Below are 57671 nucleotides of genomic sequence, written 5' to 3' on the forward strand. Positions count from 1 at the left end.
STRCSSATNDATACTNTRYCHNAGCDCCGTTAGTTCAATCAACTTTCAATTTTTGGACTCTTTGGGTTCTCTAAATGATCCAAAAATTCCTGTAATAAGCCCAATTAACCCAAAAGTAAATCCATATCCAGAAGAACCTTCAAATGCCAATAAAACAATCACTCCGAACAGTATAATATGTACACCTAATAGTTGAACTTGAAGAGCACTTGGATTGATAAAGTCCAAAAATACAAATGCATAAAAGGCTGCAATAACTATTAGTGTTAGAGTGATTAAACACACAAATCCAAAACTATCCATCTCGGCCTCCTCTAAATTTCAATCATTTGCTTTCAACCACACCATTTCCCTCAGCAATATTCTTAAGTATATTCGCTTAAATTAACTTTTTTCGTACATATTGTATTTTTGAAATACCCTTAACCTCTACCACGTAATCCTGCCCGTTAGCGCAACGCGGCTGCCGATACATGCCGGCAGCCGCGTCTTAGTTTTTATTAAGCTATAGTGTCCCGTTAGGTTTACGCCAGCGCCCAGTCTACAACTTTATTATTACGGTCTAGTTCTTTATTGTTCAGTACTTCATTTTATCGAACACCAACAAATTTTTTGCATTTCTCCACCCCATGCGTTACTATTTTTATATTGACAAATTTGCAGGTCTATATAAGGAGGTTAACACGCTATGTGCCCCCGAACCAAAGAACAAAATGAGCTCATACGCATACAACGCAGAGAACAGATCCTGGACGTCGCCGCGCGCTCCTACTTTCGCACGGGCGGCAGCTTTGATATTCGCGACGTCGCCCGCGAGGCAGGGCTTGGTTACGGCACAGTATACCATTATTACCCCAACCGGCATTTATTAATAGAAGATGTGTTAGGAAGCGGCTTCGAGCGATGCGAGCAAGTTATCGCAAAATGGGCGAACATCAGCGGCAGCCCCCCGGATGACTGGCAGTTGTTGACGTATTGTAAAGCGCTGCTCCAGCTGTGGCAGTCGGACGCCCGCGCATATCTCGTCTACAAAATGGCGGCGGAACATTATGCAGGCTTGCCTGAAAGGGATCGACACCACGCCAAAAGAAAATTTATGGAACGGCTGTACGTTCCACTCCAATCTATCGCCCAGTGCGAAGACGGCAGCGTCGACCATATGCTTGCCGTGCTGGTCGGTTGCTGTGGGCTGCACTACTATGCGGGCAATTCCGACCTGGACGTCGATCGAATCGCCCGACTCGCTATGCAAGCTATTACGAAGGAGTTCTGATACGAACATGGTCATTTTAAAAAGCAAGCATGAAATTGAGGCTATCCGCAAGGCATGCCAAGTGGTGGCTGAATGCCATCGTACAATCGCCCCGCTTATCAAACCGGGTATTACCACCAACGAGATTGAGCGCATATTCGAGGACATTATGTTGAAGCACGGCGCAAAGCCATACCAGAAAGGCTATAAGGGCTATCAATATGCGACCTGTGCCTCCGCCAACGATGTGATCGCACATGGCTTCCCTAGCAATAAGCCACTTGAGGAAGGCGATATCGTGACGATCGACACGGTCGCTGAGCTCGATGGCTGGCTCGGCGATTCGGCCTGGAGTTATGCGGTCGGGCAGATCTCGCCGACGGCCGAGAAGTTGATGCGTGTCACGAAGGAATGTCTTGACCTGGGCATCGAGCAGGCGCAGCCCGGCAATCGACTCGGCGACGTGACGAGCGCGATTCAGCGGCATGCTGAATCACACGGTTTCGGCGTCGTGCGCGACCTTCTCGCCCATGGCATCGGCCGCAACCTGCACGAGGAGCCGACTTATATGCATGTCGGCAAGCCTGGAAAAGGCCTCCGTATCAAGGAAGGTATGGTGTTCACGATTGAGCCCATGATCACCGAAGGCACCTACTTCATGACAATCGATCCGGACGGCTGGACCGCACGGACGATGGACAACAAGCTCGCCGCCCAATACGAGCATACAATCGCTATCACGGCTGAAGGTCCACAAATTTTGACCGCGCAATAGAAAAATTAGAGGTCGACCAACGAAATAGTCGACTTCTTTTTTTCGTATTCGGCATAGCAGCTTTCTTTATTCGTTACAGGTGATCATGTAAATGATATCCCGTTCCCATCTTCAAGCCAAAGCAGGTTCGGGGACAGCGTGTCCATAGATCTGATGAGGTTTCTCGCTTGGACGCGATCATATTCAGTGCGAACAATTCATCTCAGGTGAACCGCACAACAAATTCGGAAACGCCGAGTGACTCGGACAATAAGCAGGTCAGTTGACGCAATACTGTTCTTCTGCAGGATACCACGGGTGCAGAGTATCATTAATCGAGCAATTTTTTGTTCTTTATTTCAACTGCGGTCCCATTCCGTTATCCTGCCCGATAGCGCAACGCGGCAGCCGATCCATGCCGGCAGCCGCGTTTTAATTAAGCTATAGTTCTCCGTTAGCTCAACGGCATCCACGATTTGACGCCAACTTCAATAAAAAAGAGAACGGGCCACCCGTGGCAGTCTGCTCCCTAATTATCTTGAATGCTCCTTACTTCGATATAAAGGAGTAATAGAACACCACTTCACTGCGACGGCCTTGATTTCAACGAGCAAAATGATGAAGCCTGCGCTTTGACAATGTGGAAGGCCCTTTACTTGATGATTTTATAGATCACTTTTTCCTTATAATGCATACAAAGATTAAGCTGCATTCCGCTTGTATGCGCGCATCGCAAATAGATATGCGACGATCATTATCCCTAAGCACCACGCTAATGCGACCCAGATATCATTGCCTACCGGTTGATTTGACAATAGTGCACGGATGGCCTCTACGATAGACGTCACCGGCTGGTTCTCGGCAAACGCGCGAACGGCTCTCGGCATCGACTCGGTCGGTACAAACGCCGAGCTGATAAACGGCAGGAAGATTAAAGGATAGGAAAAGGCGCTTGCTCCCTCCACCGTTTTTGCGGACAGTCCGGCAATGGCCGCGATCCAAGTCAAAGCCAGCGTAAACAGCACAAGTATACCGGCTACGGCAAGCCAAGACAGTACCCCTGCAGACGAACGAAAGCCCATAATGAGCGCTACGAGTATGATGACGACAACAGAAATGACGTTGGATACCACCGAGGTCAGCACGTGCCCCCACAGCACGGTGGAACGCGCAATCGGCATGGAGTGAAAACGCTCAATAATGCCCCGCTGCTTATCCAAGAACAGGCGGTAAGCCACGTAAGCCACCCCGCTGGCAATAGCCATAAGCAGTATACCAGGCAATAGGTAGTTCACATAGTTATCCGTACCGGTTTGGATTGCGCCGCCGAACACATAGACGAACAGCAGCATCATTGCAATCGGAGTGATGCAGACCGTGAAGATGGTGTCCATACTGCGGAAAATATGGCGCATGGAACGTCCGAGCATCACGCTCATGTCGCTGAAAAAATGGTTTTTTGCCGTCTCCATTTACATGGCCTCCTTTTTACCGATGATTGCGAGGAATATTTCCTCCAATGTCGGCTGTTTTTCAACATACTCCACCTTTGCGGATGGAAACAGCTTTTTCAGTTCCGAGAGCGTGCCGCCGGCGATAATCCTACCCTCGTGCAGAATGGCAATTTGGTCGGCAAGCTGCTCGGCTTCCTCTAAATACTGCGTGGTCAGGAATACTGTCGTGCCGCCGTTGGCAAGCTCCTTTATAATCTTCCAAACCTCGATACGTGCCTCGGGATCAAGCCCGGTGGTTGGCTCGTCGAGGAAAATGATCTGCGGTTTGCCCACAAGGCTCAAGGCGATGTCGAGCCTACGGCGCATACCACCTGAATAAGTAGATGGCTTACGGTCGGCCGCGTCAGTTAAGCCGAAACGTTTCAGCAAATCGTCCGCAACTTGACGCGGATGATCCAGATGCCGCAGCTTGGCAATCATGATCAGATTTTCCCGCCCGGTCAATATCTCGTCAACCGCGGCAAATTGCCCGGTCAAACTAATCGACTGCCGCACATGGTCCGGCTTTGACGCGACGTCGAATCCGTTTACGGTGGCGGTGCCTCTGTCTTGTTTGAGCAGCGTGGTGAGGATTCTGACAATCGTCGTCTTGCCCGCGCCGTTGGAGCCAAGCAGGGCGAAAATCTCACCTCGCTTCACTTCAAAATCGACGCCCTTTAGGACTTCTGTGTTCTTGAAAGACTTTCGCAGACCTTTCACTTCAATTGCTTTTTCCATCCCGCTATCCCCCTTTTACTTTTTTTTATCCGTAACCTTTTTCATGGCCTTGTTAACTTCTTGGCTAACAGATTCTTGATAGATGTCAGCGTAAGTTTTGGAATCTTTGATTAGATCGTCGCAGAAAGCTGCAACGTCACTGCCCGTCACATCGAGTACGCCTTTCCCCAAGGCCGCGCCCTCTTCAAAAAGATCGATAATCCCCGATAGCAAACCCGTACCTTCGGTTAGTTCAACAGGGCCAACCTTAAAGAGATATTTTTGAATCTCTTTATAAACAATCTGATAATCCCGTGGGAGCGCTTTGACACGCGCCACGTGTGCTCGCCACTCTTTTTTGCCTTCGATGATATCTCGAATTCTCATTTTATCCTCCTCCTATTTACTTAGTTTTTTAGCGATATTATTGTTGAGTTGCTCGCGCCACTTGTCGCGATAAGACTTTGCCCCTTCTTCGCCGGCCAGCGCCGAACAGAAGCCTTTGATATCGTCACCCAATACCTCTTGGACACTCTGACCGTCCGCCGCCGCTTCTTCAAGCAGGCCAAGCACACCGTCAAAAATTGGCATGAGGTTGCGACCGGTGAAATCTGAGTGCGGCCAAAGATTGGCATTAATTTTTTTCCATGCCGCTTGATAATCAGCCGGTAGCTTTTTTACTCGCGATTCAAAAGATTTGAATTCTTTAGTCATGTCACTGCCAGTGATCTTTTCCCAAAAATTCATTGTTTTTTCTCCTTTAACTCGTTAATTTTTGATGATACGAACCCCCATTTTTCCCAGAACCTCCGCAGTTCCTCGCGTCCCGCGTCATTGATCGCGAAAAACTTTCGCGGCGGTCCCATTTCGGAGGGCTTCTTGGTGATCTCCACCACCTTGTTTTTTTCAAGCCGGATCAGGATGGTGTACACCGTTCCCTCCACAACATCTGTGAAGCCAAGGGCGTTCAGCGTCCGCGTGATTTCGTAGCCGTAGGTTTCTTTGCGGCTTATTATTTCTAGGACACAGCCCTCAAGCACGCCTTTGAGCATTTCCGTTAAGTTCTCCAACACAATCACCCTTTACTATTCTGTACGACTGGTATGCAGTATTACTTACTACCGCTATAAAGTAACACGTAGTAGTTGGATTGTCAATAGCGTTATCGCTGACACGGATTTTATATTTTCAACTATCCTGCCAATTAGCACAACGCGGCTGCGGATCCATGCCGGCGGCCGCGTTTTAGATATTTATTAAGCTATCGTTCTCCGTTAGCTTAATGCTTCCAGCCTTCTTGCTCGTTCAAACGCTTTATGTAAAAACTCTTTAGCCGATAAATCCTCATAATCCCAATTCATGGCCTCTATTGCAGTCGCGCCAGAATAATCCGTTTCCGAAATTTTTTTCATGGTTGTAGACCAATCAATCGTACCGTCAAAGGGTAACCCATGTTGGGCATAACTTCCGTTATTATCATGTAAATGTATTGCCATCAACCGGGAACCGTACATGGATAATAAATCATTGCCCGGATAGTAGCGGTAGTGATGTCCACTGTCATAACAGAATCCGATACGCAGGGAATCCACTTGCTCCAGCACATACGCCAAATTGGTAAGATTCCATAAATTCTCTAGCGCAACATTGACACCAAGTTGTTCAGCTTTTTCAGTGATTCTCTTGATTCTATCCAGTCCCAATGTGTTACATGGATTGTCTTCGTTGGGCAGGTGCACCACCATTGTCGGAATCTCAAATTCGGCGCAATCTGCAACACATTGCAAATAGCAGTCGGTTACGGCTTCACCGTCCAGATTATCAAGCCAGAGTTTGTTTTCGTTTTGGACTGGTGTGTGGATATTTTCTATAAAAAGACCCGCTTCTCGCGCAATTTGCGGCCCTGTGCGGTAATCGTTCCGACCAAAGCAGTCACGACCAAAGCCATCGCTCCACCATAATAAAACGCCATCAAATCCAGCTTCTCTTATTAACTGATAACGTTCCTTAATCGGCAATTCATAGCCAAACCAATCATAAATAGTAATCATAAGTCGCTTCCTTTCTTGATTTTTCCGTCATAGCTTCTTCTTGCCCCAATTATAATGAGCGCCTTCAACTATCAAACTTTCTTTATGTATGATTTCTTTGAATCTCTTACTTCTATCGGATATCGTAAATTCTATGCACTACAATCCCAAACAAGATTATCTAACTCATAATAATTTATTCCATTCTTCTTTGATAACTCTTTTGCAATTTATGATTTAACGCTTCCGCAAGCTCCGATTATCCGATTATACGAAGTCTATCTCTACTTGTTGATTTAATAATTCCTCGTAAAATATCCGAGAAGCAGTAATATCTTCTACAAATAAAACGGATGAGACATATTTAATCATGTTCGCTTCCTCCATGATTTAATGTGGCTTGTCTTTAATATAAGATTTCGAGAGTATCGCCTAAACGTCTTATTTACGAACTTCGTAAATTCACCATGCTTTAAGGTATTCGTGAAACAATTCAACTATCCTGCCCATTCGTATTATGAGGTCACCAGATCTGGTAGACCTCATTTTTGTGTGGTCGTAAGATAGCGGTAGTCGGGGATCGAACGAATCTGCCCGTGGGAGCTGGATCCCGAATCACATGCGATAATGTGGACGACAAGAAGGTTAGGGGTTGCCGGTGAAAATTATTTTGGGAGTGATGAAATGAACCCTGTCATTGGTTTGGATGTATCTAAAGGTGAAAGTCATGCGCAAGCTTTACGAAAGGTGAAAACGGATGCTGCTGACGCATACCAGTTGGGGGAATTGTTCTACAAAGAAGAGCTGGAGCCTTACAAAAAACGTGGTCAATATCTGATGAATCTGCGTTACCTGACACGCCAACATGAGTCTCTAACGAGTATGTACGTACAAACAAAATTTCAGTTCCAAGCAGTGCTGGATCAGGTTTTCCCGGAGTATCATGGCGTGTTTGGTGACCTTTATTCGAAGGTGTCCCTTCGCTTTCTTGCATTATATCCAACGCCTCAAGCAGTGCTAGCGATGTCTGAGAAAGAAGTCATGGCTAACATTCAGCGCCTTGCAGAACATGTCAATCCTTCTTGTTGGTCGCTGGAAAGTGCACAAAAGCTAATGGTTGCAGCGGAGCGTAATCCCTTCAAGGAGACAGCTTTCCCAAGTCATTTAATCTCTCTGGAGCTAATCATTAATTTACTTCTTCAATACCAAGAGCATCTAGCGAAACTTGATAAATCGATAGAGGCCCTGGCTGAAGAATTAATAGAGTTTGATTTGATCCAATCGATACCCGGCATTGGTACTAAAGTTGCTGCAACAATTTTAGCTGAGATCGGAGAAACATTGTTGCTTACAAAGAACACGCGACACCAGCCCTCAAAAAATGTGCCCAAATCACAGGTATCGCCTTTCAATTTTGAACGCTTCTCCCATCTTTCACAAAGATCCTTTTCGCTGTGACTACTTTTTACGCGTACATCGGGCGTGGCTTAGCTTTGCTGATACAACGTAGCCGTCACCTTATCCTCTGCACAAACAAACATATAAAAAATACCTTCCCCTAAATTGTCGAAATCCGCCCAGTCCACCTGACCTATAAACCGCATGCGTTTGGCACAGCAAGGGCAAAACGGATAATCAGCATCCTGTACCCAGCTCGGGTGACCCCCGATCTGCGAATCCTGCTGAGACAAGGTCCAAATCGCAGCATAATACGGGGAGTGCGGCTCGGACGAAAGGGTTAACCTTGGTCCTGTCATGCCGCTGCTGTCCTCGGAATCAAAACTCGGCAAATACGCAGGTTTTTGGTTAAATCGGCTCCAGACCGGCACGCCCTGACGATCCAGCTCCACGTAAATGGTGCTGAAGCATCCGCAGCGCTCACAGGTTTCCACTTGCAGGCGTTCCAGCGGCAGGCCGAGATACGCCAGGGAAGGATGGGATGTGTCCGCATCCAACAGGATGGTCAGCTTACCATCGCACCATGGGCAATTGGAGGCGCTTATTTTCAGGAAACGGGCATTGGACGCTGCAGTTGCAGCATCACGCTGCTCACCTGTTGCCCTAATCGCATAGCTCAGGCCATGGGTCAAATCGCGCCTTTCCCCGTCCGATGTGAGCTCCCAGCCCCCCTCAAGGGCATAAATTTCAGGACCGACGAACAATTGCTCCGCCCACTCCGGTGGATGTAATCGCCATTCCCGAATCCGGCTGATAACCACGGGATCTCCAATCCAGCTCAAAATTAGCAGAAGATGATTGCGGTTATCGTCGTCCCATTCCACCTGCTGCAGCAGACGGTCCCGGATGTCAGGTGGGGCATCCTTGAATAATATGCCGGAATGGTACATGCCGTGTTCCATGAGCTCGGGCAGAACTTCGACGATATAATCATTCCGGTAACACACTAGCGATAATAATATAGGGTCAGCTTCGTTCTTATCACCGGCAGCCAAAAGCTCCAGCGCATACTTCAGCATTCGGCCCGCCTCTTCAGCCGTTAAGGATACGTACATCTGCTCTTTGCTTAACGGGTACGGAACATATTGAATCAGCGGGTCATGCTGCCTCGGTGTATGCATTACCTTCAGAATTTCTACCGGATCCGTCAAGTCCTCATATAAGTTCACCGTTTTGCGATGCTGCTCAATATAGGCTTGCCGTTTCTGCCGTTCCTGCTCTTGATGGCAGGGCATGCAGTAACCGCCTGTTTTGGCGGCCGTGGTCGGCAGGATTGTTGCCCTGCAGCCTTCCGTTTTGCATGGAATACGTTCCGTCACGGCTACTCACCTCCGTTATGATGTTCTTTCATTTATAGATTCATTTTGGGAAGTTTCCTTGCAAGTAGGAATCCCATAGGTTATTGATAAATTCAATATCGATCTTGTTTTCAAACGCCTTGGAAATTAGATCAAAGTCGTCCGACGTATACCCCGCCAGTTCTGAATTCTGAGTTATCCGAAAAGTTTGCTTAAACGCAAATTCCCTAATTTCTCTGATCACTTTATTTTCAGAGGGATCCATTTCAATCATTTTTTCGTAGCTAGGATTCCATGCCATGTCAAATTCAACAGCATCCCTGGCGTCTAATTCAGCATCCCAATCGATAATATCTCACTCGCTGTTATCAACGGAACCATGCCTCCTTCCATAATCAGGAGCCGATATACAGCTTACGCTCTGAGAAGATCGCCGAATACCCGAGCCTATACAGCTCGAAATACGGTGCGAGCGGGTCACCCTTAAGTCCGTAGCGGTGCCACTGCAAATAATAGGAAATCCAGTAATCGCAGGCAATCGAGTAATAGGCCTCATCCAGAATCTCAATAGGTTCATCATAATTCTTGTGCTCATGAACAACTTCAAACAGTGCCTCATAAACATCGGGATCGTAGGATTCACGGATGGTGTCTATTTTATCATGTGGCAGGAGTTGAACTTCTTCGATTCCAGTCAGGTATGCCGCCGCTTCCGCCGCACCATCCCATTCAGCAAACTCGTCTAGCAATTGCTTCAGCCCTTTAATAAGCTGCTCGCCATACCCTTTCAACACGTCTTCAGGCACCTCATCAGCTTTGCTGTTGAAATAACCTGGCACCGTATCTCCGCTAAAATCATCCGGGTCCAGCATCTCATATATCCGGACAATCCGCTGCATATAAGCTTCTCCATCTTCAAGCGGCTCAAAAGTGGCTTCCACCCCTTTTCCAATAGGCATATACATTTGAAAATATCCATACAGCGTATCTTCTTCAATGACTACGTCATCAGAATCTGCTTCTTCATCCATAAGACTGAGCAGATACCTTGCGTACATCTGCTTCTCCATATGTACCCTCTCCTTCTCGCAAAGTATCGGAGTTTTTTGGTCCTATTTTTCCATATAGGACCGGATAGTGCTTACTGCTTTTCTCATATCCCCTAGGTAGGTATATCCAAACTCTTCTTTCAACGTCTAACTGAGGTATGTAAAAGTTATCAATGATCCTCACATCACCCGTAATGGTGTGACCTTCTGCCGGAGAAAATACGCTTCTCCAAGGTTTAGCCATGATCGTTTTCATTTAATACTTCCCCTGAATAATTCCATTTGATCCTCAACCAAATTGTACTACATATTGAAACTAAACTGCCCGTTAGTATAACGAAAAATCGACTACTTACACTAAGTGCACAATAGATCCAAAGTCATCTAATCTGAAAATACCATCCTCGCAATTTACTTTTGTTATTGAACACTCCTTGATCAATGAACTTTGCTCGATTATAAAATTGGGGCGTCTCTTTCGCAATTCCTCCTCCGAGATTACATTTACCAAGAAATCAGTTATTAACCCTCCGTGGGTAACAATGATGATGTTATCCTGCGGATGTTCCTTTGCCAATTCTATTAAACACGAAGATAAACGCTCACCTGCTACTCTTGCCGAATCACCTGCTGGCGGGGAAAAGTCACGATCATGTGTGCATCGCTCCCATATCTCAACAAACTCCTCAAATGTTTGACCAGGTATGTCACCCCAGTTGGTACGTTCTCGCAAACGACTATTCTCAAAAATTGTAGTGAATGATTCTTTTGCGATGATTAAGGCTGTTTCTTTAGCCCTCTTAAGTGGACTACTAAAGATTTTTGTTATCGGCATTTCACGAAAATGTCGTGCAGTCGCTTGAGCTTGTACTATGCCTTCAGACGATATTGCGACATCTCCAATTCCCTTTTCTTTTTTAGCATGTCTGACGAGATAGAAGTTTGTACTCATGGCATCAACTCCTTTAGTTAAATTATATGAATTTAATGTTTGTCTAATTTGATTTTCATCTAACTTCATTATATTTCCATCAATATACAGATACAAGAATATATTGAAGATAACTGCCCGTTAGCTTAATAAAAAGTTCATACTTTTGCTTTTAGAACAAGTCATAGACGATCTTACCCTCAATGAAATTCTTACACAAAGTATCGCAGATTCTAACAGCATTGGCTTTAATCCATCCGTTGCTATTAGCATCTCAAATGAAAAAACAGTAGCTGATGAATATCGACTATCACATAAGAAATATACCATTCCATTATTTCGGACTTTCAATGTGCTAAATTTATTATGTATCCTACTCCTCTCATTTCATGGCACTAACCAGTATTCTTATCATGCCACTTCTTGAGGGCATTTATCTTCTAGGGAACCTTTTCGAACCCATATTAGTCTTACATATGAAAATACACCAAATGAGGAGGTGCTAGAGAATTGAACGATCGGGAAATGTTCGAGACTTACAAAGACCAAGTCTATCGACTCTGTAGGTACATGCTGAATCATCGGTCTGATGCTGAGGACGTCTGCCAAGAAGTATTCTTCAAGGCGATGATCGTAGATCGGACCACGATCAAAGACATAAAGCCCTGGCTGATGCAAATCACTGTGAACGAATGCAATACGGTCTTGAAACGTCGTCAGAACGGAAGACGGAAAGAGAAATTATCCTTCCTGCTCTCGCTGTCCCGTCCATCCGTGAAAATCGAAGAGCAATACGAGCAAGCAGAGACAGCCGATGAATTCAGCACCATACTAAGCAAGATGCCTGACAAGCTCCGCATTGCGATTGTGCTCCGATTCTCAAGCGACATGAGTATCGCAGAGACAGCGCAAGTGCTCCAAGTTGCTGAAGGCACAGTCAAATCACGCGTCAACCGTGGACTACACATGCTGCGCAGCATGATGAATGAATCCCCGAATCTCATGAGCGAAGGAGATGTATGGCCATGTACCCCATCCGTGAAAACGAAATGAAAGAAAGACTTCAACAAAGTGATGAGCAAACACCGGATTATGAGACGATGTGGAGTCATATCGAACGGAGAGTCGCAGCGCATAAAGCCCACCACACACATCCATCCACTGCACGAAGATCTGCATCGAGAAAATGGGCGCCTGCCGCCATCGTCCTAGCCTGCTGCTTGACGATATCCGTCCCTGTCTTCGCAGGTGTGAAGATCAATTGGAACAATCTGTTCGGCACGCAAATCGTGCATACAGCCCTGGAGAATGGCATCGGGCAGCAATATGATCTAAGTAAGACCCAGAGCGGCGTGACGATGAATCTCCATGGGGTCGTTACCGACAATGACCAGATGAAAATTCTCGTATCCTTGGATGTTCCGAATATGCCGGAATTTGAAGCCGTGGCTATGGAGTCCACACTATTGTCCGAGGATGGGAAAGACGCGAAACCGATCTACGGCTATTACTCAAAAGACAAAGACAGTGGCAAGCTGCTCGGGATGTATACGCTGGATGATACGCTGAAAGAGAAGCGGAAGGATTATCATTTGAACGCCAAAGACCTGGTGTTCTACCAAAGTGCCTCCATCCCCGTGAGATGGAAAGGAGAACTGAAGCAGAAGTTAGACCTGTCATCTAAGGAATATCCCGGGCTTACGGTTCAATCGATCATTCAAGATCACGATAAGGTGGCGATACGTTACACGATCACAACGGCAATTCCACGAGATCAAGCCAACCGAAGAGATCCGAATTTAGAAATAACTTTTCAAGGGAAAGTGGTGAAAGCAGTATCACGAACCCTACTTCCTTCCGAAGGTAATGAAATGCTTATGGAGAATGTCTATCCAATAAGCGAGGATCAGCTAGAAAATGCATCATGGGGATTGTCTTACCTGTCAGATGTACAGCGCATCGATGGCACTTGGGATTTCCATTACACGGCGGATGGCAAAAAAGCAAACGAAGCCATTCATACGCAGCCGCTTACTCCGGATGCTAAGCTGATAGAACATTCCGCTATATCGCTGCAAAAGCTTATCGTTGCACCCCTTAGCATTAAAATTCCATTCGAACGGGTCGGAGAACCAAACCTATGGGCCAATCTAGGGGACGTCTCTTTCAACAAAATAGCCCTCCAAGTCGGCGATCAAACGATTGATGGGTGGTATCAAACGACTCAAAATGAACGTAATGAGAGGAATGGAGAATACTTCAGATTCGATACACCAGGATGGTATCAAGAATGGTCCGGTGTGCCGATGAAGCTTATTCTTAAGGATCCTATTGTCCTTAAAAGGGATACATCAAAGAATTGGATTACCCTTCAGACGCCGGGCAAAACAAAGCAGCACGCTGCTGTACAACTGCCTGAAGGCTTCGACATCCAGTATACCTATTACTTCGAGGGGGATGACCTCGTCGTTGAGTCTGATTCCTCATCACCGATATTCTATGCACTTAGTCAGAGTGTCCTACGGTTGAATGGTGACGACAAACAGATCCTTCCGGAATATCGCCCCTCTGGACCGAACGCCATTGGCAAAAAAATTGAACATTACAAAGATATCCCACGCGATGCCGCCATCGAAATCAATCCGGGCATCTATCTTTACCGAGATCCGAGCCGAGAAGCAACAATCCAGATTCAACCGTAACGCAAAAAGGCTGCCGATGGCAGCTGGAGGTCCCCCGTTGAGAGACGATTATAAAAGTGCAAAGATCGAGATCAAAAGATCCAATTCATTGGTTCTCACGCAATTCCGTCGTCTTGATGGTTGTGCCGAGTGTGGTTAATCGATACAGACCGAAAACAACTGGATTAGCTTGCACCAATCCTTCACGCAAAAGGTCTTTGAGTGACTGATTTACGTCGGATGGATTCTCCGATGCTTTCGGAAGCTGACCAGCAATCTGCGCTGGTGTCTGCCATTCTTTGGTTAATGCCAATAATACCGATTGTTGCAGTAGAGTCAAGTTCATGCTTTCTTCCTCCTTTTTGTTGCCTACAATACGGAAAGGCAGCCGATAATATTGGCTGCCTTTTCCTGATGGTTATTGCGGTATCGTGTCGCGTTAGTTGAAAAAGCAAATCATAAATATTTTTTGAACCCTTTACTGGCTGAACCACTGTATCCTTCTTTTTCAAAGAATTGATGTGCTCTTTGGCGTGATGAATTACTTAAAAGCATAATCTTATGACAATCAATTGATTTGCAGTAATCCTCAACATATTGTAGAAGTTTTTGTCCAATATTTCTGTTCCTATGATTTTCATGAACAATCACATTCTCTACCACTCCATATGGTCTAAAACCATGCAAAGCCTGCAAACATATGTTTAATGTAACCGTTCCTAATATTTGTCCATACTCCTCGTATACAAGTAAAAAATTGTTTGAATCCCTTCTAATAGTCTCAATTTGTGCTCCGAAAACATTCATTTTCTTACTGTTTGGTACTAACATTCTATAGAGCTCGAATATTTGATCTTTATCTGATATTTCAGCTTCTCGAATCATAAGATTTCGACTCCTTTTTAACTGGATCAATACATGGTATTCGCCTTCTATAGTTTGTTTCCTTTATTTGTAACCTCCCTGCCCGTTACCCAAATGCTATTGGGAGGGCAATTGCTACAATAAACCTCCATATTTAAAAGACTGACGTATATCAATGATCTGGCGATTGATGGCTGGCCAACTGTGACCAAACCCCAATATTATCTGGATCTCATGCATCGCGGTCAAAGGCGAGAACAAGGTAAGTAGTAAGGTTGATGATTCAACTCAACTATTTCTTTCATGCTGGAAAATAATATCCAATGATTTGATAAAGAATGACCTGCAGTTGTGCATTTTTTCTATGACACAAATGTTCCTGGATAAAAAAAGAAAGGAACGATTTCTCTGGGGTGTGAAACATTTCTAAATGTTGATTCGTATATATTGATGTTAAAAATTAGATATGAATGGAGGAACTATGGTGAGAAAATGTTATTCGTTGCTTATTTCCGCATTTCTACTGTCGGTTCTTGTAGTTGCGCCCACAACGATATTCGCCGCAGCACCGGCAACATCGTTTAACGTCTATATGAATGGGAAGCAACTGGAGGATGTGCTAATGTTGCAGGGGCGCACACTTGTGCCGTTGACTGCCTTCGATGATCCGGCTCGGCTTAGTTATACCTATGATGCCAATTCGAAGACTGTCAACATTACAAACAAGGTCAACAAAGTGAGCATCCAATTAAGTGGCGGGGCGCAGGAAGCAATTATGAACGGGAAGAAAGTAAAGCTTGATGCGCAAGTAACCTTTAAGGGTGACCGTACCTTTGTGCCGTTGCGTTTCTTGTCTGAGAATCTGGGAGGGAGTGTTAGTTATGACAAAGAGGGCAAAAAAGTCGTGGTTCGCACCCCTTCAGAGCAAGAACGATTCAAAACATTGATGAGCGGAGACTTGACGGAGGCACGCAAAATTGCCATTAAGCTTCCTGTCATATACGGGAAGGACGCTCTTCAACCACAGGGCGAAGGATTTTCAATCCAATATACGTTTCCTAAGGGAGAAACTCTTCGTTATTATCAACAATATAAAGGGCTAGTTAATTATGTCGAAATTAATGCTGATGGACTTGCAGAAATAAAATGGCAAGGGGATGAACCTCAATCCGGTATAGAGCACCGCGAGAAAGGGAACAAACCAGCCGATCTAGGTGAAGCCGTCTATTTCATTGATAACGTAATGTCCGATTACACGTACTATGGTACGATTGACAAATTGGGAAAGTCGACCGAACTAGGGCAACTCGACCGATCGGAGGAAAACAATAAAGGCAAAGTAATTGTCCCAATCGACGAAGAAAAAAGAATCGATGCAAGTAAAGACTAGATTACATATTTCATCTGTCAGCATGCCAGCCCCCGACTGTAAGAGTCGAGGGTTTTTCTTATTGACTATTCATTATACAGCTATAAGGAAACTGGTATTATGTTGAATCGCCGAAGGCTCCCTAATTTTCAGGAAAGACTCATTTTCTTATCATACTACTTATCCAACAACTGATAATATTTTTCGATATGCCCTCTAGGTGGTTACCATGAATGACTATATCTGCAAAATTTTTAGTGCGCAGTACAAATTCTATTTCTCTATGTTTTGCAGCATCTAGGTAATATGTTGCAACTTCCTCAAAACCCACGCCCCAATTTTTCATATTTCTACTTATCCTTCGATACATGCGTTCATCTGAATCAAGATCAACAAAGATCTTTACATCTAACATTTTTCTTAACTCTTCAAAGTAAAGTGTGAAAATGCCTTCTAAGATAACTACTTCAGGAGGATTTTCAGCACTCAGTAAGTTGTTTAAGTATTCCATTAACTTGTTATAGTCTAATGCATCTGGATGATTAAAATCGTCGTATTCCACATTTGATACAGGCGATATCATCTTTGGCAAATCCTTTTTATAGAAATCGTCCGTTGAGACAACATCTACTTGATAATCTTTAAGTTCTTTAGCTATAATATCGCAGTAAGTTGACTTTCCGCTGCCCGAACCACCTGCAATTCCTACAATAATAGGTTTCAATTTTGCCAGCTCCTCTTTTTGTATTTGAAACTTCCCTCAGCATAGGGATAATATTCCACTAACTGCAGGGAAATCCTTCTTACACCATTATCCTGTCCGTTAGCTTAAAAAATGAGCAGACTGCGGTAGCCTGCTCAACAATAAATTTTATGCAACTATTGTGTCCCGTTAGCGCAATGTAGTACGACGGGAGCCCGATGAGAAACACACACGTGTTGCATGGAGTAAAAAAGTTATTTTTTCTTTACTGGTATCCAAATCTCCCCAGTAACATACCCTGCCGTTCCATAATACATTTCGAAGCTAGGGCCTTCAACCTGTTCGTATTCCGATGTCGGAAACCATTCGGAATAAATCCGTCCCCATAACTTTATTAAATCACATTGCGGTTCCGGGAAAATCGCCCACGTTAATGCCGGGACAGAAAGTTTTGTAAATCTCTCCGGAATTTCAAGCCCTTTTGGCAAAAAATAACTCACCATGTATTTAAAAGATGTTCCAGTATGATCATATAAGGCAGCGTGCAAGATGGTGTTACTAAAACGTCCCAGTAATCCATTCATCCCTTCAACACTGCCATCTACATCACATTGTTGGCGGAATTGAGCAACTTCAGCATATACTTTTTGGGGATCGGAATTGACCAGACCGTAAGCTCCAAACATCTCAAAAGGCCCTTTTGATTCGATGCGGTAATTCATTTCGATATCTCCTTTTATTGAAATATGAAAGGACATTCGAGGATAGGCTTTTAGAGAAACGCCTTTATCGCGCGCAGATATTGGCATGATCCCATGAAGATTCTTAAACGCCCGTGCAAACGCTTCTGGCGAATTATATCCATATTTCATAGCTACATCAATAACCTTGGCATCTGTTGTCTGCAGTTCAAATGCTGCCAATGTCAACCGTCGACGTCGAATGTACTCAGATAACGATACTCCAGTAATAAACGGAAACATTCTTTGAAAATGGTAAGTAGAGCAACAGGCATTCTGAGCTATTTCATCATATGAGATATTGTCCGCTAGGTTTGTTTCAATATATTCCATGGCGCTATTCATCCTGTCCAACCAATCCATCGTTTTCCCTCCCTTCAAGATAAATTTTATCGCAGATAAAAAATGAATACCGTGCATTTTCTGCACGAAAATGTCAGCATGTCGATGATAATATAATTCTCCCTCTATTGGTAGTAACATTGAGCTATGCTGCCCGTTACTTCAATAAGAAAAGAGGAGCCACATCGCTGCAAGCTCCTCCGCTATCGTGTCCCGTTAGTGTAAAAACAACTTCATTTCCTTAGCGTTAAAGAATGACCTAGAAACCAGGTATATAATTCCGGATTATCGTATGTTTCTGTCCAGGAGTTATGATTCATCTCAGGATAAATTGTGAATGAGACATTTCCATCATTTGCCCGAAGTACGTCTACCATTTTTTTTGATTCAGCAATAGGAACTACATCATCCTTCGCGCCATGGAATGCCCAGGTGGGCGTTCCTATTAGTTCATTTATCCGGTTGGGGTTACCTCCACCACATATTGGAGCGATAGCCGCGAACCTTCCTGGATACTCTGCTGCTAAGTGCCACGTCCCATAACCACCCATGCTTAGCCCCGTCAAGTATAACCGATCCGGATCTACGTTGTAGTTTGCAATGATCTCATCTACTAATGCCATCAATCCGTCTTGTTCAGCATTCCAAAAAGAATCCTCCGGGCATTGAGGGGAAATCGTAATGAATGGAAAAGAAGGATCGCGTTCTGCTATCATAGGAATTCCATGTACTTTTACTAACTCCAGATCATCTCCACGTTCACCTGCCCCGTGAAGAAATAAGATTAATGGCCACTTGATTGAGGATTTTTTTCATAATGATCTGGCAAATGTAAGAGGTATTTCATCCGCACTTTTTTTGTTATTTCTTTTTCCAATTTATTTGCGGTTTGACTCATTGTATCTCCCTCACTTTTGTGATATTTCCCATAGGGGTAAAAATAGAATTCCCCATATTTCCCGAAATTCCTTCAGTTGTATTTTAGTTTTAAACTGAACAGACTGCCAAAAAGTCTTTACATTCTGTTCCTGGTCATAATGTTGAGCTCTTGTGTCCCGTTAGCTTAAAGATCTTCTCGGTTTTTCTTAATTTCTAAATACCACTCGCTTAAATAAGGTACATATGAAAGTTGCATCGGTGTATCATCGAGCATCGAAATATATTCAAGCTCGTTACCATCGGGATCATCAAAATAAAAAGCAGCGGCAGGCATCCATGTATGTACGATCGGCTCTTCGGTTCCACGACCAAATACTGGCTTAATACTAATACTTCTCTCTCTTAAATACTGGGGGGCAAGGATTAAATCTTCATAATTTACATTGAAAGCGAAATGACGAATCTTCATATCCTCTTCTTTGACTTTCCAGAGTCCAAGCATATGTTTTTTCTCATCTGTAATCCATAAAAAAGCTACATTTTCATAACGGACCTCTAGCTTCAATCCAAGTGATTCGTAAAACGAGATGGAGATATCCATATCACGAATTAATAAATGAGTTTCAAATAATCCTTTTATCATATTTATTTCCCCTCACTAAATAGCTTCAGTCATAACTTTATCTACATATTATTGTGTAATCCTGCCCGTTAGTGCAACGCGGCTGCCGATCCATGCCGGCAGCCGCGTTTTAATTAAGCTATAGTGTCCCGTTAGTTCAATGCCAATCCCATTCCGAGTAATGGTGATTATTAGGCCCTGTTAGAGCCTCGCGAACGTGATGTAATCGACTTGGACAGGCTCTGCCGATTCGATCCGAAGTGCCTGGTTGATCTGTCCCCGGTGATATTGCCCATGTAAGAGGACCTGCGACAGGATGTCCCGGACGGACGTTCGGAACGGAACCCCGCTCTGGTTCGCATAGTCGATCATCTCGTCCAACTCGGATTCCTCGAGCCCTTCGATATAGACGCGATATTGCTCGGCGTTTTCTTCGAACATCGTCCGGATTGCCGTCAGGTCTTCCGCTTCCTCCCACAACGAATATTGCGCGCTGCCCTTGCCCTGCAATCGGGACAGCCAGACTCGTTCCGCGACCGCGACGTGCCGAACCAGCTTCAGAAGGTCCTTGTTCTTCGTCTCACTCTCCTCGAGCGCGTCCAAGATGCGTGCGTTCGCCCAGTACAGGTGGTCCATCATGCACTTGATCGTCTTCATTTCGGTTTCCCCCTCTTCGTCTCATCGATAACTTGAACCTACTGTTATCCGTTAGTTTAATCATTTGAATATTTTGCTCAACTAATCTGCTCGTTACTTCAATAGAAAAAGGAGCGGCTGTCGCAGCACGCTACTCCACGCTAACGTGTTCCGTTAGTTGAGTGAACCTTGTTTATAAAAATTATTCCCTTGCCTGTCCAATGTTCTGTTATAACATCATGTTCATTATAAATGCCATGTGTATATTCATTGATTGTATTTCTCCAGAATTCTTGTGAGGCAGAATTATTCCCATGTTGAAGTACTTCCCAGCTACCTACATGTTTATCAAACACATGCTTTGCTGCACGTTCTCCAATTCCTTTTCTTCGGTATTTACGCATGATAAAAAATTCTGATATGGATCTAGAATTATCGCCGTGTAAAATGTAACAATGATCATTAACTAGTACAAATCCAGCATATTGGCCATCAACCTTGACAAAATATGCTTGTCTCTTATCTTCTGTCCAGTAATGGTCAAAGTACTTGTAGCCATAAAACCCATGTTCATTTATATCTGCATCGTTGAATTCGCTGAAATCATATTCATAAAATTCAATTAATTGTCTTAATATTGACTTTTGACTTTCTGCTACTTCCACTATTTCTATAAAATAGTCCATCTATTTCACCTACTTCTTTAGATTGGTACATATGTCAGATAACGTCTTTATTACGAACTGAATAATGCCCATATGTAGATTATTCGCGAAATTATTGAATTAACCTGCCCGTTAGCGCAACGCGGCTGCCGATCCATGCCGGCAGCCGCGTCTTAGTTATTTATGCTATCGTGTCTCGTTAGTTCAATAGCAAAATCTATATTTGAATCACACTGATCATATTCCCGTTATTATCGGTAAGATCAAATCGCCTAGGTTCACCATTTCTTATCTCGGACACTTCTACTCCGAGTTGCCCAAGTCTCGCCCTAACTTCATCTGCATTTTTCACAACATAATTGAAAGGGGTGTACTTATTAATAGGTTCAAAATCCGGGATTTGCACTAAATGAAACCCGCAATTTGCTGCAATTGCTAGTCCAGCCATTCTTTCATTGCTCCAGCGAAGACCAAAACCAAACACTTTTTGATACCATTCCAATGACTCCTGAAGATTCCTTACAGGTAGAAAAACCGCATCAATCCGGTCAACAAAACGTTCAACAACTTGTTCACTCATTGGGAAACCACCTTTGTTATGATATGTTTCCCTTTTATAATACAGAACGTTTGTTCCTTTGTAAATATATTCATCTTTTAACAATTCTGCCCGTTAATTTAATAGGCTGCCATTATTATGGCAGCCTATTGGAAATTGAACTATCGTTTCCGTTGTGTAATAAATATCCGTAAAGAGTCAGAATCTTAAGCAGTTAAAAAAGCTAAACAACCTCAGCCCAGTAGAATACCGAGCGGAGGCTGTGGCTTAAAGATGTCTACTTGACGGGGGGGAACTTCATTCAGCGGCAGCCACAATGTTATGGTTGTTGAGCTCTTAATCCTGGGATGGATCCTCATCCATGACGACGGCTGAATCAAATACACTATCCTGCGGAACGCTCGTTAGATCTAGCTTTTGCTTCACCTGGTAGTTGATATTCCAATACCAGGCCTCAAAGGAGTCATCCAACTGCTCTTCTCGATTACGATCCTCGTTCACATCCGAATCAACTTCGATTTTATTACCTAATACCCCGTAATCGTCTTTGGGATGGATCATATTTTACTTCAGCTCCTTCGTATACGGATTGAATTAAAATTCCCTGTAAAACCAATTTTATACATGGTATTGCTTTTCCAGCTTCGGCGAATAAATTACTGTAAATCAGCATTTTTCTACCAAACCTGCTTTTGTTGTTACGTTATCCTGCCCGTTAGCAGGGAAAAGACAGCCGATAATCTTAGCTGCCTTTTTCTAATTGTTATTGCGGTATACTGTCTCGTTAGTTCAATAACAGCCAATTATAATTTTTTCTTTTGTATTCTTTCAATAAATATCCAAGTGTGATAAATTAACCAAAAAACAATAGGAACTAATAACACATAAGGTCTCTTATTTGCTGGAAGAAAGTAAAATAAATATAGCCCAATTATTAGTATTGGCGGCATTAAAATAAAATATTTCCAAGCCCCCAAAATTCATAATTATATTCATTTGGATGCTGTATAAGTGCTTAGAACGATCGATCCGGGCCTTAAGCTGTCCCGATTTAGCGGACTTATCCAGTAAGCCACCCTGCCTCTAGGATTACTTTTTTTAAAGCCTCGAAGCAGGAATCGCCGAAACCCACGGTTGTTTTTCAGTTGTCCGAACACGCTCTCTTGTTCAATCATGCGCCGCACTGACAGTGCGTAGCCTTGATCACTTCGAAGTTTTCCCCTTGCTTTCATAGCAAAATACTAATTTCTGACCGACTGCACATGTCCATGTATCTTCGGTTTCATCATACGTCCAATTGTCGATCTTGCTAATGTCGTTTTTCCACGCTTTCGATTTCTCTGTGTGATAAGTACCAAAGGATGGTTTCTTTTTGTGTTTCCAAACAAAAAAAACGAGGCTGTCCCTAGGTCTTTTCAGACCTTATGGGACAACCCCTTAGTTCATGATCTTCGAGAATGAATCTCGCACATGTCATTGCAAAGACTACTACTTGATTAACTCTAGCGGTACAGGAATGAATTTCTCAACTGTCTCCCCATCCAGCACTTTCTTCGCTGTTTCAATCCCCATACTGCCGATTAATTCCGGTTTTTGCGCGACAGTAGCCGACATCTCTTTGCTATTCACCGCTGCAATCGCATCGCTCGTCGCATCAAAGCCGATGACTTTAACATCTTTTAACCCCGCGGCTTTAATGGCTTGCAGCGCTCCGAGCGCCATTTCATCATTTTGGGCAAACACACCTTTAATGTCCTTGTTGCCTTGAAGGATATTCTCCATAACAGACAAGCCTTGTGCGCGGTCAAAATTAGCCGTTTGCTTGGCTACAACCTTCAGATCGCTGCCAATTGCTTTCTCGAAACCTGCGCCTCTTTCACGAGCGGCAGAAGATCCCGGTACGCCTTCCAATTGGACAATGTTAGCGCCTTTGCCCACCAATTCAAGCATATATTGTCCAGCTAGTTCTCCGCCCGCCGTATTATCGGATGCAATATGCGACACAACCTCTCCGCCATTGGCACTGCGATCGAGCGTGATGACTGGAATCGCCGCTTTGTTCGCGGACTTGATGATCGAGGTTACCGCATCCGAATCCGTCGGGTTAATGAGCAGCAAGCCAACTTTTTTCTGAATCAAATCCTCCACATCACTCGCTTGCTTCGCGGCATCATTCTGCGCATCGACCACGACAAGCTCCATGCCGAGTTCCTTCGCCTTCTTCTCAGCGCCTTCTTTCAATGTGACAAAAAACGGATTGTTCAACGTAGACACCGAAAGACCGATTTTTTTCGAAGGTGCTGCACCGCTTTCTTTTCCATCCGTATTTGTTTTCTCGCCCGGTGCCGTTGTCGAACATCCTGCAATTAGGAACATAACCATGACTGTCGCAAGCAATAAAGAACTAAATTTTTTCATATGAAATTCCTCCTCAAATATATTTTGTTACGCCGCTTTCTTTCGATCAATCAACACCGCCAGCAAGATGACGGCACCTTTGACGACCTGTTGGAAAAATGAGGACACCCCTAACAAATTCAGACCGTTATTCAGCACACCAATAATGAGAGCACCTACCAACGTACCGACGATCCAGCCTTTACCTCCCGACAAGCTTGTCCCGCCTAACACAACCGCTGCGATGGCATCAAGCTCATATGATCCTCCTGCAGTCGGTTGAGCGGAGTTCAATCTCGAGGTAAGGACAATCCCTGCAAGTGCAGCAAGCAATCCTGACAACGAATAGACCCATACTTTTATCTTGGTTACTTTAACGCCAGCTAACCTGGATGCTTCTTCATTCCCCCCAATGGCATACGTTTGGCGGCCAAACGTCGTTTTCCGCAGTATAAAATATAAGATGAAAAATGCGATAAGCATCGTGATCACCGGAACCGGGATGCCTAAGAAATAACCTTGTCCAAACATCATGAAACCTGCATTGTCATCAAACCCCGTAATCGGCTTTCCGTCCATGTACACTAACGTTAATCCCCGATAAATGGTCATCGTAGCCAACGTCGCAATAAATGGGGCTACTTTCCCTTTCGTGATGACAAGACCGTTAATCGCCCCCATGACCGTACCTGCTGCCAGCCCAAGGAATACCGCTAGAATCGTGGGCATCCCCGAGACCATACTGCCCGCAACAATCGAGCTCGATAGTGCGAAAATCGAACCGACAGACAAGTCAATGCCTCCTGTGAGAATAACGAACGTCATCCCGAAAGCAATAAGCGCGTTAATCGAAACTTGGCGCAATACATTAAACAAGTTGGAAGGTTCGATAAAGCTTGGATTGAGCACGGTAATGACGATGATAATAAGCGCTAAGCCAAGAAACGAACCGAATTTCTGCAAAACTGTCGAATTTATTCTGGCAGTTGTCATGTTATTTTCCTCCTGTAGCAAGACTCATAATGCTTTCTTGTGTCGCTTCTTCCCGCGACAAGATGCCTTTAACGGTACCTTCGTGCACCACCGCGATCCGATCGCTCATCCCCAGCACTTCCGGCAATTCGGATGATACCATAATGATAGCCACACCTTGCTCGGTCAGTTGATTCATAATCGAGTAGATTTCTTTTTTCGCGCCGACATCGACGCCGCGCGTCGGCTCGTCGAGAATTAACAACTGCGGCTCGGTTCCGAGCCACTTGGCAATGACAACCTTCTGCTGATTGCCGCCGCTCAAATACCGTACATGCTGCGCTGACCCCGAAGCCTTTACATTAAGCTGCTGCATGAGGCGATCGATAAGCTCCTTTTCCTTCGCGCTGTTAATCACGCCCCCATTAGACAATCTACCGAAATTCGTGAGCGCTATATTATCGTTTATGGAGAAATCAAGCAGCAAGCCTTTTGTCTTGCGATCCTCGGTAATATATCCAATCTGCCGCTTGATCGCATCATGCGGACTTTTCACTCGAACCGGGATGCCGCCAATCTTAAGCGTTCCGCCAGTCGTCGGTTCTAAGCCGAATATTGCGTTCATAATTTCCGTACGCCCTGCGCCCATCAGTCCGGCAAAACCGAAAATTTCGCCCCGACGAACCGTGAAGGAAACCTTATTGAATTTTCGCGACGTCAAATGCTCCGCTTCCAGAAATACTTCGCCGGGTGTGCTTGTCCGTCGAGGAAAGCGCTCTCCAATACTGCGTCCAACCATCATTCGGACAACGTCGTCAAAGGATGTATCCACAATTTGTTTCGTATCCACATACGTTCCATCACGCAAAATCGTAATTCGGTCGCACATGGCGAAGATCTCTTCCATCCGATGTGAAATATATACAATGGAAACCCCGCTTGCTTTCAGCTTCCTCATCACGTTAAACAAGGTCTGAATTTCTCGTTCTGTTAAAGCTGCAGTCGGCTCATCCATAATAATGACCTTCGCGTCAGTCATAAGCGCCTTCGCGATTTCGATCATTTGCTGTTGTCCTACGGAAAGGTTTTCTGCCAACTCCTTCGGATCCAACGGAATACCGAGCGACGCCATCTTCTCTGCGGTAATCCGATTCATCTCTTTTGTCTTCATAACTCCAAGCGGACCCGATTTGAGCTCCCGTCCGAGAAATAAATTCTCCGCTACGGTTAAATACGGCAATATATTCAACTCTTGATGGATAAACGAAATGCCGTTCCGTTCCGCATCCTTCGGATTTTTGAAGGTACGTTGTTTGCCGTCGATCAGGATTTCACCCTCATCTTGTGCATACATGCCGGTTAATATTTTCATTAAGGTCGATTTTCCGGCTCCATTCTCCCCCATTAAAGCGTGAATCTCTCCTTCAACTAATGAGAACTTCACTTGACGAAGCACTTGGTTGCCGTGAAACGCCTTGGAAATTTGCTTCATTTCAATGTTCATACACAAGCACCCCCTATTAAAAAATAACGCCTGAGTAAAGAATGATATTGGCAAAAGGTGTAGCTTCTCCAGTTCTTATGATCGCATGCGAATCCGTCGTTTTCCTTTTCAGCTCGCTATGGGGAACGACTTGAAGCGAATCCCCAAATATAGACCGCATTTCTTCATACATTGCCGGATTATGGTCTTGCATTTCTTCAGCGATGACAGCAGCTTCCACCTTCATGTCGCTTAGTACGACCTTTAATGTATCTATAAATGACGGTTTCCCGAGCTCCAACACCAAATCGATTCGTTCTACATTTCGTGGAATAGGCAAGCCGCAATCTGCAATCGCAATCGAATCGGTATGCCCTAATTGACTCAACACCTGAGAAATATGACTATTGAGGACCCCGTTTCTTTTCACTTTGATTTCCTCCAGTATCGCCTTAGTTGTAATCGGTTACAAAAACGATTTATCAATGTGTAACCGTTTACACACATAGTACATATTTTTTTTATTTCTGTCAATGGAATATAAATATTTTCTTAATTACCGAAGTGTTGACTCCCATTTTCAGCTGTGTTACGTTTGTGGAAACGATAACATATGAAGAGGGGTTGCCATGTCTACTATTAGAGATGTTAGTAAGTTAGCCGGTGTTTCCGTTGCAACCATCTCCAGATTTCTCAACCAAAGCGGCTATGTCAGCAAAGAAGCGGAAGAAACCATTTTAGCCGCTATTCAGAAGCTTAACTATAAACCGAACAACATCGCCCGCAGTCTGGCCGGTAAAAAAACGTCAACCATCGCGCTGCTCGTGCCTGATATATTAAATCCTTTTTTCCCGGAAATTGCCCGCGCTGCCGAAGATGCGGCAAGCCGGCTCGGATACACGCTTATTTTATGCAATACCGATCATAATCCGGATAAAGAGCGAAATTACATCGACGTACTTATCAACAAGCGTATTGACGGAATAATCATCTCATCGTATACGATCCGTCCGGAACAAATTTATGCGTTGGAAGCGGAAAACATCCCTGTCGTTGTCATCGATAATGCGTGGCATGACACGTCTATTGTTTCGATCTCAACAGACAACCGGGCGGGCGGCCAAATGGCTGCACAGCATTTACTGGAATGCGGATGCAGGAAAATAGGGCATATCTGCGGTCCTTATCATATTGCAGCAGCTAAGGACCGCATGTTAGGGTATGAGGATGCGTGCTCGCAGCAAGAATGGTTTACACCCAGCCTTATGGTTTACGGGGATTTCAGCGTCAGCGGAGGCTATCATGCGATGCGGGAATTGTACGACAAACATCCGGATGTGGACGGCGTGTTCGCCGGCAATGATTTGATGGCCGCCGGAGCGATGAAGGCATTGCACGAGCTTGGCGTGCGGATTCCCGATCAAATGAAGGTCATCGGCTATGACGGTATTCAAATGGATATGTTCTCCCCCGCGCTTTCTACGATTGCGCAACCGATCTATTCCATCGGGGAACTTGCCATGACCTATCTGGATCAAATGATTAAAGAAAAGCCATTAGAGAAGAAATCTTATCCGATCGATGTCCAGTTGATTGTTAACGCTTCCTCGCGGTTGCCATAATATTGCATTTTCGAACAACATAAAACCCCACGACGCCGATATAATCGAAGCTCCGTGGGGTTTTATGTTTATGAATACATCTACATTGTGTATTACAGGTACGAAAGAACTTCGTCGTACGTAGGCATGCCCTCTTGTGCACCCAATTTCGTTACGGACAGGGCTGATGCACGTACAGCAAACCGAAGGCAGCGCTCCAGCTCCCATCCTTGAGCTAGACCAAAAGACAGGGCACCATTAAAGCAATCCCCTGCTCCTGTCGTATCTGCTACTTGTACGTTTATCCCAGGAATACATTCCATACGACCCGATTGCAAATAGGCACAGCCCTTCTCTCCAAGCGTTACGATAACTTGAATGTTGTAGCGGGTTTTCCATTCCAGCATCGCCTGCTCTAATTGAGCTTCCGTGTCTAAAGCATATCCGCTAAGCGCAGCAAATTCCGTTTCATTTGGTGTAATGTAGTCCACAAGCTGAAGCAATGCTTCCGGAAGCTCTTGAGCAGGGGCCGGGTTCAGCACGGTTGTCACCCCCGACTGCTTCGCCAACGATAATGCACGATATACCGTTTCCATAGGTATTTCCAGCTGTGTAAGCAGAATATCCGCTTGCTCGATTTCGTGCTCATAGCGGGCCACAAGCTCCGGCGTGCACATACCGTTTGCCCCGGGAATAACGACAATGCAATTGTCCCCTGAAGTCCGGTATATATTCGCCACACCTGTCGAGGTGCCTGCGATCGTCTCTACACACTGTGTGCTTACGCCACTTTGTTCCAGCTCACGCAGCGTTCCTTGTCCAAAGAAGTCATCCCCGACAGCGCCGATTAACTTCGACTCCGCACCTAATCGCGCTGCTCCTACGGCTTGATTCGCTCCCTTGCCGCCGGAAAAATACTCGATCCCTTCACCCTGGATTGTCTCACCTAATACAGGCATTCTGCCCGTAGATACCACAATATCTCGATTAATACTGCCAACTACAACAATTTTGCTTGTCATTTTACATCCCCCGATCTGTGATAATAGAAATCAGTTGTGCTTATGGAAAGCATGTTAGCTTTTACTTCACGCGAGTGATTATAATGTGTAACCGTTTACACACAACCACAAAATAACACACTGCAGTTCGTTATGTCAATGAAGATGATCGAATGAACGACTTTTTACGATACGATCTTAATAATATCTTACCCCAATCATTATACTCTTGTTTGTTTCTTTCCAACCTGCTCATGTAATAATGCACAGATGCCCAGTATCAGTATATATTATGATAAAACTATCTGAGGCAGGAGGAATTTTAAGTGGAAACTGGATTAACCGGATATCATCATCAACATTTCCGTATTCATCCGATTTTAGATCAAATTTTGGAGAGGTGGACTGGGGAACAAAAAGAGACTGTTCATTTATTAATCCATAAATATGGTTTACCAAATGAAGCAAGCTGGACAAAAATCATCTGGTATAACAATGGTCCTTGGAAGCGCACGATTGTTCATCTTGATACAGTACCTCATAACTTTCCAACTCCCCATCTTGATTATTTGGAACAAACCATTGATTATAAAGTGCCTGTTCAATTTTTTGATGAATTGGCACAGTTTGATGGCAGTTTATATCCAGACCGAACTGCTGGCGAAGCTACGGCCAAATGCGATCAAGAAGCAGCTAATTTTATGGCTTTAAACTTGATGAATGACATCCTTACTGGCAGGCGAAACGTAGAAGATGCACGTCATTTTGCAACTGAAATTGAAAAAGGACTTCGATTAAAAGGTCAATCGTCACCTTATTTCGAAAGATTCCTTTTCCCAAAACAAATTCATACTGCTGATCCCGATGTCCGCTATTTTTAAGTTAAACGTAAACGGCAGAGATGGTTCCGTTATATATATGTACTGTCTTCTTCCTATAAATGTTTAGACTTTAACTAACCTGCCGGTTAGTTAAATAAAATGAGCAGACTACGGTAGTCTGCTCAACAATGTATAGTATTCCACTATCGTGTCCCGTTTAGCGCAATGATCACCTATTCCGAGTAGATCTACTCAATAATCATCGTATAACCTCTAATCGCCCTCTAAAGAACAATTCTGAAGGTTCAATTTCATCCGTTGCCCCATCTAAGATTCGTTTAACATCGTCTAACGTTTCGTAAAGAGACAACCACTCACCTAATTTTTTAGTGTAAGGTTCCGAGACAAAGAAGGGTTGTGCAAGGAAAGATTCAAGTCTTTCCCCGCGCTTGTAAAGTTGCAAATCTATTTCAGATATCTTATCAAAACCTTGTGCAGTCACAAGTGATCTTAGCTCTCTATAACGACGAAGTAATTTCCGTGCACGTTGCTGCGTTGCTAAATGAACGGCGTCTAAGTGTGCCCCTTCTAGTACAGTTGAGGTAGATGCAACCGGATCTATTGCCGGATAAATGTTGCGACTAATTAAATCGGTATCAAACCGCCAAAGCGTATCAAGAGGTCCATATGCACCCTGATCATCCACAACTTCGCATTTTATATCTACAAGTGCTATGGTAATCGGTCTGGCTCCAACTTCCTTTAGACTTTCACGCAATGATAACAATTCACCAGATAATACCATACTACGATCAAGTCCGAGTAAGACATCCTTTTCATCACGCAGACTTACGATCCGGTTATAAACCTCTTCTTTAGTGGCGTGTGTAAATTCCGATTGTGCTTGAACATGATTGATTCCTGGAGCATCAGAACCAGGGTCCCAAAAAACAGTGGCAAACCCGCGCTTTTTCATTCGAAGCATAAATTCTGCTAACAATACCAGTTGCCCCATATTAGGCCGAGCCACAAACCCCACCGTCCCACCGCGTACCACCGGAGCAAGTAAATCCAAAGCTTTAATTCCTGTTTCGATCATTCGTATCCCACTCCCTCTAATAATGAGTTCATCAAGACTACATCCTGCTAATGACGCAAGGGCCACTAAAGTTCTCACTTCAGCCCGACCGACAGGGATTTTCCCCGTACATAAGTTGGAAACAGTCGCTGCCCTAAGACCAGCTGTCCGTGCCGCAGTAGTAAGGTTAGGAACACGACGACGCAATAGCGGAACGTTAAGCTGTAACTCTTCATCCATTTTTTAACACCTCCTTACTCTATATAGTAATTATTTTTACCTTTAAAAGCAATAATTGTTTGTGGAGATTTATGAACAAAGATTGAAATGTACCGATGACGTCCTTAATCGAATCAAATTCAATTCAAGCATGCGGTCAAGTGGAAGACCCCTCGCCCTTCTCTTCCGCAAAAACTGGTATAATAACCATACGTCATATCTATATCGGGAGAATTATAGACCATGCATGTCATTCATCCTTTAACTGATGCGGAATGGAACGAGCTTATCGCCTACATCGGTGAGCATGTTCAAGACGTTACGCTCAAACGAGGCTTTCAATACTATAAACAAAACCGCATCCGGTCCATCGCCATGCCGCAGAGCTATCATATCGAAGCAGACGTGAAGGGCAAAGAAACTTACCACGTCAAGGTTCACCTTAAGAATGTATCCGCCAGCCGCTGCACTTGTCCAATGCGTCGTCACTGCAAGCATCTCATCGCGGCATTGCTCTGGTACGCAGAACGGCAAGGTCGGTCGACCCACCAGATCATTAATGCCAAAATTCTATGGGAACTAAAAGGGAAGAAATCGGCGAATCCACCTCACAAACCGATTCCTGCTGCCGTAAAACCAATCGAACAACGGAAAGTCAAGGCTGACATCCGATCTATGAATGTCTCCGAATGGCGCTCGTTATGGAATGATTGCGTAACGCCGTTCTCCAATATCATTCGGCACGATGCCTACTTGAAGTCCAATCTGACGGCTATGAATGCGATCAAGCCGAAGTTGCCGCCCGCACTTGATCGCATTTACAGCTTGAACGCGTATATTTACCTATTGGGCAAAATTACGCAATGGAGTGTACCATCGGACTACGGTGCCGGATACAAAACCCGGCTGGCACTTGAAGATGTCATGGATCTGATTCACTTGCTTCTTGGACAAGGCATACCGCTGACAGAAGCAGACAAATACGCATGGCTCCGGATCATGGAGACGCTGGAAGCCATTCGACAGCTCATTCGCGACCATCCGCTAAGCGATGCCATGATACACCTCTACCATCAATTGTGGCAGGATTGGATCCGTCCGAATATGTCCGATTCTCGTCCGTATATCGACGAATTAAGCGCGCTTGACGCATTGATTCATGCGAGCAATGGACGTGCGCAGCCTTTTACATGGCTGTATTTCAAAACCATCATGCTCTTCTATCTGGCTCGGGATCAGGAAGCTTGGGAGACGCTGCGAGAACTAAGCCGCGCGATATTTCTCACCACGTCGCATCTCACACCTTTCTTCGGTCCCCTCTATGATGCCAAAGATTGGCCGCGTCTGACGGCGTGGTTAGCCGAGACAGGACCCATGCTTCGCAAATATCACAACGAGCATTTCCAGTCGCAATACCTAGACTACTGGAGCGGAATGCTGCGGCATTCACCGGAAGCGGAGCCGCTCCTGTTCGAGACATTGGCGCAGATGCTGCCTTTCTCAAGAACCTACTATCAAGAGACGCTCTTGACCTACGAAAAATGGGAGCAATGGATCGACTATCAGCTGGCCACCGGAGGCGAGCCGCTCGAGTTCAGAGCAACGACGCTAGCACCCATTGAGAAAAACGCGCCGGAAGCCCTGCTTCCCTTCTATCATCAGGCCGTGGAGCGCTATGTGCAGCAGAAAAACCGGGACAGTTACAAATTAGCGGTGAAATTGCTCAAGCGATTGTTCAGAATGTATAAAAAAATGAAGCAAGAGGACCGCTGGATGCTGTTTCTAGAGACATTCACTGCGCGATACAGCCGTCTTCGCGCCCTGCAGCAGGAGCTTCAGAAAGGAAATCTACAGCTATGAATGCAAGCTCAGAACAAAAAACGCTGACGATTCACGTTAAAATAAACGATGGCGGAGATGCGCTAATCCATGGATACTCGAACAAATACGATGCTATATCGGGCGGTTTACTGAAAGATCGGCTATTCGCCTATCATGAATCGTCCTTCTACGGAACGACCCTAACGACGCGAGTGATCCAAGATCTAGAGTTCGTGGTACTACCTGCCGAATATGTGCTGTCCTTCTTCGCGAAGCTGCGGGTGCTGCAGCACGTATCATGGAACTGGGAGGACGACGCGCCCGCACTCATCAAGCTGGCCCCCACGCTATCCGCGATGATCGATGCAGGGCAGTATGCACCTAGTCTGGCCGCGTATCAAACAGGAAGGCTGCAGTGGGACTGGGAGAACGACGAATTGGAGGAAGCCAGCCGCATGGCATTGGAAACCATGGTGGGACCGGATTCTACGTTGCTCAGAGGGATGAAGGCGGCCTTCTCGCAAACCGTATTCGAGCGGCATTACAGTTACGAAGCTAAACTGGCCGATTTGCGGAGAGAATATCCCTCGTTATTCACCGAGCCTGCCGCGCACGAAGCGGCAATCCATGAAGACGAGTGGCTCATCCACATCGGCTGGAAGCCGGATACAGCGCCGTTCCGGCCTGTCCTGCAATTGATTGAGCCGGGTGAAGACGAGCCCGAGTGGCGCCTTCAGCTGATGCTGCAGGACAAGCAAGACCCGTCGCTCCTCATTCCGATTCAGCTCGCGGAAGACGGCCAAGCACACGGTGATTGGCCCGAAGCGTGGACGCAAAGTGTTCGCGAGCGGTCCGGCGCTTGGCTCGAACGTTTAAGCGCCGTGCTGACGGAAGATCAGATAGCCGGACAGCCGGATCAGATCGTAGGCAGCACGTTATCCGATGAAGCCGCTTGGCAATTCCTCACATCGGATAGCCTTCGTCTGCTCGAAGCGGGATGGCAAGTGCTGCTGCCAGCTTGGTGGGAGGAAGCTCGCCGCAAAAAACCGCGGGTGCGTGCCCAAATCAAATCGTCTACGAACGCAAGCCCGTCGCTATTCGGCCTAAAGACGCTGGTCGACTTCGATTGGCGGGTCGCAATCGGCGACATGGATCTTAGCGAACAGGATTTCGCGGAACTTGCCGCGCGAGGGGAGCGGCTGATCAACTTCCGCGGACAATGGATCGTACTGGATACGGCACTACTGGCTCAAATCCGGCAAGCGATGCGCAGCGCCGACCAACGGCAAGGGATGTCGCTTCAGACCCTTCTGCAGTTCCACTTATTGCAGGATAACGAGCCATCCCAGCCGTTCGTGAGCGCGGAGGACGCGGCGAATCCGGAGGAGCAAATCAGGCTTGAAGTGGAGCTTAATGAGCAATTGCAGGAGTTGATCGGACAATTAAATCAGCCTGCCCATTGCCCGATGCCGGTCATTCCCACACAGTTGCAGGCAGATTTGCGAGCCTATCAGCAAGAAGGCTTTGCTTGGCTTGCTTTCTTGCGGCGGTTCGGCCTCGGGGCCTGTCTTGCCGACGATATGGGACTTGGCAAAACCGTGCAATTCATCGCTTATTTGCTGCATGTGCAAGAATTGGCAGCTTCAACTGCGCAGGAAGATCGCTTCCCTTCCCTGCTCATCTGTCCAACGTCTGTTCTCGGCAATTGGCAGAAGGAGCTGCAGCGATTCGCCCCTTCGCTACACGTGATGGTTCACTATGGCGCTCAGCGGCTAAGCGATTCGCGGTTTACAGACGAAGCGAGACAGGCCGACATCGTACTTACCACCTACGCGACGGCTACATTAGACGTCGAGGTGCTTGAGCCGTATACATGGTCATCCGTCTGTCTAGACGAAGCTCAGAATATTAAGAACGCCCAGACGAAGCAGTCGCAAGCGGTGCGCCGGTTCACGGCCCATCACCGGATTGTACTCACGGGTACGCCGATCGAGAACAATCTCTCCGAGCTGTGGTCCCTGTACGATTTTATGAACCCAGGCTATTTCGGAACCTTGCGCAGCTTCCAGCAGCAATTCAATACGGCTGTGGAGAAAGAGCGGGATATGGAGCAAATCGCAGCGCTGCAGAAGCTGGTCAAGCCGTTCATGCTGCGGCGCAAGAAGAAAGATCCTGCCATCCAGCTTGATTTACCGGACAAAAACGAGATGAAAACCTACGTCCATCTTACAGCGGAACAAGGCGCGTTGTACGATCAGACTGTCAATCATCTGATGGAGAGCATGAAAGAATTGGAAGGCATCGAACGGAAGGGTGCGATCCTCGCCGCGCTCACACGGCTCAAGCAGCTGTGCGATCATCCCGCACTGCTCACGAAGGAAGACTTGACGAAGGCGAATAGCGCCGCAGAGAACGATAAGGCAATGGATACGGAGACGATCATTGCGCGCTCTTCGAAGATGGAGCGCTTGGTCGATATGGTGAAAGAGTTGCGGGAAGCAGGTGATCGTTGTCTTATTTTCACGCAGTACATCGGGATGGGGCGGCTGCTTCAGCGTGTCCTTGCGGAGATTCTGCAAGAGCCTGTACTCTATCTGCATGGCGGAACGCCCAAATCCGCGCGCGACCGTATGATTGAACAGTTCCAATCCGACGCCCTACCCGCATCGCATCAGCCTCATGTCTTCATTCTCTCGCTCAAAGCCGGCGGCGTCGGATTGAATCTGACGGCAGCAAACCACGTATTCCACTTCGACCGTTGGTGGAATCCCGCCGTGGAGAATCAGGCTACTGACCGTGCCTACCGGATGGGGCAGACGCGCGACGTAGAGGTACACAAATTCATTGCGATCGGCAGTTTGGAAGAACGGATTGATGAGATGTTGGATAATAAGCAACAGTTAAGCGACCAAGTGATCACCAGTTCGGACAGCTGGATCACCGAGCTCTCTACGGAGACGCTCAAAGACCTGATCACACTGCGTCGGGATTTTACAGGGTAAGAATGGATCAATGATGCCGCCTCGATGTAGGCGGCATCTGATTATATGACAACAATATATACGGCTGCCGTGACTTTGTCTTTACAGCTTACAAATAAATTAAATCAATTGAATTTTACGGGCACTAACCTGGTTTCCATTTACGTCACGATGTGTGAAACTGATCTCCCCACTAGGATCTATTTCAAAAACAACTTGTTCATCAATGTTCCTGGCAATCCATGTGGTTAAATTCAAATATTTTGATACCGGGATAATCTCGTATTTGAACCAGGCACCGTGGCATTGCTTTGGCATAAACAAATACAGCTTGCCCTGCTCGTAGGTCACGACGATGGTTCGATCCTTTGAGATTCCATATTGTTGAAATATCTTATGAAATCGTCCGATTACAATATCCGAAATCTTCATATCAGTTAATAAATCCAATGCTTCGTTCATATAAGCTAAGGATTGTTCGTTAAAAACCTCAGTTCTGCGGTCTCCGCATTCATAAATCCCCGCATACTGCTTCATCTCATTAGGATTGATCTGTATCGGATGTACATCTTCAGGAACACACACATCTTCACCCAATGCAATTTGGGCCAAGTGTTGGCTTATGATTTCCACAGGCGTCAGATTGATATTGCTCAACACGACAATAACCATATCTTCATCGACATATCGGTTAAAATCTGCCCAAAATCCATTCATACTCCCACTATGACCGATTCGTTTTCTTGCCCTATTATTAATAGTTTGTTCACTGACAATCCAACCGTAACTTCCGCAGGGCGGAGTATAATGTTCGAACAACTTCTTCAGTGAATGCTTACGAACCAACACATCCGTGTAAAGTGCTCGATCCCACAAAAATAGATCCTCTACCGTTGAATACATTGCACCCGCGCCAAGATGAATGGACATGTCAACATATTCAGCTTGGATGATCTCTTTGCACACCGAATAACCGGATGCAAAGTGTTTGAGAACGCTTCTGCCATCTTCTACACCTGTGTTCATCATGTTCAATGGCTGACAGATTTTTTCGGATATATAATCAGCATAAGTGAGACCCGATACCCTTTCAATAATTGAACCTAATAAAATATAGTTCGAACTACAGTAATTTTGGTGTTCACCTGGTGTATACAGTAAAGGTTTATCCCTGAATGAAGAAATCGTTTCATCGATCGTAGAGTACAATCTCATCGTTTTTTCCCAATACCCCTCAATACCCGGATAGTCGGTTATTCCGGATGCATTGCTCAATAAATGATGGATGGATATGAGATTGCCGTTAGGGTAGTCCGGAAGATACCGATCAATGAAGTCATCAACACTTAGCTTCCCCTGCTCCTGTAACTGTAAGATTGCCATGACCGTAAACGCTTTAGTGATTGCTCCAAGTCGAAATTTTGTTTTCGTGGTGTTTGGCATATCATGCACGAAATCAGCCATCCCATAACCTTGACTCAACAGAATTTGACCATTTCTGGCTGCTAGTACTGCACCATTAAAATATCCACGACTATGTAAAGCATCCATAAAGCATTTTAATTTCGTACTTAATTCCATATGTGAAAGCTCATTTGTATTCATTTTTTAACTTCCTCCTAATTTTTTTGTTTTAGAAGGAAACGCAAGTGTTCGTTTTACATCGGAGATAAGATATGGGAAAAACAAAAAAGCGGAATACCCTATGGGTTCCGCTTCGGCTCAAAAGGAAGATAACCTTGCGTTCCCGTAATGATCTAAATAGGCAGACGAATCCCTTGGACTAAAATAGGATTTTTTCTGCACTACTCATTAAAATCGACCATTACAGGTTAGCTGGCATAAAAAATTGCTCCTTCCAAATATCTCCTAACCCCAAAATACACCCCTGTTTTTGGAAAGTCAATAATAAGTTTACTAGTTCGCTATACTGCGGATCGAACGCTTCGCACGCTCCAGCCATAATCTTAAAGACTTATCATCAGCTACTTCTCCCAAAACAACTTTGCTGAAGTTTCCAGTTTCATCAATGATAAAAGTAGCCGGAAGTCCGGTAATTCCGTACTGCTTGGATATCTTTCCGGTAATATCAATAATCACAGGAAACGTAAATTGATGTTCCTTCATAAATGCATGAATAGTCCCTTTTGTTTCTCCTACATTGACGAACAAAGTTTCTATTTCCGAATCCTGTGATTGAAGAACCTGATGAATAAGCGGCATCTCTCTTACACAAGGTTTACAATAAGAAGCCCAGAAATTAATCAATACGATTTTTCCGCGGTATGCAGAGAGACTAACTTGTAATCCTGATACCGTTGTTGCAGAAAAGTCAGGCGCTTCTGATCCAACCTTCATCTTATTCGGCTTAGAGAGTTTGCCTTCCTCTTGTGCGAATACGATAGTACAAAGTATGGCAATTACAGCTGCTATACTGATCAATATTGTAGCAATACGGCGGAATTGAATATCCCCTCTCTTCACATGATTCCCCTTCATTTCAGACCAAGACTAGAATGAAACGCTGCGTGAATGGAGCCGAATCTGTCACGAAAATGCTCCATGGAACCTTCCCCAACATTTCGGCCTTTATTTAAGAACACGATTTGATCAGCCACTTCATCCGCTATTTCGAGTTGATGCGTGGAGAAGACGACGGTATGCCCCTCCCGCTTGAGATTCAATAAGAGTTGAACAAATGATTTCATCCAAAAGGGATCTAATCCATTCGTTGGTTCGTCCATAATAAGCAGCGGTGGTTTGCCTAATAACGCTTGAGCAAATAAAATACGCTGACGCATGCCTTTGGAAAAGGTATGGACTAGACTTTTTCGCTTCTCCTCTAATCCGACAAGTTCAAGAACTTCATGTACTCGTTGCTTGGGAACTTTTCGCAGTGCCGCCCAAAAAGATAACGCCTCTTCTGCTGTCAATCCTTGCGTAAATTGATAGTCATCCGGCATATAGCCAATCTGTTGTGAAAAAAGCTTCCTGTCCGTATTCCATCGTAAGTTATTAACAAGAATTTCTCCGGAAGTAGGCTGCATAATTCCAGAAATCATTCGCAGAACAGTACTTTTACCTGCCCCATTGCCACCGCAAAGTGCCAGAACATTCCCAGAAGAAATGTTGAAACTAATATCTTGGACTATCGTCTGTTTTTTTATGGTTTTCGTTAACCCAACGACCTTAACAACGATATCATCCATGGGAACGTCCCCTTTCCCAAATCCGATATACAACAATAATAGAGAAGCCAATCCAGAGCACGCAAACCGCAGTAAATAGCCAGCTCCCGCTTGATCGTTGTATCCACTGCACCCATTGATAATATTCTGGTCCCAAGATCGAGCCTCCGCCAAGCTTAATGACGACAAACAATCGTACTAGTTCAGCAGGATTTATGAAGGTTAGCGCCACCAATACTGGCTTTATCCATACATATGGCATCAGACCTAACGCTGAAATAAGGATTGTTGGCCAGCCAATGACGGCAAAAAACCAGATGGATACAGAAACGGTTAACGCTTGCCAACGGTTTTTAGACAAAGAACCTACTAGCAATGCCAACGTTAAAAACAATAAGACTAACCCGCATGAAAATACGATGAAGAGAAAGTATGTCGTTGCATCAAAACTCGTGCCTATTAATCCGCTGATAAACCCCATAAGACCATATCCGAAGGCGACAATCGTCAACAAAACAATCGATAAACCTATGTATTTTCCAACAATAAAAGACAATGTTCCTATGGGATAGGTAGATAGCAATTGCCAGCTCCCCTCCTCCTTCTCGGCTGTTAAGGAAAAGGAACCTAGGAACAAGGTCATCAGCGGAAGTAGATATAAAATGAGATTTAACATGGATCCTGTAACTCCAGAGTACCCCTGAACTATATGCTGTGAATTTATGACCAGTAAACTCAAACTAAATGCACAGAAAAGTAAGAGAAAAGAGTACGCCCAGGGATTACGAAATCCCATTTTTATTTCCCTTCTTGCCACTTGTATCATATCAGCCATGATCACATCTCCAACTTCATTCTGTACTTACTTGTGGCTTGAATCCTCGGTCATGTTGCTTTCATTGCCCATATCTTCCATACCTTCATGCATATGCCCATCTTCACCCATCATTTGCATCATATCCGTATTTTGCTTCCAATCATGAGTTGCAAGCTCTTGCGCGTTCATAATTTTACCTACCCCTTGTTCTGCTACGAAAGTTTCAGCAGATGTTTTATCTTTGAAATTAAGGATGCCATAGGCCATTGGTGTGCGGATTGAAGCATCGTACACATACGTAGCTTTATCATATTCGATCCACTCTTTGTCATTGTAGTCGCGAACATAATCCATACCGATGTTTTCTGTTCCATTTTGCTTCTTCCATTTATTCATACAACCAATGTCATCAAATTTATAATTTTTTCCATCTTTCGTTGTCAGCTGCGTTGCAAAAGCGTCATCTTTTACCTGCATATTACAAATTGCACAAATATCTACGTCTTCATGAATGGGAAGTGCCTCATATTTGTTCCCACAGCCAGCTAACATGATCAACCCTAGCAATACCACACATACTAAATTTAATTTTTTCATCTTCTTAATACCCCCAAATAAATGATTATAGAAATCGCACAACATAGAAGAAACAAACCGATAATCAGAACATCGTCAGACCCTTTTTTAGACTCTACCGAAGAAATATGGTATATGTCAGACTTCATAAGAGGAGACGGATCCTTAGACCAGTGATCACGCCCATTCGTAAACATATCACTCAAAAATGTCATACCAGGTGATTGAAAAAAAAGCTGGTATGCTGGCGTTTGACTGACTAATCGCTGATAGAACGGATTAATCGCATAGGGTATATCGCTTGTCCCATCATCATTCAGATCTAATCCTTGAAAAGAATCCCAATAGTTTCCCGTCATCTCGTTCTTCTCACTGTCTGTTGCCTCGGCTTCAATGACGTTAGCTATAAATTCGTTACTACGAAATTGATTATGATTCGAATTTAGCAATTGGATACCTATGAAGTTTCTAAGCACTGCGTTATTACTTAATAGATTTTTTGATGACTGTTCCATATAGATACCCACACGGTTGCCTTCCACAACATTTTGGGTAATGGAAGAAGACTGCACATCATACAACAATATCCCTTGGGAATGAACATTTTGACTTTGTTTGCGAAAAGAATTACCAGATACGACGACATTCTTCACACCCATGACCATAGCCCCAGTAATATTATATTCACCTTCATTATCGATAACGGAAGAACCATCAATATACATACAATGAATACCGTAACGTGTATGCGATAGTTTGTTCTTTTGAACCCAAGCATTACGGCTCTTTTCTAGATAAATCGCATCTCTTAACCCTGTGATTTTGTTATTCTTGATTTGCGTATCGTGCGAGTTATATAGATCAATTCCATTGCCTTTTTGCTTGGGCATATCAGCCTCAGGCTTGAACCATTTAATGGTGTTATTTTGAAGAATCCCTCGATCTGCATCACGAACCATAATCCCATATCCACTTGTTTGAATGGTAAGATTCTCAAGTATCACTTGGTCAGCCTTTACCTGAATTGCTGGTGAATCATCACCGCTGGCTGTGTGTTTAATCTGAATATCCTGCAGATGGACCCCGTCTGAGAGGATTGAAATCGCTGGCTTTCGCGACTGATTCAACAGCGTAACTTTACTATTTCCTCGAATAGATAACTTTTTGTCAATAATTGCAGGGCCAGTATATGTACCCGGGGGCAGCTCAACAGAATCTCCTGTATCCAACTGATCAATAATGGTCTGAAGAGAAATCGCTTGATCGGTTGATGAACTTGCAAGAACTTTCTCCAGATACAATACATTGCATAGCGTTAGTGGAACAATGAGCAATAAACTATAGATTATGGTCCTCCGTGCCTTTTTCATATCCTTCCCTTGTGATTCACTTCACAACTCACCTCCTTTCTGATCCTACTTACTTTCTTTCGTTAACACGATATGGGTAAGATTGTTATCTCGAAATAGCTTCAATTCCCAGTTCATTTCTTCTGCTCTCTCTTTCATAATATTCAGACCGTAACGGTCTTTAAGTTGGAACGGATCCACTTCAAATCCTTTACCATTATCTTTTATCGTAACTCTCCAGTTATTTCTGTCCCCTTCACCTTGAACCCATCCTTTGGACGCATCTGCATGTTTTTCAATATTTAACACGGCTTCGCGAATGCAGGCTAGAAGCTCGATCTTTTCTTTTGGCGTTAACATTTCATCTTGAAGCTCCCAGCTTACATCGATATCAACATAAACTTCTTTGGCTATTTTCTGTACTTCAACATCGAGCGCCTCATTCAAATTCAACGTGTTTACGGATGTTGCATCGTACCTCAAATTAGAAATGGCTTGACGCACATAACGATTCACCTCATGAACTGTCTTTCGAATATTATAAATATCGTGATGTTGCGACTGCTGCTCTTTGTTCTTTTCCAATCGATCTATCTTTACGGATAGTAAAAAAAGTGATTGTGCAATCCCATCATGGAGTTCTTTGGCTAAGTTTTCTCTAGCTTCTAAAGCAGCTTTGGCTGTCCTTTCATGTTCTAATTCACGTCGAATTCGCTCTAACATGTGAAAAAGCTTATTTAATAATGTCACACTCACGACATAAACGATGAAAGGGGTAAGCCAATTCCCAACATCCATAGAAATATAAGGTAGTAAGAACTGGTGCCTAACATATTCCCATAGCCCTACGGTTATTGTGGGAATAAACAATATCATCCACTTTATTTGTTTGTACGTCATGTTGTTCACCTTTCTTCAGACTTGAATATCATTTTTCAATATTGTCAGTATAGCGATATTGTAGAAATTACAGTTGACTCGATAGGGCTATTTTTCGCATTAAATATTGAATAATTTGTGATCATTGTCATTTCATTCATAATAAAAGCGAGGTTTCTCCAACTCCGCATCAAATTACCATAAAAGGTCACCGCCGGACCGTACTGTTCCGCCGCTTTAGCTTTTACACTAGAGATGGCTGCCTTCCGGCTGCCATATTAGGCAAAGATAAAGAAAGTTGCAGTGAAAAGGAGGTTTTTCGGATGAGTAAAGAAATGCATGCTGATATCATAATTGTCGGAGGCGGAACCGGCGGTACGGCGGCGGCGCTTGCGGCGGCCAAATCCGGAAAAAGGGTCATTATGACCGAAGAAACCGGGTGGATTGGTGGTCAGCTGACCAGCCAGGCGGTGCCGCCCGATGAGCATCCATGGATCGAATCGTTCGGCTGCACAGCAAGCTATCGATCATTCAGGGAAGGAGTCCGCCAGTACTACAGAACCTTTTTTCCTTTAAAGGACGACGGGCGAGGAGCCGTTCCGCTGAACCCCGGCGGCGGTATCGTCAGCAGGCTTTGCCATGAGCCGCGCGCGGCGCTGGCCGTGCTGGAGCAAATGCTGGCGCCATACATCCACAGCGGACGATTGATTATTTTGCACCGGCATACATTGCTGAAGGTCGAAACGTCCGGCGACCGGATTGAGAGCGTCACCGTTCAATGCAGCGTAACCGGTGATTTGACCGAGCTCATCGCGCCTTTTTACCTGGACGCCACGGAATGTGGCGACCTTCTTCCCGCAGCCGGCATCGAATATGTGACAGGAGCGGAGTCTCAAAGCCAGACAGGCGAACCCCATGCCGTGGAAGGGGAGCCGCAGCCGATGGATATGCAGGGCTTCACCTGGTGTTATGCGCTGGATTATGCCGAAGATGAAGACCATACGATCGACAAACCGGAGCAGTATTCCTTTTGGCGCGACTACAAGCCGGCGTTTTGGCCGGATCGTCTGCTCAGCTTGACCGGTGTCAAGCCGTCGACGATGGAGCCTGTCTCTTACGAGCTGTTTCCCGGCTTCGGCAAATTTTCGCTGTACGAATACCGCCAAATTTTGAATCCCTCCTTGTTTCGGGGCGGGCTGTTCGGCAGCCCCGTCACGCTCGTGAACTGGCCGCAAAACGATTACTGGCTCGGACCGGTCATCGACGTAAGCGAAGAGGAACGAAATCGCCATTTCTATGGATCGAAGCAGCTGAGCCTCTCCCTGCTCTACTGGCTTCAGACTGAGGCTCCCCGTCCAGACGGGGGCCAGGGCTATCCCGGCCTGCGCCTCCGCCCGGATGTCGTCGGCACCGGTGACGGCCTGGCGATGTATCCGTACATACGCGAATCCAGACGGATTCATGCCGAATTTACGGTGCTTGAACAGCATGTAGCCGCCGAATGCCGTCCGGACGGACGTGCGGAAATGTTCCGCGATTCGGTGGGCATCGGATGCTACCGCATAGATCTGCATCCGAGCACCGGCGGCCAGCCTTACATCGACATCTCCTCGTTGCCCTTTCAAATTCCGCTCGGCAGCCTCATTCCGAAACGGGTCGTCAATATGCTTGCCGCCTGCAAAAATATCGGGGTCACCCATATCACGAACGGCTGCTACCGTCTCCATCCCGTGGAGTGGAATATCGGAGAAGCCGCAGGATACTGCGCGAGCTACTGCCTCGACCGCGGGCTTATTCCTTCCGCCGTGCGGAACGACGAAGCTGAGCTGGCCGATTTTCAGCGGCGGCTCAGCCAAGAGGGGATCGAGCTTGCGTGGCCGTCCATTCACGCGGTCTGAAAGGCTGCAAGGGAACTGGCGCTTTGAAGTATACCGGTAATCGGCTATCTGTTCTCGACGCCTGCGCTTTCCATACAAAGGCGGGTACATGCAGGATGACATCTCCCCAACGGTAAAAAGAGGCATTCCCGGGTCTGAAAAGACCGGCGGGAATGCCTCTTTAAGTTCGTGATTAAAATTGGATTTATGTCGGCAATAAGCGCCGGATGTAAGAGCTATTCTTATTCACGGCCGTTAATATATCCGACAAGCTGCAGCAAACGCTTCAGCACGACAGCCGATTCGGCCCGTGTCGAAGGGGCGTCCGGAGCGAAATGACCGGAGGAACGCCCTTGCATCAGCCCGGAGTGCACCGCCGCGGCGACGGCCGGCCCGGACCAGGAAGCGATGGCTTCGGCATCTTGAAACCGCTCCAGAATGGCCGGGAGTTCGCCTCCCGTTTCCAATCTGCCTCCCGTAAGCTCCACGGCACGCGCCAGCAGAAGACTCATCTGCTCCCGCGTAATGCTTTCGTCCGGACGGAACTCTCCGTTCCGGTAGCCGTCAATGAGCCCTGAAGCCGCGGCCGCCGTGACCGCTCCGGCAAACCAATCGTCCCCACTCACATCGCTGAACCCGGATTCTTTCGACGCCGTATCGTCCAGCCCGAGCGCCCGGACGAGCAGAGACGTAAACTCCGCCCGGGTCACCGGCCGGTTCGGAGCGAACGCTTCCCCGCTTTCTCCTTGGACCAATCCCTTGGAAGCAAGCTCTTCGATCTCCCAAGCAGCCCAGTGGCCCTTCAGATCCTGGAACCTCTTTTCCTTCTGCACAACCGCCAATATTCCACCGGCCTGCAATCTCAGCTTGGCAGGGCCTCCTTCTTTGGAACCTGACAAGACGGCCGGGATAAAGGCAAGCTGATCCTGTGTATACCTAAAGGCCCCGGTATGCCCAGGCCCATCCGTTCCGTTTACCGGCAGCGTCAGCACGGCATATCCTTGCTTGAAACGGGACAACTCTTCCGATTTCTGCCCTTTTCTCAGTGCAAAATTCACCTTGACGGAGGATAGCAGCTTTGCTCCGTCCTCCTTGGACAGCCGGGCCTTCAACGCTGACGCCTCGGCCTCGGCAAGCCTACCGATGGTGACCGTCAGCAGCTCGGCTTCCGGTTTCGCCGATAATTCCGCCTTCAAGGAAGCAAGCGGCAACTCCAGACGGCCAGATTGAGTCTCCAACACAAGCGTCCCGGATGATATTTTCTGCAGCGCCGTGTGCAATCCGCTGACCGGCAGGCTCAGCTCCACGGTGTCCCCAGCTTCTTTTACCCCATATATCAGCTCAGGCTTCTTCGCGCTTTCTTTTACTAACCGCTCCAGCTCCTGCAGCATCGGCTCAAGCTGGACATCGGCGCGGACAACAATGCGTCCATCCGTCCCGGTCTCTTTGGTCATCTTGATCCGTTCGGGAGCTGACGGCTTTCCGGGGTTCCCGGAGTTCCCGGAATTTCCGGGATTGCTCGGTCCACCGCCGTTGTCCCCGCCCGTCGTCCGGGTCATCTCGATCGTTTTGCTGTTGGTTTTCAGCCCATCCACATACACCTCGAACGTGACCGCATTAGCTCCCGGAGATAGCGGGATGACGGCGGAAAATTCCCCATTCGTCTTCACGTCGGCCTTCTGGCCGTTAAACCGTACCTCCACTTTGCCGGGACCGAGCACTTCCGCGCGCCCCTCGACCTTTACCCGGTTGTCCGCGATCTGCTTCCCTTCATCGTCCAGCAGCCCGCTGAGCACGGCCGAACGAACCTGATCTCCTTTATTGTACGCATTCGCCACAAGCTGGCGTTTGGTCCGCACGCCCGAAGGATCTATGGAGGAGATGACAAATCCTCCCAGCGGAATCACACTGTTATTCTCCTCCGGTGACCCCCAGTTCCACTGGATCGCCTGCTCCCGGTTAGCCACATGAGTCACTTCCCCGGAGGCGTTCACGACGACTTCCACGCCGAAGTGGTTCGTTCCCGTGGAATATCCGAAGGTGTCGGTCATCACGTTAATGTTGCCTTCTACCCGATTGACGTTATAAAAATCCCCTTCAAGGAAGCCGTCCGGGTTTCCGGGGAGGCTCATGCCCAGCTGATAGTCCTTGACCCAATCCTTGTCCTGAAGCGATGCCGTGATCACGGGCCAGTTCACCATCGAAGCGTCAAACAGCATCAGGCCGTTCGTGCTGCCAAGTCCGGCCTGGAACACTTCGCGCTGCACAGCCGGTTCCTGTACGTTATTCAAGGCGATGCCCGCGTACAGCGGAATTTCCCCGTTGGTCACGATATTGCCGAGGGTAATGTACTTTTTGACCTCGCTGCTCGTGGTCTGGTAGGCACCGATCATCAGATAATCCAAACTTTCAATGTAACCCGTATCGTAGTAGGCCGGCGTATAAACCGATTCATCCGGCATCCCGAGTCGAGGATCGAAACGGAAGTTTTTGCTGCCCCAGTTCACGCCGTTCAAATAATACGTCTCATACCAGGAGCCGACGTAAGAGGATACCTGAATGTTTCTTCCGGTGGAAGCTTCATAAGAATCGACGAGGCTTTTCACTTCCCCGAAAAAGCTTTGGATCGTAGCCGAGCGGAACTCCCACCAGTCCTGAATCAGCGGTCCATACACGCGAACCGACTGATCGTAGTAAAAAATGTCGTTCGGCCAGTTGACCAGTTGTTTGCCTCTCGCCTGAAGAAACTGCTCGAATTGGGCCCTCGTTTCGACGCTAAAATCGGCACCCTCGTTGTCATATCGTCCCCTGTCGTGGACGACGCCATCAACCTGATAGTTTTTGATGATTTCTTCAAATGTTTTGAGCTGGTACTGCCGGACTTCTTCGTTCGAAGGATTGACGAAGGCGACCAATCCCTGCTTGGCGCTTTCCCGGAGGCGCTTGATCTCCCCGTTGTTTTCGGCCAAATGAACCCGTTCCTCCCAGTCCAAATGATCGTTCAGGACAGCGAATTCCTGATAAGCGATGGACCCTTCCGCAAAATCATTGATCGCCGCATGAATTTTTAGACCCAGCGCGTGGCCGTGCGTAATGAATTCCTGCAGCAGGTCCAGATCGGGATTGCTTCCGGCTTTTTGCGGCGCCTTGATCTCGCTCACATAAGGACGTCCGGTCAAATCGTTCTTTTGGTAGGAGACAAAGCCCTCCACTCCCTTGACGTCCAGCACGATGGAAGTGACACCGGCTTGCTTCGCCTGCTCCAGAAACTCCCGCACTTGGTCGGTGGTTTGGAACCTTCTCGCGTTGGACGCCTGGTCCACCCACAAAATAACATCCTTCTGCGTTGAAAATCCGGGACGGTTGAATATCGCAAGACTCCTCGCATCCTGCTGCGCGCCGCGCTTCAAGACCTTAACGTCCACATAATTCGTTCCTGATTGGAGCGGAACCGAATAGGAGAAGGAGCCGTCGGGTGCAAATGGGATCTTCGCATCATTCACCGTAAGCTCGAAGGCTGACGGATCGTCGATATTTTCAATAACCCCCTTAATTTCCGTCTGGGGATCGGTAACCGTGTACATCGGCGGATTTTCAAGCTTCAGCCTGGCAATAAAGCCATTGCCGCTTCTCAAATCCATGACGGCGACGACCTCCCCGTTCTTGCGCAGCTTGATCATGTCGCCGGCTTTGAATTTTTCGGCCAGGAAGCGCTTGATGTCATTGCCCGTGTAGCTGTTGTCCTGGGCCATGAGCACATACCCGTCCTCCGGGATCGCCAGCTCGGTCGGGCCCGTCCAGACTGGAGGCTTTCCGCCCACGGACGGATTGACCACCTGAACGACCCGATTGTTTCCGTCTACCAGAACCGCCACGTTATACTTGGGCACAAGCAGCGAAGCACCAAAATCGCGGGTGTATAAGGCAATAATATTTTCGATACCGGTGACGTCTTTGTCGATAAAGTCCAGCTTTTTGCGCGGCCCCTTAATGCCGATCGTAATATCGGCCGGCGCGGCCTCCACCTCGATGTAATCCTCGGTTTGGCCCGCCGTATCGTACACGGCATTCAGGGTAACGGAAGCCTGCTCGGCTTCGCCCTCCCACAGCCGGACCGTCACCGTGTTCGGCCCCGGATGCAGGTAAACATCCAGCTTGAAGCTTCCGCTGGCCGTAAGGGGTGCCTCCTTGTCATTGACCGTAACGCGCATCGATTTGCCCTCCATGTAGTTTTTCACGTAGCCGGATACCTCCACCAGCGGGATGGTTACCGTCGTGTCTGGCGGGGTATTGAGCACAAGCTCGGGTTTCTCCACGGGTTCGGGCTCCGGATTCGGCTCGGGCTCCGGTGCCTGCGTCAGAAAATCCGCCGCCGTCACTTCGACGCCGCCGCGTTTCAGCTTGATCCGATCCCCAGCCTCATAATGCAGGAACAACGGCTTCCGGTATCCGGAATCGTCCCACGAGCCGTCGCCGGCAAGAACGATATAGCCGCCTTCCGGAATCATGACATGTTCCTCCGGATCCCATGCATTCGGCGGATCTCCATCGGGCCCGTGTTTTTTCTGCACCACGCCGGCGGCATCCACCACGAGGGCAACGTTCTGCTCCCGGATGAACACATCATTATCGTACACGTCATTCGTCACCCGGGCACCATGCGTGAACAAAGCCAGATAACCGGATTTTTGAGACAACGCCTCCTCCCCGGGGTTGATATCCGTCAGTTCCAGGATGGTACCTTCATCTTTGGAAACAAGGGTTACGGGATCGGTTGCGGCCGCAGGCGTATTTTCTCTGCCTCCCGTATCGAAAGCATCCGCAGCTGCCGCGGGCGCTCCCAAGGTTACCGAAGAGATTATCAGGACCAAACTCAGCAGAGCGGCCATACGTCTTCGGAAATTCAACTTCATAACATAACCACCTTTCACTGCATATTTTTAGGAAAAAAGCAGCCGCGAACGCAAGCTGCTTGTAAAACTTCCTTTTTTATTTTTTCGTCTGATACCACTCATTAGCGGCCTTCACCATATCGGCTCCGCCTTCCGCGCGCCATTGCTGCAGGAACGTATCGTAGTTTTCCAAAGGCTCAGCACCGCTGATGAATTTCAGCACATTATCATCGAGCAGCGTTTTGAGCTTCAGCGTATTTTTCGAAACGGCATCAATCGGAGGTGCAAGGGACATCGGGTCAATCACGATAATGCCCTCGGCATTTTTCTGGAACGTTTCAAAATAATTCTGAAGCACCGGATCCTTCCGGACACGGGCCTGCCAATAGATCGGGTACTTCTCCTCGTCAACGCCGGTGATGAACGCACTGGCATTGCCCAGATCTTCATTGAATTTAGGAAGAATAGGATAATATTTGCCGTCCTTCACCTCATGGTGAACGCCTTCTTGACCGATGGCTAGTCCTTTGAACGTCTCCGGTTCCAGCTTCGCGTTCAGGAAGTTCATCGCCTCTTCCTTGTTTTTGGAGGATTTCGGAATGGCAATGAACCAGCTGGTTTTCGTGTCTGCTCCGGTGACAGCTTTACCATCTTTCCCTTTCAAATAAGGGATGACCGTTACTTTGGCATCCGGAAAGCTCTGATTCAGCGCGGAAATCGTGCTGCCCGCGTTCCACCAGGCCAGCTTATAAACGGCTGCCTTGCCGGTTGCAAATTTCTCAATCGCTTTTTGCGCCGTGTTGATCGGCATTTCCGTATCCAGCAACCCTTCTTTATACAATTTGTTCATAAAGGCCAGGGTTTCTTTCATTTCCGGAAGCTCGGCCTTGTGCATCAGCTTGCCGTCAACCTCTTTCCAGTCGGTCAGCACGCCGAACGTCGCCGCGATATCGCCATAGATGGAGTCCTTGCTGCCGGTGAGCGGGATGATGTTTTTCTTTTCCTTAATCGTTTTCAGCACGTTATACAGCTCATCCGCCGTGGTCGGAATCGACAGGCCCAGCTCATCCAGCCAATCCTGGCGTACGACCAGCTCCTCGCCGACGCTCACGCCCGCCCCCGTTTCCGGAATGGCGTACTTCTTGCCGTCGATGGTCGCGCTGCCCCACGATTCCGGTTTGATCGCCTGATTGATGTAATTGCCGTGGGCGGCAAGCAGATCATCGATCGGCTCCAGCGCGCCCGCCGTCGCGAGATTGTAGAATTGCTCGGAATTCAGCTTCATCACATCAAAGCTTTCTTTGTTGGCCATGAGCAAATTCAGCTTTTCATTCCCATTTTCCGCCGGGAGCATTTCGTACTTGACGTTGTATCCCGTCTTCTCGTTAATGTACTGGCTTGTGTACTCCTTGGCCGGATCAAACAGCCCGTACTGCATGATCATGCGGATCTCCTTCTTGCTGTCTCCTCCCTTCGGCCCCTCTGAAGAGGCTCCTGACGACTCCGGCTTTGAAGCTCCCCCGCCGCAGCCGGACACCGCTAAACTCAGACCCAGAAACGCGGCAAGCATCGTTTTTCTTTTTCTCATGCGTTAACCTCCTTGGAATGGGATAACCGTTAAACCGAACCCTTGTTTAAGAGGGCATCACCGCCTTTATGGAATGATCTTTTCCCTCTTCAGCCCTTGACCGAGCCGACCAGCACGCCCTTGACGAAATATTTCTGCAGGAACGGATACACGAGCAGAATCGGGATGGTCGCGAGCAGAATGGACGACGCTTGAATCGATTGCGGGGTCCTGTTGATGGCCAGATCCACGTTATTTTTCAAAAAATCTCCGCTAGAAGAAACGATCAACTCCTTCAGGTACAATTGGAGCGGCTTAAGCTCCGGATCGGTAATGTAAATCATGGCGGCAAAATAATCGTTCCAGAAGGCAACCGCAAAAAACAGCGCGATCGTGGCGAGTACCGGTAGGGAAAGCGGAAGCATGATGTGAATCAAAATCCGAATATTTCCCGCGCCGTCCAGCTTACCTGATTCCTCCAACGAGTCCGGCAGCCCCTCGAAGTAATTTTTGATGATCAGCATATTGAAAACGTTTACCATTGCGGGTAAAAATAAAACCGGCAACGTGTTGACCAAATTCAGGTTGTGCATAAGTAGATACGTTGGAATCAAACCGCCGCTGAACAGCATCGTGAACACGAACATGAGCAGCAGCCATTTTCTCCCGCGCAGCCGGATCTTAGAAAGAGGATAGGCGGTCATCGTGGTCATGATCAAGCTAAGCCCCGTTCCGATCACGGTCAGCAGCACAGACGTTTTCAGGGAAGTCAGGAACAACGAGTCCTGCAGTACATATTTGTAGGTTTCAAATTGAATGCCGACCGGGAATAGCCCGACACGCCCAGACACCACCGCCTCCTCGCTGCTGAGGGATTTTGCCAATAAGTTAATAAAAGGAACCAGTGTCGTAATCCCGATCAGGATGAAAACGCAGTAATTGATTACGGTAAAAACTTTCTCTCCCATGGAAGGTTTGATGGAGTTAACCCCTGCACCCGCGGAAATGGTTTTTAAATCAAGATCCTGTCTCATCGTGCTCCCCTCCTTTACCAGATTCCCCGTTGCAGGTATTTTTTGCTGAGCGTGTTGCCGACAATGACCAGCGTGAACGAGATCACGGCTTCGAAGAGCCCTACAGCCGTCGTAAAGCTGTAATCCTGATTGCCAAGGCCCTGTCTGTATACATACGTGCCGATGACATCCGAAACTTTATATACCACCGGGTTGTACATGACCAGGATTTGCTCCGTTCCCGCTTCCAGAATGCTTCCCAGGCGCAGGATGAACATCAGAATGATGATTGGCGCGATGCCGGGAAGCGTAATATGCCACAGTTGCTTCCATTTGCCTGCCCCGTCGATTTTGGCCGCCTCGTATAGGGACGGGTCGACCATGCTAAAAGCGGCAAGGTACACGATCGTGCTCCATCCGGTTTCCTTCCATCCGGCCGAGGTGACCAATACGCTTCGGAATACGCTATTATCCAGAAAGAAAGCGACCGGCTCCAGGTTGAGCGATACCAACAGCTTGTTCACCAAACCGCCGTTCGTGGACAACAGATCGATGAACAGACCGCTTACGATGACCCAGGATAGAAAATGCGGCAGGTAAATGACGGTCTGTACCGAGCGCTTGATCATCATGTTTTTCATCTCGTTCAGCATCAGCGCCACGATGATCGGCAGCGGAAACAGGATGATGATTTTCAGCAGGCTGATGATGACGGTATTTTGGAATACCAGCGCAAAGTCCGGTGAGGTAAACAGCTTCTCAAAATGCTTCCATCCGACCCATGGGCTGTCCGCAAAACCGGTAAATATGTTGAAATCTTTAAACGCGATCGTGATGCCGTACATGGGTGTGTACTTGAACAGCAGAATAAACAGAATTCCCGGGACGAGCAGCAAGTACAAATCCCATTCCTTCCATATATCGCTCCACAGCGACGGAAAATATCCGCGGCGGTTCGGTCCGGGTACGGGCAGTTTCTTCGATCCTGGTTTCATGCAATTCCCCCCTCTGATGAATGAGAACCATAACTTCGATATCTAAAATTGTAATGCGAGGCTGAAAAGCCCGGTAGACGACAATCATTACTGTTTGTGGTAATTTGATGCTCCTTTGGCGATAAGCGTTTCTTCGAAAAATTTAAGAACAAAGAATATGCACAGCTTGTACTTTCTTAAATGCCAAAAAGGCATCGCTTCCGGTTTACGAACAACCGGAGGATACCTTAACTGCATCTTATTTGATTTTCCCCCATGAGCCTTCCTTACGGTTTAAACTCCCCCGGATTGACGCCCCAATACTTGCGGAACACCTTCGTAAAATAGCTGACATCACGGTAGCCCGTCTGCCTTGCGGCATCGTACACCTTTTGCCCGTCCTGCAGGATCCGCTTGGCTCTCTCCATTTTCTGCTCTAGCACGTAAGCCGAAAAAGCCATCCCCATCTCCTGCTTGAAAAGGCGGCTAAGATATGAGGAATTGACGTACAGCCGGTCGGCCACGGTATGAAGCGTAATATCCTGGTTGATTTCCTGCTCAATGATGCTCGCTATTTTTTGGACGATCTGATGGCTGTTGCTTTTCCGCTGTCCCTTCATATAATCCGTGATGCGACGAACGGCTCTTGCCAGCCACGATCGCGTCTGCGATTTCGTGTTCAGGAGATGGATGTTCTGCAAAAAAGCCCAGTCCTCGCCTATCACCTCCCGGATGCTCCAGCCCTGCTTGACCATGATCCGGATGAACAGGCTGTTCATGTACAGTACGCCCTCCTGAAACTGCTGCGATGTCCCGGTACTAGCGAATAGCTCCTGCCACAGGCCCTCCACGGCCTCGGTCGCTTTAGCCTCATCCGCCGTCTCCAGCGCAATCTCCAGCATTTTTTCCAGATGCTGCTGCACTGAGATTTCAGGACTGTCCCCCCTTTCTACTTCCCGGTAAGGAATGGCGATATCCGGCCCGTACACGACTCTTTCCTGAAGGGCTCTACAGGCTTCCGAATATAGCTGCGGCAGCTCCTCAATCCTTCCCGCCCTTCCGCAAATGCCGGCGCTCGCCGTCAGCTTCAAAATTTCCTTCGCATGGGAGAGCAGCTTGACGACGGACGCATTGATGTGCAGCATGAATTCCTTCGGATTTTGTTCGGGCTCCGCCCAAAACACAAGAAGTACGTCCGAACCCGGGTCCGTGCATACCCAGCAGGAGGACTGGGATAGCAATTCCCCGGCCAGGCACCGGATCGTAAACCGCAGCAGCTCACGGTCGTGCGGGCCGAACCTGACGTCATGTTCCGGAACGGGATCCAAATCTATGACGGCTGTGGCTAGCTGCGTATCCTTTTCCAAGCCCATATATAGCTCACTGCTCCGGTTCAGTATCTCCCGTTCGCCGTATTTGCCGCTCACCCAATTCAGAATGAAGTAGTTCTGAAGGCTCGGCACATGGTCCCTCCACTTCCTTTCAAGCTCCGCCTTCACTTTCCACTGCTCCAAATCCTCCCGGAGCCCGTCACGTGCGTCAAGCACCGCCTTCAGGATGACCTCTTCCCCGGCAGGCTTTAACAAATATCGGGACACCCCATGCTCCATCGCCTGCTGGGCAAAATCGAAATTGTCATGGCCGCTTAAAATAATCATCTTCATAAACCGCTTTCCGCCCTGCTTTTCCTTCAGCCGGGCAATCAGGGTCAAGCCGTCCATTTCCGGCATCTGAACGTCGATCAGCATCAAATCCGGCATTTTGCGTTCCGCTAACTGAAGCGCCTCTACCCCGTTCGCCGCGAGTCCAACCACCTCAATCCCATGGTCTTCCCAGGGGATATTGTACGCCAGCGAATTTCGAAGCCTGGGCTCGTCTTCCACAATAATTAAATTCAAAATTCCCGTCCTCCTTCATATGGGTCATATGCGCGACCTCGATCTTGGATCTCCGGTCTCTGCCGCGGAACAAGCACCGCATCCGGTTCCATGCTGCCGCTGCCTGCCGGATTCACGGGGATTCGAATCGCAACAACCGTGCCGGTCCCGGACGTACTCTCGATCGTCAAATCAGCCTCTTCCCCGTAATACAGCCTCATTCGTGTGAAGACATTCCGCAGGCCGAACAAATCCTTGATGTTCTCCTCGTCCTGCGACAGGGACGGAAAGCTCCGGGACCTCATCCGACCGAGCTCGCTCCGGATATATGACAGACGCTCCTCCCCGATCTCTGGGCCGTTGTTCTGCACACTGATCACCACCGTGCTCTGTTCAATCCGACTAGACACGATGAGCCTTCCTCCGCTCTCCTTCCCCTCCAGCCCGTGCAAAATCGCGTTTTCCACGAGCGGCTGAAGCAGCAGCTTCAGGACCCTAAGTGCTTTCGTTTCGTCGGAAATCCGATACTCCACTTCAAAGCTGTCCAGAAAACGCAGCTGCTGGATCCGAATATAATAGTGCAGGTGGTTAATGCTCTCTTCAACGGTAAATACCTGCCTTCCCTTATCCAGGCTGAGACGGAAAAACTTCGACAGGTTCATTACCATCTCGCTGATCTCGTCCTCCTCATAATTTTTGGCTGCCCAGTAGATGGAATCCAGCGTGTTATACAAGAAATGCGGATTGATTTGGGATTGCAAAAATTTCAGTTCCGTTGTCGTGAGCCTGAGCTGCTGCTCGTAATGGTCCTCAATCAAATGCTTTTGCACGGATACCATTCGATTAAAGGACTGGATCAGGAAGCCGAACTCATCCTTCCTTCGGGTCTCCACGTGGACGTTCATTTCGCCGCTGCTCAGGCACCTCATCCCGCGCGAAAGCTTGAGCACCGGGGAAGCGATTCCGCTGTACACGACCCAAGAGATAATAAAAGCAAGCAGGATGCTGATCCCGATAATCGTAAAAGTGAACAGCCGGAGTTGATCGGTCTCCCGGTAGAGCTCGCTTTTCGGCTGAACGAGCACGAGCCGCCAGGAGGAATATTCGGAGTCCATCGAAACCTCCATATCCTTGGAAGAGGGAGCTCCGCTTGCAGCGGCCTTTCCCGTTTCGACGATGACTTCCCCTCTTTCATTAAACAGAGATACCCGGCTGTTCTCCGACGGAAGCAGCGTCTTCAGAATGTTTAGCAGCTTGCTCCGGTTAAAGGTAACCACGAGCAAATTGGACTGACGGTCCATATTGTATAGATCCATGGAACGGATCAAGGAAACGCTGTCCGTTCCCGTCAGCTTGCCGAACGTCCGGGCGTCCGATACCGGATAATCGGCCATGACGTACGAAATCCCTGTCCCGTTATTCCGGGCCGATTCCACCAGCCATTCCTGTTCAGGCTCAGATGCCAGCTTACGCCCACCGAAATGGGTCGAGATGAACATATGCGTGGCTTGGTGGTACACCGAAATTTGCGATACAAACCGGTTGACCGAGACCGAGTTCGACAGCTGCTGAAGCACGTTGGAAAAATCAACGATAGATCTTGGCGAGAAATCTGCTCCGTTTTTGTTCAGAAGCTCATTCAGGTTCGGATCCGCCGCGATCAGCGTGGAGATCTCCTCCACATTTTGCAGCGCCAGATCAAAGTGGTTCATCGCCGAAGACAGAGCTACCTCCGTTCTTTTCACAGCCTGCTCGTATAAAATGTCCCTTGACCGTTCTACCGCAAACAGGCTGATGATGACGAGCGGCAGGAGAATGAGCAGAAAATAGCCGGTCAGCCTGGTCTGGATGTTACTGGCAAAGCGGTCTGCCACCCTGCGATATACGTTATTCACCCTCATTCCCCCTGACGATTTGCCGCTCACTGCTCTCAAACCACAGATTCACCTCTCTCGTCATTTCATCGCCGCCTTCCCGCTTCCACTGCTCCACATAACGGTCAAACGACTCGATCGGCTCAATCCCTAAAATGATATTCGTAAAAATGCCTTGAAGCTCACTCAGCTTTTTGTCGTACTTGCTCATGGCCGGCGTGGGAATGCCGTAGAACTCGTTGTTGATCACGTTTTGGCGAATCATCTCCAGATTGTCGTATAAATGAAAATCCCCCAAGGAATCCAGCCGTTCCTTGGACAGAACAGGGTCCGGCACATCCACCAGCGATTGATAAATGCCCCTGTACAGTTGCTCGTCGTGTTTCCGGAAATCCGTCACCATCCTGCCGTTCTCCCATTTCCATATTTCGTTCTCAAAGCCAAGCTTTAAGTTTTTATAATCGCTCGCGATAAAATCAAGGAACTGAATGACCTCCTTCGCGCTCAGAGAGCTGGCCGGGATCACATTATAACCGCGGATCATATCTGTTTCGTATACTCCCTTTTGTCCGTCGGGTCCGGTGGGATACGGAAGAGCGATCCATTTGGCCTTCGGCTCCTTCTGTTTGTTGGCCGCAATGGGGCCGCGGGTGTCATACCAGGTGGCCGAGAAAAGCCCAACTTTGCCATCCCGGATTTTTTCGAAAAGGTTTTTTTGCAAATTCAGCGGAAACTCGCGGTCCAGCAAGCCTTCCTCATACAAGCCGGCCAGGTAGGCCAGCGCTTTTTTCGTTTCCGGCAAAATGCTGCCGTTCACCAGCTTTCCGTCCCGTTCAAACCACGTATCGAGCTGCGTTCCGAAAGCGCCGAAAAACGGGGACGACCGTCCAAGATCAATCATCAAGGCCAGACCGATCGTATCATCAACGCCGTTGCCGTCGGGGTCGTCCTGTGTAAACGCGCGAATGACTTCATGGTATTCCTCCAGCGTCTCGGGCGGCTGCAGTCCGAGACGCTCAAGCCAGTCTTTTCTGGCGTACATCAGTTCAACGCCGCTAACCTCGTTCAGGCTGGGTACGGCGTATATTTTTCCGCCATACCTTACTCGGTCCCACGCCTCAGCCGGTATTTTTTCTTTCAAATGGGGCCCGTACTGATCAATGAGATCATCCAGTGGCTGAAAAGCTCCCTGCTTCGCATAGTTGCCAAACCAAACCGCCTCGTACGCATGGAGCATATCGGGCAATTTCCCGGAGGACATGATCACGTCGAGCTTCTCGTTGTACACTTCCGTAGGAGGCGTAGTAATCTGGATATCCAGTCCCGTTTGCTCCTCAATATAGTTCAGGTAGCGGTTGTCGTTTTCGTCCAT

At 47.1% G+C, this 57671-nt stretch carries 51 protein-coding genes and 2 pseudogenes (1 of these 53 running past the window's edge); 11 read left to right on the forward strand and 42 right to left on the reverse strand.

Annotation, left to right across the window (positions count from 1 at the left end; translation table 11 throughout):
* Nucleotides 1–45 precede the first annotated feature (45 nt).
* Nucleotides 46–303 carry a hypothetical protein gene (locus BVG16_RS31150; RefSeq protein ID WP_078499123.1) on the reverse strand — a complete coding sequence of 86 codons (258 nt, stop codon included), beginning with the start codon at nucleotides 301–303 and terminating at the stop codon, nucleotides 46–48.
* Between the two features lie 385 nt (nucleotides 304–688).
* On the opposite strand from BVG16_RS31150, the gene BVG16_RS31155 reads away from it, so the two are divergent.
* Together BVG16_RS31155 and map are read left to right on the forward strand one after the other, a co-directional pair.
* On the forward strand, nucleotides 689–1273 hold the full coding sequence (locus BVG16_RS31155; RefSeq protein ID WP_078503095.1) for a TetR/AcrR family transcriptional regulator: 585 nt from the start codon (nucleotides 689–691) through the stop codon (nucleotides 1271–1273).
* Nucleotides 1274–1280: 7 nt separating this feature from the next.
* Entirely contained in the window at nucleotides 1281–2027 is a 747-nt protein-coding gene (gene map, locus BVG16_RS31160; protein ID WP_078503096.1) for a type I methionyl aminopeptidase, read from the forward strand.
* 680 nt (nucleotides 2028–2707) lie between these two features.
* Here map and BVG16_RS31165 read toward each other — a convergent pair.
* The 6 genes from BVG16_RS31165 to BVG16_RS31190 all read right to left on the reverse strand — a co-directional run bounded on the left by BVG16_RS31165 (nucleotide 2708) and on the right by BVG16_RS31190 (nucleotide 6267).
* Nucleotides 2708–3478, reverse strand: a complete 771-nt coding sequence (locus BVG16_RS31165; protein WP_078503097.1) for an ABC transporter permease — start codon at nucleotides 3476–3478, stop codon at nucleotides 2708–2710.
* Complete coding sequence (locus tag BVG16_RS31170) at nucleotides 3479–4237, reverse strand: ABC transporter ATP-binding protein (protein WP_078503098.1); 759 nt, start codon at nucleotides 4235–4237, stop codon at nucleotides 3479–3481.
* Nucleotides 4238–4252: 15 nt separating this feature from the next.
* Nucleotides 4253–4603 carry a DUF1048 domain-containing protein gene (locus BVG16_RS31175; RefSeq protein WP_078503099.1) on the reverse strand — a complete coding sequence of 117 codons (351 nt, stop codon included), beginning with the start codon at nucleotides 4601–4603 and terminating at the stop codon, nucleotides 4253–4255.
* 12 nt (nucleotides 4604–4615) lie between these two features.
* The gene (locus BVG16_RS31180; RefSeq protein ID WP_078503100.1) at nucleotides 4616–4963 is read right to left on the reverse strand and encodes a DUF1048 domain-containing protein; all 348 of its coding nucleotides are present in this window, start codon (nucleotides 4961–4963) and stop codon (nucleotides 4616–4618) included.
* Nucleotides 4960–5268 (reverse strand): PadR family transcriptional regulator, encoded by a 309-nt coding sequence (locus BVG16_RS31185; protein ID WP_078503101.1) that lies wholly within the window; start codon nucleotides 5266–5268, stop codon nucleotides 4960–4962. Before BVG16_RS31185 ends, BVG16_RS31180 begins: the two co-directional genes overlap by 4 nt.
* A 222-nt stretch (nucleotides 5269–5490) precedes the next feature.
* A complete protein-coding gene (locus BVG16_RS31190; protein ID WP_078503102.1) occupies nucleotides 5491–6267 on the reverse strand; it encodes a sugar phosphate isomerase/epimerase family protein in 777 nt (258 codons plus the stop codon).
* Between the two features lie 663 nt (nucleotides 6268–6930).
* Between BVG16_RS31190 and BVG16_RS31195 the strand changes: the two are divergent.
* Nucleotides 6931–7584: pseudogene (locus BVG16_RS31195) on the forward strand (IS110 family transposase); the annotation flags it as partial.
* A gap of 149 nt (nucleotides 7585–7733) precedes the next feature.
* On the opposite strand, the gene BVG16_RS31200 reads toward BVG16_RS31195, so the two are convergent.
* The 4 genes from BVG16_RS31200 to BVG16_RS31220 form a co-directional block, all read right to left on the reverse strand.
* Nucleotides 7734–9023 (reverse strand): DUF1963 domain-containing protein, encoded by a 1290-nt coding sequence (locus BVG16_RS31200; RefSeq protein ID WP_078503103.1) that lies wholly within the window; start codon nucleotides 9021–9023, stop codon nucleotides 7734–7736.
* 374 nt (nucleotides 9024–9397) lie between these two features.
* Complete coding sequence (locus BVG16_RS31210) at nucleotides 9398–10072, reverse strand: hypothetical protein (RefSeq protein ID WP_078503104.1); 675 nt, start codon at nucleotides 10070–10072, stop codon at nucleotides 9398–9400.
* Entirely contained in the window at nucleotides 10026–10307 is a 282-nt protein-coding gene (locus BVG16_RS33595; protein ID WP_233147224.1) for a hypothetical protein, read from the reverse strand. Before BVG16_RS33595 ends, BVG16_RS31210 begins: the two co-directional genes overlap by 47 nt.
* Before the next feature lie 96 nt (nucleotides 10308–10403).
* Nucleotides 10404–11072: a histidine phosphatase family protein gene (locus tag BVG16_RS31220; protein WP_233147225.1), complete on the reverse strand. Its 669-nt coding sequence runs from the start codon at nucleotides 11070–11072 to the stop codon at nucleotides 10404–10406.
* A 420-nt stretch (nucleotides 11073–11492) separates the two neighbouring features.
* Here BVG16_RS31220 and BVG16_RS31225 point away from each other — a divergent pair, with 420 nt between their 5' ends.
* On the forward strand, nucleotides 11493–12035 hold the full coding sequence (locus tag BVG16_RS31225) for an RNA polymerase sigma factor (protein WP_078503106.1): 543 nt from the start codon (nucleotides 11493–11495) through the stop codon (nucleotides 12033–12035).
* Nucleotides 12008–13684 carry a DUF4179 domain-containing protein gene (locus BVG16_RS31230; protein WP_158081851.1) on the forward strand — a complete coding sequence of 559 codons (1677 nt, stop codon included), beginning with the start codon at nucleotides 12008–12010 and terminating at the stop codon, nucleotides 13682–13684. The genes BVG16_RS31225 and BVG16_RS31230 overlap by 28 nt, the downstream gene beginning before the upstream one ends.
* Before the next feature lie 85 nt (nucleotides 13685–13769).
* Here BVG16_RS31230 and BVG16_RS31235 read toward each other — a convergent pair whose 3' ends face one another.
* Nucleotides 13770–14009 (reverse strand): hypothetical protein, encoded by a 240-nt coding sequence (locus BVG16_RS31235; RefSeq protein WP_078503108.1) that lies wholly within the window; start codon nucleotides 14007–14009, stop codon nucleotides 13770–13772.
* Nucleotides 14010–14119: 110 nt separating this feature from the next.
* Complete coding sequence (locus BVG16_RS31240; protein ID WP_078503109.1) at nucleotides 14120–14548, reverse strand: GNAT family N-acetyltransferase; 429 nt, start codon at nucleotides 14546–14548, stop codon at nucleotides 14120–14122.
* Nucleotides 14549–15008: 460 nt separating this feature from the next.
* Between BVG16_RS31240 and BVG16_RS31245 the strand changes: the two genes are divergently transcribed.
* On the forward strand, nucleotides 15009–15917 hold the full coding sequence (locus tag BVG16_RS31245) for a copper amine oxidase N-terminal domain-containing protein (RefSeq protein ID WP_158081852.1): 909 nt from the start codon (nucleotides 15009–15011) through the stop codon (nucleotides 15915–15917).
* Between the two features lie 139 nt (nucleotides 15918–16056).
* Here the strand turns inward: BVG16_RS31245 and BVG16_RS31250 are convergent, their stop codons facing one another.
* From BVG16_RS31250 to rbsD, 13 genes and pseudogenes are all read right to left on the reverse strand, one after another.
* The gene (locus tag BVG16_RS31250; RefSeq protein WP_158081853.1) at nucleotides 16057–16620 is read right to left on the reverse strand and encodes a uridine kinase family protein; all 564 of its coding nucleotides are present in this window, start codon (nucleotides 16618–16620) and stop codon (nucleotides 16057–16059) included.
* A gap of 233 nt (nucleotides 16621–16853) precedes the next feature.
* On the reverse strand, nucleotides 16854–17702 hold the full coding sequence (locus BVG16_RS31255; protein ID WP_078503112.1) for an AraC family transcriptional regulator: 849 nt from the start codon (nucleotides 17700–17702) through the stop codon (nucleotides 16854–16856).
* 212 nt (nucleotides 17703–17914) lie between these two features.
* Complete coding sequence (locus tag BVG16_RS31260) at nucleotides 17915–18397, reverse strand: carboxylesterase family protein (protein ID WP_233147226.1); 483 nt, start codon at nucleotides 18395–18397, stop codon at nucleotides 17915–17917.
* A 347-nt stretch (nucleotides 18398–18744) separates the two neighbouring features.
* The gene (locus BVG16_RS31265; RefSeq protein WP_078503113.1) at nucleotides 18745–19203 is read right to left on the reverse strand and encodes a VOC family protein; all 459 of its coding nucleotides are present in this window, start codon (nucleotides 19201–19203) and stop codon (nucleotides 18745–18747) included.
* A 180-nt stretch (nucleotides 19204–19383) separates the two neighbouring features.
* Nucleotides 19384–19839, reverse strand: coding sequence for a DinB family protein (locus BVG16_RS31270; RefSeq protein ID WP_078503114.1), 456 nt, complete (start codon nucleotides 19837–19839; stop codon nucleotides 19384–19386).
* 140 nt (nucleotides 19840–19979) lie between these two features.
* Nucleotides 19980–20504: a GNAT family N-acetyltransferase gene (locus tag BVG16_RS31275; protein ID WP_078503115.1), complete on the reverse strand. Its 525-nt coding sequence runs from the start codon at nucleotides 20502–20504 to the stop codon at nucleotides 19980–19982.
* Between the two features lie 196 nt (nucleotides 20505–20700).
* Complete coding sequence (locus tag BVG16_RS31280; RefSeq protein ID WP_078503116.1) at nucleotides 20701–21063, reverse strand: VOC family protein; 363 nt, start codon at nucleotides 21061–21063, stop codon at nucleotides 20701–20703.
* Nucleotides 21064–21378: 315 nt separating this feature from the next.
* The gene (locus BVG16_RS31285; RefSeq protein ID WP_078503117.1) at nucleotides 21379–21603 is read right to left on the reverse strand and encodes a hypothetical protein; all 225 of its coding nucleotides are present in this window, start codon (nucleotides 21601–21603) and stop codon (nucleotides 21379–21381) included.
* Between the two features lie 499 nt (nucleotides 21604–22102).
* Nucleotides 22103–22401: pseudogene (locus BVG16_RS34225) on the reverse strand (transposase); the annotation flags it as partial.
* Between the two features lie 129 nt (nucleotides 22402–22530).
* On the reverse strand, nucleotides 22531–23460 hold the full coding sequence (gene rbsB / locus BVG16_RS31295) for a ribose ABC transporter substrate-binding protein RbsB (RefSeq protein ID WP_078503118.1): 930 nt from the start codon (nucleotides 23458–23460) through the stop codon (nucleotides 22531–22533).
* Nucleotides 23461–23487: 27 nt separating this feature from the next.
* Nucleotides 23488–24432, reverse strand: a complete 945-nt coding sequence (locus BVG16_RS31300; RefSeq protein ID WP_078503119.1) for an ABC transporter permease subunit — start codon at nucleotides 24430–24432, stop codon at nucleotides 23488–23490.
* A gap of 1 nt (nucleotide 24433) precedes the next feature.
* Nucleotides 24434–25915 carry a sugar ABC transporter ATP-binding protein gene (locus BVG16_RS31305; protein ID WP_078503120.1) on the reverse strand — a complete coding sequence of 494 codons (1482 nt, stop codon included), beginning with the start codon at nucleotides 25913–25915 and terminating at the stop codon, nucleotides 24434–24436.
* A 16-nt stretch (nucleotides 25916–25931) separates the two neighbouring features.
* Complete coding sequence (rbsD, locus tag BVG16_RS31310) at nucleotides 25932–26324, reverse strand: D-ribose pyranase (protein WP_078503121.1); 393 nt, start codon at nucleotides 26322–26324, stop codon at nucleotides 25932–25934.
* A 199-nt stretch (nucleotides 26325–26523) separates the two neighbouring features.
* On the opposite strand from rbsD, the gene BVG16_RS31315 reads away from it, so the two are divergent.
* Nucleotides 26524–27516, forward strand: coding sequence for a LacI family DNA-binding transcriptional regulator (locus BVG16_RS31315; RefSeq protein ID WP_078503122.1), 993 nt, complete (start codon nucleotides 26524–26526; stop codon nucleotides 27514–27516).
* Nucleotides 27517–27608: 92 nt separating this feature from the next.
* Here BVG16_RS31315 and rbsK read toward each other — a convergent pair whose 3' ends face one another.
* Nucleotides 27609–28517: a ribokinase gene (rbsK, locus tag BVG16_RS31320; RefSeq protein WP_078503123.1), complete on the reverse strand. Its 909-nt coding sequence runs from the start codon at nucleotides 28515–28517 to the stop codon at nucleotides 27609–27611.
* 305 nt (nucleotides 28518–28822) lie between these two features.
* Here rbsK and BVG16_RS31325 point away from each other — a divergent pair, with 305 nt between their 5' ends.
* Nucleotides 28823–29377 carry a hypothetical protein gene (locus BVG16_RS31325; protein ID WP_078503124.1) on the forward strand — a complete coding sequence of 185 codons (555 nt, stop codon included), beginning with the start codon at nucleotides 28823–28825 and terminating at the stop codon, nucleotides 29375–29377.
* A 199-nt stretch (nucleotides 29378–29576) separates the two neighbouring features.
* On the opposite strand, the gene BVG16_RS31330 is transcribed toward BVG16_RS31325, so the two are convergent.
* Nucleotides 29577–30635, reverse strand: a complete 1059-nt coding sequence (locus tag BVG16_RS31330; RefSeq protein ID WP_078503125.1) for an ATP synthase beta subunit C-terminal domain-containing protein — start codon at nucleotides 30633–30635, stop codon at nucleotides 29577–29579.
* A 222-nt stretch (nucleotides 30636–30857) separates the two neighbouring features.
* Here BVG16_RS31330 and BVG16_RS31335 point away from each other — a divergent pair, with 222 nt between their 5' ends.
* Nucleotides 30858–32474, forward strand: a complete 1617-nt coding sequence (locus BVG16_RS31335; protein ID WP_078503126.1) for an SWIM zinc finger family protein — start codon at nucleotides 30858–30860, stop codon at nucleotides 32472–32474.
* The gene (locus BVG16_RS31340; protein WP_078503127.1) at nucleotides 32471–35437 is read left to right on the forward strand and encodes a DEAD/DEAH box helicase; all 2967 of its coding nucleotides are present in this window, start codon (nucleotides 32471–32473) and stop codon (nucleotides 35435–35437) included. The genes BVG16_RS31335 and BVG16_RS31340 overlap by 4 nt, the downstream gene beginning before the upstream one ends.
* Nucleotides 35438–35536: 99 nt before the next feature.
* Here BVG16_RS31340 and BVG16_RS31345 read toward each other — a convergent pair whose 3' ends face one another.
* The 7 genes from BVG16_RS31345 to BVG16_RS31375 all read right to left on the reverse strand — a co-directional run bounded on the left by BVG16_RS31345 (nucleotide 35537) and on the right by BVG16_RS31375 (nucleotide 42246).
* Nucleotides 35537–37021, reverse strand: a complete 1485-nt coding sequence (locus BVG16_RS31345; protein ID WP_078503128.1) for a serine hydrolase domain-containing protein — start codon at nucleotides 37019–37021, stop codon at nucleotides 35537–35539.
* Nucleotides 37022–37333: 312 nt separating this feature from the next.
* Nucleotides 37334–37900 carry a redoxin domain-containing protein gene (locus BVG16_RS31350; RefSeq protein ID WP_233147227.1) on the reverse strand — a complete coding sequence of 189 codons (567 nt, stop codon included), beginning with the start codon at nucleotides 37898–37900 and terminating at the stop codon, nucleotides 37334–37336.
* Nucleotides 37901–37911: 11 nt separating this feature from the next.
* Nucleotides 37912–38625 (reverse strand): ABC transporter ATP-binding protein, encoded by a 714-nt coding sequence (locus BVG16_RS31355; RefSeq protein ID WP_078503130.1) that lies wholly within the window; start codon nucleotides 38623–38625, stop codon nucleotides 37912–37914.
* Complete coding sequence (locus BVG16_RS31360; RefSeq protein WP_078503131.1) at nucleotides 38618–39439, reverse strand: ABC transporter permease; 822 nt, start codon at nucleotides 39437–39439, stop codon at nucleotides 38618–38620. The genes BVG16_RS31355 and BVG16_RS31360 overlap by 8 nt, the downstream gene beginning before the upstream one ends.
* A 27-nt stretch (nucleotides 39440–39466) precedes the next feature.
* On the reverse strand, nucleotides 39467–40018 hold the full coding sequence (locus tag BVG16_RS31365) for a nitrous oxide reductase accessory protein NosL (protein WP_078503132.1): 552 nt from the start codon (nucleotides 40016–40018) through the stop codon (nucleotides 39467–39469).
* Entirely contained in the window at nucleotides 40015–41367 is a 1353-nt protein-coding gene (locus BVG16_RS31370; protein ID WP_078503133.1) for a right-handed parallel beta-helix repeat-containing protein, read from the reverse strand. Before BVG16_RS31370 ends, BVG16_RS31365 begins: the two co-directional genes overlap by 4 nt.
* 45 nt (nucleotides 41368–41412) lie before the next feature.
* A complete protein-coding gene (locus BVG16_RS31375) occupies nucleotides 41413–42246 on the reverse strand; it encodes a sensor histidine kinase (protein WP_078503134.1) in 834 nt (277 codons plus the stop codon).
* 302 nt (nucleotides 42247–42548) lie between these two features.
* On the opposite strand from BVG16_RS31375, the gene BVG16_RS31380 reads away from it, so the two are divergent.
* Nucleotides 42549–44123: an FAD-dependent oxidoreductase gene (locus BVG16_RS31380; RefSeq protein ID WP_078503135.1), complete on the forward strand. Its 1575-nt coding sequence runs from the start codon at nucleotides 42549–42551 to the stop codon at nucleotides 44121–44123.
* Between the two features lie 221 nt (nucleotides 44124–44344).
* On the opposite strand, the gene BVG16_RS31385 is transcribed toward BVG16_RS31380, so the two are convergent.
* From BVG16_RS31385 to BVG16_RS31415, 7 genes are all read right to left on the reverse strand, one after another.
* Complete coding sequence (locus tag BVG16_RS31385; RefSeq protein WP_078503136.1) at nucleotides 44345–49015, reverse strand: S-layer homology domain-containing protein; 4671 nt, start codon at nucleotides 49013–49015, stop codon at nucleotides 44345–44347.
* A 76-nt stretch (nucleotides 49016–49091) separates the two neighbouring features.
* Nucleotides 49092–50582, reverse strand: a complete 1491-nt coding sequence (locus tag BVG16_RS31390; protein WP_078503137.1) for an extracellular solute-binding protein — start codon at nucleotides 50580–50582, stop codon at nucleotides 49092–49094.
* An 89-nt stretch (nucleotides 50583–50671) separates the two neighbouring features.
* Nucleotides 50672–51595, reverse strand: coding sequence for a carbohydrate ABC transporter permease (locus BVG16_RS31395; protein WP_144027551.1), 924 nt, complete (start codon nucleotides 51593–51595; stop codon nucleotides 50672–50674).
* 14 nt (nucleotides 51596–51609) lie between these two features.
* Entirely contained in the window at nucleotides 51610–52569 is a 960-nt protein-coding gene (locus BVG16_RS31400; protein ID WP_078503138.1) for an ABC transporter permease, read from the reverse strand.
* Between the two features lie 266 nt (nucleotides 52570–52835).
* Nucleotides 52836–54446, reverse strand: coding sequence for a response regulator transcription factor (locus BVG16_RS31405; RefSeq protein WP_078503139.1), 1611 nt, complete (start codon nucleotides 54444–54446; stop codon nucleotides 52836–52838).
* The gene (locus BVG16_RS31410; RefSeq protein WP_144027552.1) at nucleotides 54443–56326 is read right to left on the reverse strand and encodes a cache domain-containing sensor histidine kinase; all 1884 of its coding nucleotides are present in this window, start codon (nucleotides 56324–56326) and stop codon (nucleotides 54443–54445) included. The genes BVG16_RS31405 and BVG16_RS31410 overlap by 4 nt, the downstream gene beginning before the upstream one ends.
* On the reverse strand, nucleotides 56313–57671 hold the 3' portion of the coding sequence (locus BVG16_RS31415; protein ID WP_078503141.1) for an extracellular solute-binding protein. The gene runs 174 nt beyond the window's last position; 1359 of the gene's 1533 nt are visible here — the last part of the coding sequence; its start codon lies off the right edge, out of view; its stop codon occupies nucleotides 56313–56315. The genes BVG16_RS31410 and BVG16_RS31415 overlap by 14 nt, the downstream gene beginning before the upstream one ends.

It is taken from the genome of Paenibacillus selenitireducens, assembly GCF_002021565.1.
Classification (GTDB): domain Bacteria; phylum Bacillota; class Bacilli; order Paenibacillales; family Paenibacillaceae; genus Paenibacillus_K; species Paenibacillus_K selenitireducens.

What these genes read in the sequence shown, in the direction of transcription:
- BVG16_RS31360 (WP_078503131.1), bottom strand. Translation starts at nt 39,439, where the DNA reads ATGGCTGATATGATACAAGTGGCAAGAAGGGAAATAAAAATGGGATTT.
- BVG16_RS31280 (WP_078503116.1), bottom strand. Translation starts at nt 21,063, where the DNA reads ATGAGTGAACAAGTTGTTGAACGTTTTGTTGACCGGATTGATGCGGTT.
- BVG16_RS31175 (WP_078503099.1), bottom strand. Translation starts at nt 4,603, where the DNA reads ATGAGAATTCGAGATATCATCGAAGGCAAAAAAGAGTGGCGAGCACAC.
- BVG16_RS31355 (WP_078503130.1), bottom strand. Translation starts at nt 38,625, where the DNA reads ATGGATGATATCGTTGTTAAGGTCGTTGGGTTAACGAAAACCATAAAA.
- BVG16_RS31245 (WP_158081852.1), top strand. Translation starts at nt 15,009, where the DNA reads ATGGTGAGAAAATGTTATTCGTTGCTTATTTCCGCATTTCTACTGTCG.
- BVG16_RS31335 (WP_078503126.1), top strand. Translation starts at nt 30,858, where the DNA reads ATGCATGTCATTCATCCTTTAACTGATGCGGAATGGAACGAGCTTATC.
- BVG16_RS31180 (WP_078503100.1), bottom strand. Translation starts at nt 4,963, where the DNA reads ATGAATTTTTGGGAAAAGATCACTGGCAGTGACATGACTAAAGAATTC.
- BVG16_RS31390 (WP_078503137.1), bottom strand. Translation starts at nt 50,582, where the DNA reads ATGAGAAAAAGAAAAACGATGCTTGCCGCGTTTCTGGGTCTGAGTTTA.
- BVG16_RS31385 (WP_078503136.1), bottom strand. Translation starts at nt 49,015, where the DNA reads ATGAAGTTGAATTTCCGAAGACGTATGGCCGCTCTGCTGAGTTTGGTC.
- BVG16_RS31255 (WP_078503112.1), bottom strand. Translation starts at nt 17,702, where the DNA reads ATGGATTGGTTGGACAGGATGAATAGCGCCATGGAATATATTGAAACA.
- BVG16_RS31285 (WP_078503117.1), bottom strand. Translation starts at nt 21,603, where the DNA reads ATGATCCATCCCAAAGACGATTACGGGGTATTAGGTAATAAAATCGAA.
- BVG16_RS31400 (WP_078503138.1), bottom strand. Translation starts at nt 52,569, where the DNA reads ATGAAACCAGGATCGAAGAAACTGCCCGTACCCGGACCGAACCGCCGC.
- BVG16_RS31340 (WP_078503127.1), top strand. Translation starts at nt 32,471, where the DNA reads ATGAATGCAAGCTCAGAACAAAAAACGCTGACGATTCACGTTAAAATA.
- BVG16_RS31150 (WP_078499123.1), bottom strand. Translation starts at nt 303, where the DNA reads ATGGATAGTTTTGGATTTGTGTGTTTAATCACTCTAACACTAATAGTT.
- BVG16_RS31300 (WP_078503119.1), bottom strand. Translation starts at nt 24,432, where the DNA reads ATGACAACTGCCAGAATAAATTCGACAGTTTTGCAGAAATTCGGTTCG.
- BVG16_RS31375 (WP_078503134.1), bottom strand. Translation starts at nt 42,246, where the DNA reads ATGACGTACAAACAAATAAAGTGGATGATATTGTTTATTCCCACAATA.
- BVG16_RS31315 (WP_078503122.1), top strand. Translation starts at nt 26,524, where the DNA reads ATGTCTACTATTAGAGATGTTAGTAAGTTAGCCGGTGTTTCCGTTGCA.
- BVG16_RS31270 (WP_078503114.1), bottom strand. Translation starts at nt 19,839, where the DNA reads ATGAAGACGATCAAGTGCATGATGGACCACCTGTACTGGGCGAACGCA.
- BVG16_RS31410 (WP_144027552.1), bottom strand. Translation starts at nt 56,326, where the DNA reads ATGAGGGTGAATAACGTATATCGCAGGGTGGCAGACCGCTTTGCCAGT.
- BVG16_RS31380 (WP_078503135.1), top strand. Translation starts at nt 42,549, where the DNA reads ATGAGTAAAGAAATGCATGCTGATATCATAATTGTCGGAGGCGGAACC.
- BVG16_RS31395 (WP_144027551.1), bottom strand. Translation starts at nt 51,595, where the DNA reads ATGAGACAGGATCTTGATTTAAAAACCATTTCCGCGGGTGCAGGGGTT.
- BVG16_RS31240 (WP_078503109.1), bottom strand. Translation starts at nt 14,548, where the DNA reads ATGATTCGAGAAGCTGAAATATCAGATAAAGATCAAATATTCGAGCTC.
- BVG16_RS31365 (WP_078503132.1), bottom strand. Translation starts at nt 40,018, where the DNA reads ATGAAAAAATTAAATTTAGTATGTGTGGTATTGCTAGGGTTGATCATG.
- BVG16_RS31230 (WP_158081851.1), top strand. Translation starts at nt 12,008, where the DNA reads ATGTACCCCATCCGTGAAAACGAAATGAAAGAAAGACTTCAACAAAGT.
- BVG16_RS31190 (WP_078503102.1), bottom strand. Translation starts at nt 6,267, where the DNA reads ATGATTACTATTTATGATTGGTTTGGCTATGAATTGCCGATTAAGGAA.
- BVG16_RS31185 (WP_078503101.1), bottom strand. Translation starts at nt 5,268, where the DNA reads ATGCTCAAAGGCGTGCTTGAGGGCTGTGTCCTAGAAATAATAAGCCGC.
- BVG16_RS31330 (WP_078503125.1), bottom strand. Translation starts at nt 30,635, where the DNA reads ATGGATGAAGAGTTACAGCTTAACGTTCCGCTATTGCGTCGTCGTGTT.
- BVG16_RS31305 (WP_078503120.1), bottom strand. Translation starts at nt 25,915, where the DNA reads ATGAACATTGAAATGAAGCAAATTTCCAAGGCGTTTCACGGCAACCAA.
- BVG16_RS33595 (WP_233147224.1), bottom strand. Translation starts at nt 10,307, where the DNA reads ATGAAAACGATCATGGCTAAACCTTGGAGAAGCGTATTTTCTCCGGCA.
- BVG16_RS31155 (WP_078503095.1), top strand. Translation starts at nt 689, where the DNA reads ATGTGCCCCCGAACCAAAGAACAAAATGAGCTCATACGCATACAACGC.
- BVG16_RS31210 (WP_078503104.1), bottom strand. Translation starts at nt 10,072, where the DNA reads ATGGAGAAGCAGATGTACGCAAGGTATCTGCTCAGTCTTATGGATGAA.
- map (WP_078503096.1), top strand. Translation starts at nt 1,281, where the DNA reads ATGGTCATTTTAAAAAGCAAGCATGAAATTGAGGCTATCCGCAAGGCA.
- BVG16_RS31275 (WP_078503115.1), bottom strand. Translation starts at nt 20,504, where the DNA reads ATGGACTATTTTATAGAAATAGTGGAAGTAGCAGAAAGTCAAAAGTCA.
- BVG16_RS31165 (WP_078503097.1), bottom strand. Translation starts at nt 3,478, where the DNA reads ATGGAGACGGCAAAAAACCATTTTTTCAGCGACATGAGCGTGATGCTC.
- BVG16_RS31345 (WP_078503128.1), bottom strand. Translation starts at nt 37,021, where the DNA reads ATGAATACAAATGAGCTTTCACATATGGAATTAAGTACGAAATTAAAA.
- rbsB (WP_078503118.1), bottom strand. Translation starts at nt 23,460, where the DNA reads ATGAAAAAATTTAGTTCTTTATTGCTTGCGACAGTCATGGTTATGTTC.
- BVG16_RS31220 (WP_233147225.1), bottom strand. Translation starts at nt 11,072, where the DNA reads ATGAAGTTAGATGAAAATCAAATTAGACAAACATTAAATTCATATAAT.
- BVG16_RS31265 (WP_078503113.1), bottom strand. Translation starts at nt 19,203, where the DNA reads ATGATAAAAGGATTATTTGAAACTCATTTATTAATTCGTGATATGGAT.
- BVG16_RS31370 (WP_078503133.1), bottom strand. Translation starts at nt 41,367, where the DNA reads ATGAAAAAGGCACGGAGGACCATAATCTATAGTTTATTGCTCATTGTT.
- BVG16_RS31260 (WP_233147226.1), bottom strand. Translation starts at nt 18,397, where the DNA reads ATGATAGCAGAACGCGATCCTTCTTTTCCATTCATTACGATTTCCCCT.
- BVG16_RS31170 (WP_078503098.1), bottom strand. Translation starts at nt 4,237, where the DNA reads ATGGAAAAAGCAATTGAAGTGAAAGGTCTGCGAAAGTCTTTCAAGAAC.
- BVG16_RS31235 (WP_078503108.1), bottom strand. Translation starts at nt 14,009, where the DNA reads ATGAACTTGACTCTACTGCAACAATCGGTATTATTGGCATTAACCAAA.
- rbsK (WP_078503123.1), bottom strand. Translation starts at nt 28,517, where the DNA reads ATGACAAGCAAAATTGTTGTAGTTGGCAGTATTAATCGAGATATTGTG.